Genomic DNA, 55,721 nt, shown 5'->3' on the forward strand with positions numbered 1-55,721 from the left:
GCCGCTGCCTGACCCGCGCTACTCGCCTTCGAACGTGCGCCTGGCCTCATCGAAATCCGGTGAGCTCAGGCGCACTGTCGTTGAGGGGGAGACTACGGTTCCGTCCGCGAGCCGCACGTCCGGCAACACACCCTCATACGTCGCCTTCGCCTCCCAGCCAGCATCACCGCGGGTGATGGTCACTTCGCTGGCAGCAGGGCACACCTGGTCTGGTTCCACACCCGCGTCGCTGGCGGTGAGAGCCACCGGGTCAAGCCGTACCGACGCAGGAGTCTTCCGGGTGGGAGCGAACCGCCCGTTTCCGCCGTGCAGGTTCCCGTGTGCGTCGAATCCAGTCATACCCGTGATGTGTGCTGCGCATGGTGTCCGGCCTGCCCACGCGCATAGATAGCGGCATGGAATCACTTGTTCTCCGCCCGGACCAGCATGACGCTCTCGATGCGATAACCACTCGACTGCTCAGCGACTCACGCGCCCAGCACATCTCTGCATGCGGCACTGGGAAGACGGTCGTCGCCATCGCCACAGCCGAGCACCTCAACGCCCGGACCGTGCTGGTTCTGGTCCCAAACCTCGCTCTCATGGGGCAGACGATCGCCTCCTGGAGAAGGTGGACGGCACGGTCGATGGCGGCCGTGTGCTCCGACGATGACGTGGTCCGTCGCGGCGAAGACGACCTGAGCGTGGACGACGCCGAATGGGAATGCCCTGTCCTGCACAGCAGCAGCGAGATCAGCGAATGGTGGACCGCGCAGCACCCGACGGTCCTGTTCAGCACCTACCAGTCGCTTCACCTCGTGGAAGCCGCCGGCGGACACGTCGACCTGCTCATCGCCGATGAGGCGCACTGGCTGGTGACTGCGGGGGAGCAGGGGCATCTGCGCAGCGTGCAGTCACTGAACGCCGACATGCGGCTGTTTCAGACGGCCACACCACGGATCGGGGCCGGTCAGACGATGGAGGAACCGAGCATCTTCGGACACATCGCCTACGAGATGACGTTCGCTCAGGCGATCCGGCTCGGCATCATCGCCGACTACCGTCTGATCATCCTCGAGCTCACCGGCGCCGCGCCCCTCGACGACACCTGGGAATCCAGGCTCGCGGTCTCCGTCGAAGCCCTCCGGCAGCTGCACCGCGACTGGCCGGCCAAACGCACCCTCGTGTACGCGAACCGGGTCGCGCACGCTGAAGAGTTCGCCGAGCACACGGGGTGCACCGTCATCACCGGGCAGATGCCCGCGTCCCGGCGGGAACCGATCCTGCAGCGCTTCCGTGACGACGGCGGGGTGATCGCGAACGTCAGATGCCTGAACGAAGGCGTCGACGTTCCCGACCTTGACGCCATCCTGTTCGCTGAGCCACGCAGCGGGGTCGTCGACGTCACCCAGTCGATCGGCCGGGTGCTGAGACGCAAACCTGACGGTCGCCGAGGCATCATCGTGCTCCCCGTGTTCGCCTCACCAGAAGACGACGACCCGTACGCGAAGATCGTCGACACCCTGCAGGTCATGACCAGCATGGACGGGCGGTTGCGCCAAACCCTCACCCAGCGGGCCAGCACCAACGGGCCGGCCGCCGACGGTGAACCGGACGTCCACATCGAAGGCAGCGACCCCGCACGCGTGCAGGAACTCCTCACCGCCGTCAGAGGGAAGATCGGACTGCGCGAGACGAACCTCTCCAACCTGATCGAACTTGACGAACTCGTCAGCTGGGTGACCGGAGCCGCAGCATGAACCTCGAACTCGAACGCCGTCTCCTCGCGCTCCGTGAGGCCCACAGCCGCGGTGAGCTTCCGGTGCAGGCGATCGCAGCCGCCGACCGTGCCTTCCCCAGATGGCGGGCAGAACATGCCACCGGCGACCTGTGGCTACACCGGATGTTCGACACCCTCGACTTCCAGCGCGAGCACGGACGGCTACCAAAGGCAAGAGAGCCTAGCGGGAGTTGGCTAGGAAGACAGCGCAAGAGCCACCGCAAGGTCGCCCTCGCTCCAGACCGGGTCGTGGCCTTGGACGAGGCGCTGCCGGGATGGAATTCGAGTCTCAACGACGTTTGGAACTCCCGTCTTCAGGAGGTCGTTGACTTCCAGCGTGAGCACGGTCGACTGCCAAAACATGCGGAGCCTGGCGGTCAATGGCTAGACGCCCAGCGCAAGAGTCACCGGAAAGGCACTCTCGCTCCAGACCGGGTCGTGGCCTTGGACGAGGCGCTGCCGGGATGGAATTCGAGTCTCAACGACGTTTGGAACTCCCGTCTTCAGGAGGTCGTCGACTTCCAGCGCGAGCACGGACGACTGCCGAGGTGGAAAGACCCCGGCTCCAAATGGCTGGACCGACAGCGCCAAAGTCACCGGAAAGGCACACTCTCCCTTGTCCGTGTCGCAGCCTTGGATAAGGCCCTGCCGGGTTGGAACGAGAGTTCCGACGACATCTGGGACACCCACCTTCATGAGGTCGTCGACTTCCAGCGCGAGCACGGACGGCTACCAAAGGCAAGAGAGCCTAGCGGTACATGGCTGGACAACCAGCGCAAGAGCCACCGCAAAGGTGTTCTCTCTCCTGACCGCGCTGCGGCATTGGACGAGGCGCTGCCCGAGTGGAACGAAACCGGTTCACCTGAGAAGCTACCCTGGGACGCCCGTCTTCAGGAGGTTGTCGACTTCCAGCGCAAGCACGGTCGACTGCCGAAGTGGAAAGATCCCGGCGGTGGTTGGCTGAACAAACAGCGCCAGAGCTACCGTAAGGGCGCACTCGCTCCAGGCCGTATCGCAGCCTTGAATGAGGCGCTGCCCGAGTGGAACGAAACCGGTTCACCTGAGAGGCTACCCTGGGACGCCCGTCTTCAGGAGGTTGTCGACTTCCAGCGCAAGCACGGTCGACTGCCAAAGAAGAGAGAGCCTGGCGGTCAATGGCTGAACAAACAGCGCCAGAGCTACCGTAAGGGCGCACTCGCTCCAGGCCGTATCGCAGCCTTGGATGAGGCGCTGCCCGGATGGCGCCGGGGTCGTACGCATACAGATGTGGCATGACGGAAACCACCACGGACTACAGTTTCTACCCGTTCCTGCTCGACGAGGGGCAGACTCTTCTGCTTCCCGGCGGGTCGGCGGCGATCGTGAAGATCTGGGACGACTTCGCCGAGCAGACTGGCATCCCGCTGGAGGACTGCTCGTGCACGCCGATGGTGGCGCTGCCGATTCCGCTGGTCGGCGCGGTGGTCACTGAGACCTTGAGCGTCGATGAGCTGTGGCTGCCGTGGCTGTGGATGCCTGAACGGCTGGGGAAACCCGCGGAGGGGGAGTCGAGCGCCCACTGGCAGCTGCGGGTTGCGTTGGAGACGGTGCTCAACGGCCTGTACGACAGTGACCGTGGTGAGTGGATCGACGCTCTCGGCGTGGTCGGTCTGGACAGTGACGACGCGGATGTGTTGAACCGGGCAGGGGCTCATCTGCTCGGGGAGCCGGACCCGCTGCTGGCCACGCTGCCGGACACCCTCTACCCGCAGGCGAACGTGAAGCCCGCCTGGGAGCTCGCCGATCAGCTGGTGGACCTGCATCCGAGCATCGCGTGGCACGCTGCGGCCAAAGATCTGGCCGGATTCCTGGACGCGCAGGCGGAGTCGTCGGCCACCTCACGGGAGCTTGCGGGTGCCGCCGAATGGGCGTGCACGATCGGTGAGCGTGTGCTCGCCGACACCCCGCCGGCCACCGCCGGTCAGCCCACCCCAGCGAAGCTGCTGCGAGCGGTTCGCCAGACGTCGGTGCCGACGTGGAAGAAGTACCAGAAGAACCAGGTGACTGCCGATGGCGGCCCGTTCCAGTACCTGCACAGGGTCTTCGATGACATTGTGCGCGAGACGGAGTCCGCGGTGGAGCATTACCGGTCCGTCCTGGACGACGGCGAACCCGAACAGCAGGCCATCGAAGCCGCTGCATCCGACGGGGGTCACTGATGGGGTTGAAGATCGAGCGGAAAGTCGCTCGGCTGCCGGCGTCATTCGACATTGAGAAGCACGGCGACCGTCTCGCCGCGTGGGTGAAGCAGTCGAGCGTGTTCGGGCCCGACTGGGAGCTCCAGAGCATCTCCGTCAACGAGCGGACGGTCACCGCCATCCGACGCAATGCGGTCACGGAGGTCACTGAGACCACCGTGCGCTCCCGCCCGCGGAAGCTTCTCGGTCTGCCGCGGGGCACGAAGCCCAGTGACGCCGACAAGTACGCGGCGGAGTACGCGGACACGTTCCCTGACTTCTTCATGACGAAGTTCGACCCGTACCTGCTGCAGGCGACGGTGACGAAGATGAGCCCGGAGGAAGTCCGCTGTCGTGACGCGGTCGCCGGGGCACTCGGAGTGAAGCCCTGGGATGTGCAGGTGTTCGCGCACCGGGGCGGTGGGTTCGATTTGGAGCTGCCGCCGACGTACACGCCGAGCAAACATGACGACAAGCTCTCGGAGGTGGCGACCACCATCGTCGGCCGTCCGGGCTGGTTCGTGCGCACACAGCCGGCGAAGCTGACCGCTCAGATCGTCCCCGCTGACCTCCCGAGCTTCGAGAAGGCATACCCGTACCCGACGCTGGGTCGCCTGCGCCCGAAGTCACTGTCGGAGTCACTGCAGCTGCCGCTCGGCATGCGTCTCGGCGGACCGGGGGAGCCGAACGACCAGCTGGAGTTCGACTTCGACGGCACACCTGGGGCGCTGGTCTCCGGTACTGCCGGTTCGGGTAAATCGGTGACAGTGAACGCCCTCATCTTCGGTGCGCTCCAGCGCGGGTGGCAGCTCGTCGTCGTCGACGTCCCACACAAAGCGATCGACTACGAATGGGTGAAGCCGTACGTGCGGCCGAACGGCTTCGGGTGCGCCTCGAAAGCCGCGAGCCTCACGGCGCTGAAGCTCGTCTACGAGGAGGGGCAGCGTCGCGCCGGACTGCTCGCCGAGCACGGTGTGCAGAAATGGCAGGAGCTGCCTGACAACGTTCGGGCGGCGAACCCGCTCATCCTCGTGATCATGGATGAGGTGACCGGCCTGTTCGCCTCAGACCCGATCCCGAAGGCGCTGCCGAAAGATCACCCGGAGCGCATCGAAGCGGAACAGCACGCCATGGAGACGGACCTGCTGAAGATGGTGACCGCGAAGATCCCGGCGGAGATGCGGTTCGTCGGCATCCGCATCATCCTCGCCACCCAGATGGCTCAGGCGAACACCGGCATCTCCGTGCCGTTGAAGACGAACCTCGCCAACCGTGTGCTGCAGGGCGCGAACCCGTCGAAGAGTGCGCGCGGCCATGCCTTGAACGACCCGGACGCGGCGCCACACATCCCGGAGTGGATTCGCGCGGACAAAGGCCAGTCCCGCGGTGTCGGGGTCGCGGAGCTCGAAGGCCAGGTGCCCTGCGTCTTCAAATCGTTCTACGCCTCCACGGACTCGTACCTGCAGGCTCTCGAGCGCCTCGGCGCGCCGAAGACGCTGACGCCGGAGCCGACCGCTGCTCAGATCGACAAGCACGTTCCACGGCTTGATGACGGCCTCGACGAGGACGGAGACCCCCGCCCGCAGCTGGCTGAGCCCACGAAACGGTTCGGTGCGAAGAAGCGAGAGCTGGAGGACTGGGAGATCGACCCGGTGACTGGGAAGCCGCTCACAGGTTTCGCGAAAGCGAATGCCGCACGGCATCAGCTTGGCGGCTCCTGACCTGCGCTCCGCATAGGTCTGGGGTGCCCAACGAGCACAGGAGGATCATGGCCACCAGACCATCACGCACACACCGGACGAGAGCGAAGGTGGCTGGCGCCATCGGTGTTCCCGTGGCCCTCGCGGTGATCGGCGGTCTCGCGATCGCCCCAGCGAATGCGCAACCCACACAGGGGTCGACAGCTCAGGGGCTCATCGCCCAGGTGCAGGCGGCCGGCGAACAGGCAGGTTCCACCGCTCTGCAGGGCGCAGCCACCGATTCATTCGGACGCACTGTCGCATTCGTCGACGACAGCGACAGTCAGGCTGCACAGACGCTCCGGTCCACCATCGACGCACGCAACGCACATGGCGCAGACATTCAGGTGCTCTCACTCTCCGGTGAGCTGCACAGTGCCGCAGCGGCTGACCTGGTCGGTGGTGCTGGCACTGGCGTCACTCTCCCTGACGGCAGCGGATACATGTGCTCGGTCGGGTTCCCCGCCTGGTCGAAGTCCGGCCAGCCAGCGTTCATCAGCGCCGGGCACTGCTACGCCTCAGACCACACTGCCGAAGTCTGGCGAACGAAGCCGAGCAGCGACACCGCCAGCGGCACCGGGAAAGGCCTCTACGACCCGATCGAGAAGATCGGGAAAGTCGGCTTCACCCAGTTCGGCGGCCCCGGTGACTCCAGAGGTGCCGACGGGGACAAGGCGTCCATCGACATCTCCGCCGTCGACGTCACCAACCCAGCGGTGAAACCACGACCTGCAGTGACTGACTGGACCACCGCAGCAAGCGGCGACCTCTCCGCATCAGCCACAGCGGTGAAGTCTGTCGGTGCGATCGACCCGTCGAAGCCGGTGAAACGCTCCGGCCGGACGACAGGCGTCACCACCGGTGATGTCACCAGAACTGGCGATGGTGCGTACATCACCGACGGCTGGATGCTCGTGGACAATCACTTCGTCCGTGGGTTCGGTATCTCCGCGAAAGCCGACCACGGTGACTCCGGTGGTCCGATCGTTCAGGGTGATCGTGCAGTCGGCGTCGTCTCAGCTATCGGCAACCTCAGTGACGGCACCCCGCTCACCTGGGGCGCATCTCTGGTGGACTCACTGCCCGCAACCGGCGGGTACACCGTCTCCGTGCAGGTCGACACTCCGAAGATCACCTCGGTGGCCGACGGCGGCACCATCGGCAGCGGGTCGAAGATCACGGGCACCGGCCAGCCTGGCACGACAGTGACGCTCACGGGAGCGGGAGACCCTCAGAATGTGACGGTCGCCGCTGACGGGACATGGGCCGCGAACGGTCCGGCTGAGCCCGGCACTCACACGCTGAGTGCTCAGGCGAAACAGGGGTTCGATTCATCGGGCACTGTACAGCTGACGGTCACGGTGAACACGGGCGCGCCGGTCGTGACCACACCTGCAGAGGTCGTCACCCAGACGGTCAAAGAGATCACCGGTACCGGCATCCCCGGTGCGACCGTCACGGTCACCGGCGACGTCACCGCCACCGCCACGGTCGCGGCTGACGGGACCTGGAGCGTGCCAGCCGACCTCGGCTACGGCAGCCACCAGGTGAAGGTGACCCAGAGCTTCAACGGTCAGACCTCCGCTGAGACGACCGCCTCATTCCGGGTCGCACCGGAGGCCCCGGCCATCACCTCACCTGCCGACGGCAGCGTCTTCGCTGACGGGAACGCCCCGACGAAGGTCACCGGCACCGGCCTGCCCGGGGCCACGATCACCGTCGAACTCGAGGGACGGTCTGTGGACACCACTGTCGCTGACGACGGCAGCTGGTCAGTGCCGATCACGGCTTCCCTCGCGGGCGGCCAGCATGTGTTCTCGGCCACCCAGTCGATGAACGGGTCTGCATCCGCAGCCGCCCAGACGACGATCACCGTGAACGCACCCGCAGCCCCGGTCGCCCCAGGTGAGGAACAGCCGCCCGCTGCCGGGTCCGACGACGCCCCAACAGGCGAACCGGTCCCCGTTGACTCCCAGAACGTCGGCGGCAAGCTCGCTCAGACAGGTGCCGGCCAGGGCATCATGTGGGCAGCTGGCGCCGGCCTCGCCGCTCTCATCGCTGGTGCTGCGATCTCCCTGCGAGGTGCGATCAGAGCACGCCGCCTGAACGGCTGACGGTTTCGCTCGAAGGCGAGAGGAAGACTCCGCGCACACACTGTGCAGGCAGACTGCCTCTCGTCTTCGGACGAGCAACCCGAAAAGGAATGAATGATGAGCACCTACACTCGCGACGGACAGTCGACCGCACCCTACCGAATCGAGTTCCCCGACGGGAACCGCCTGGAAGGCGAATCGGTGGCGGACCTGATCGGTGGTCTGATCCCCGGGTATGAGACGCTCAACGACGAACAGGCGCTCGAAGCGCGCGTCGACCACATGGAGGAGCACGCCGACACGCTCCAGTCGATGCTGCTGCTCGGCCTCGCCGCTGACCAGCCTGACGAGAGCGGGTCGCTGGATCCACTGGATGAGAACGACCGCCTATTCCTCACCACGCCCAAGGATCAGGCAGTTTCCGGTGAGTACCACGGACCCATCGACCTGATCCTGACGACCACTCAGTACAAGCCGTACACGGATGACGAACGCCCGACCGGACGGATCGTCTGGCTTGACCCGGAGACGGAGACGTCGTTCCTGCGGACCCTCGCCGATTCCTCTGATCTAACGTACGTGACCGCGGAATAGCACGTGGATTCCGATCTGAACCTGCTCGCGTACGCGATGGTCGCCCTCAGCATCTTTGCGGTGGTCCTCTGGCACATCCTCATGGTGTTCCTCGGCGGCCTGATCGTTCTTGTGCCGTTTGGCTGGTTCGTGCATGCCCATCCTCGAATCCGTCGACCGAGACTGATGCGTGCGAAGTCTCAGCGGCGCCCGAAGGATTCCCGCCCGCCGAAGCCACGAAAGCCCCGTCGCCCGTCGATTACACGTCGGCGCAGAAACGGGACACCTTCAGCGGTGCTCCGCATAGGTGAAAGGCATCCGAACGATTGAGGAGAAGCATGACAAACGCACGGGACACGCTGACAGGCATGATCGCCGAAGTAGCTGGTGGCCACGCACGACCCGGGGAGGTACGTCACATCCGGGACCGCGACCTACTCTGGATCGCTGAGGACTCAGTCATTGAGCTCTCAGAGGTCGTTGGGCTCTCGATCGGCACCGACGAGCGCTCATCCTCGGTCCTGCAGGTGCGTCTGAGCGGTGACCGCACGATCACCCTCGACTACCAGCTCGACGTACAGACGCGCCTGCCTCTGTTCGACGCGATCGCTGCGAACATCTTCGCAGGAGAGCCTCTCGTCACACCCGCCACCCAGCCTGCACCGATCGTCGGCGTCGGACTCCCACTGGTGCAGCCGCCCGCCCCTGAGCCTGCTGCGCCTGAGCACGTTGTCCCCGAAGAGGAGCAGGCTGCAGACGGTTCTGACTGGGGGAACGAGGAAGCCATCTCGCTGATCAACGACGCGCTCTTGCAGCTGAACGAGGAAGACGACGTTCCCACACCGAGCCCAGCGCTCGATCTGGAGCCGGAAGTGGAGCCGGAACCGGACGTTCCTCCGTCACCGCAAGCGATCGTCTTCGACGAAGCCCCAACCGTTCAGCTCCCCACACAGCAGGAAGAGAACGACACCCAAGCCCTCCTCCAGGACCTGATCGGAGACACACCCACTCCCAGCGTTCCCGAGCCTGTCTCAGATGACACCGACTACGCGATCCCATCGCCAGTCGACTCCACGGCCACGGCCCCCGAGCCTGCGCCTGTGTCAGAACCGGAGCCCGAACCAGTGCAGGACAAGCGCAAGGAATTCGACCCAGACAACGAGTCGCTGGAGGACTGGCTCTCCGGACTCCCAACCCCGAATCAGGAGAAGCTCTCCGTCTCACGCAATCTACGTCTCGAGAAGAAACCCCTCCTCCCATTCGAGGACTGAAAGGACCCCTCCTCACCATGAAAGCTTTCGCACGCCCAACCCCCGTCCGACATGTGGCCGTACTGACTGCTGCGCTTGCAGTATCAGCCGGAGTCCTGCTCTCAGCACAGGCCTCACCGGTTGGTGCCACACACGCGCACGCTGAGACATCACTCACAGCGACCGCCGAAGCAACCCGCACCGTGGAGTCGTTCTCGTGGACTGACTCCGGCCTAATCAGCGATGCCGCCGGCGACCTCGTCGCACAGAAGCACCGCTACAGCATCTACCTGGAGGACGGCACCACCCCGGTGTTCTCAGGGCTCAAGGTCGACCTGTCGAAAGTGAACTCCCTCGACCCCGACCATCCGACGCTCGCGCAGTTCGCTGACGTCTTCGGCACCGACGAGGCCTCGATCCTCTCGAAACTGAACGTCGGCGCGAACACGTTGAAGGTCCGCCTCGACGGCGACCCTCAGTCGAAGGTGCTTGCCACCGTGTCCGTCACCGTCAAGGAGGATGCTCCGGTGACACCCGACCCTGATCCAGGCACTCCCACCGACCCGGGGGAGAACCCCACCGATCCAGAGACGCCCACAGACCCCGGTGACACACCGACCGATCCGGGTGATACCCCGACCGATCCCGGCCAGACGCCCACTGACCCGAACACCCCGACCGATCCCGGCCAGAATCCGCCCACGCCGGACGATCACCCTGCCAACGGCGGCGAGCAGCCGACCGACCCGAACGGCGGGTCCCAGACTCCGGGTGCACAGCAGACAGACGACGGCACCTACCAGCCGCCGGTGACCCAGCCTGGAGTCGATGAGCAGGATACCGCCGGTCAGGCAAAGCTCGCGCAGACCGGCGGAGACGACTCAGGCCTCTGGACCGGCGTGGGTGCCGCGTCACTGCTGATCGCGGGCGGAAGCCTCACCCAGGTTGCACGACGCAAACGCGGCTGATCACAGAAGGTGAACGCAGTTGGGCCCGACCAGGTTGACCGGTCGGGCCCAACTGCTTCTGGCACGGGGCATGATGCGATTCCGCGTATTGCTAGTCATCTTGCAACAGCCGGGGCTGCCAGCTGTTCAGGTCCTGTATCATATCTGATACACCAAAGGGAGAGATCACGTATGTCAAACGCAATAGAAACAGAGGACCAGGTACGAAGCCTGGCCGACTCGGTACTTGGCCTTTCTGACGTGTCTCCCTCCGTTGCAAAGAGCGGAGTCGGACAGATCACCACAATGAAGCAGCTCGGTTTCACTGGTGAGGGGACCTCGAACAAACCTGATGGCTGGTATCTGCCGGCCGATCGTGGTGCCGTGGCGCTCGTGCTCGAGACGAAGGCTCCGGGCGCGATGCCGATCAACTCTCCGGCGCTTCGGGCCCAGGTGGAGAAGTATTGCGCTACGGTGCGGTCACGCTATGACCGCGTTGTCGGTCTCGTCTTCGACGGCGAGCAGACTCGCGCCTATGAGAATGGCAAGCCGCTTGACGTGCCGGACGAGCTGCAGCCCAAGGAGTTCTATTTCGTGAAATTGACCGATCGACCGATCGACAAGGATCGCATCTACGAGCTCACGATGCGGATCAACAACTCGCTGCATTCCGACTTTGGGATCAAGGATCTCTACCACCGGATGATCTTCACGGCGTGTGCACTCGTCGCTCGTCGTTATGACGCCATCCTCGTTCGAGGTATGGATTACAGCGAGTTCCATAATGGGATCCTCAACGCCCTGAACAAGGCCATCAAGAAGGACCTCCAGCAGAATGCGAAGCTCGCGCTTCTAGCTGAGGTCTACTCCGAGATCAAGATGAATGTCGCGACGGATGATGACAATCCGGCAGCAGTGGCTCGGCTGACGAATCTCATCGGTGACTTCATCGACTGGGTGACGGAGATCTCCGGTCTGATCAACTCCAGTGCCTGGAATGGCGAGGATGTGATGGCGATCTTCTTCAACGAGTTCAATCGGTACAAGAAGAAGACCGAGAAGGGTCAGGTCTTCACGCCGGAGCACATCACCGGCTTCATGTATCGACTTGTCGGAGCGGACAAGGATGATCGTGTACTCGATGCTTGTGCAGGCTCGGGATCGTTTCTCGTGAAGGCCATGAGCAAGATGATCGCGGAGGCCGGTGGGGTGAACACCATCAAGGCGAAGCAGATCAAGGCGAAGCAGCTCTATGGCATCGAGTTCGATCGTGAGATCTATGCGCTTGCCTGTGCGAACATGCTCATCCATAAAGACGGCAAGACGAATCTCGCTCATATGAACGCGCGGACTGAGACCGCCAGCGAATGGATGAAGTCCACTCATGCGACGAAGGTTCTGATGAATCCGCCGTATGAGGAGAAATTCGGCTGCATGGAGATCGTCGAGAACGTGCTCAACAGTGTTGGGCGAGGAACACTGTGCGGTTTCATCCTGCCGGACAAGAAGCTCGAGAAGACATCGAAGGCGAGAATGTCACGGATTCAGCGGCATCATCGTCTTCTGAAAGTCGTGAAGCTGCCGGAGAATCTGTTCTTCGGCATTGGAGTCACGACTAGCATCTTCATCTTCGAGGCCGGCAAACCACAGGATGGGAGGAAGTTCTTCGCGGTGAATATCGCCGAGGACGGTCTCATCACGGTCAAGAACAAGGGTCGGCACGATGTGCACAATCGCTGGCCGGCACTGGAGGGCTACTGGGTCGATGCGATTGAGCGCAATGACGACAGCAGGTACGGTACGGGGCAGTGGCTCGACCCGGCCGAGCATCTGAGCTGGCAGGCCCCCGTGAAGCCGTTCGTGCTGACAGAAGAAGATCTTGCTCGCACCGCGATGGACTATGCGATGTTCCTGCGTGGTGTCGATGCAAAGGTGATGCGCGAGAAACTGGGCAGGCTTGCGACGTATTCGGCGAGCGTTACCGAGGCGGATGACTCTGTGCTGCTGAAGGTGTCAAAGTGAAGGAGATAGACACAAGCACCTGGGGTGAGTTCCGGATCGGGGAATTGTTTGAGGTCGTCAATGGGCGTAAATATCCGATGACCTGGAGGGTTCCTGGTTCCATTCCGCTTGTAAGCACATCCGGGATCAACAATGGCGTGACAGCAGCGGTGGGGTTCCCCGACGGTTCTGACTACGTCACGCACAGCAATCTGATTACGGTGGCCTACTCGGGAAGTGTGGGGGCCACTTTCTATCACGAAGACGCGGTCTTTGTTGGTGAAACCGCAATGGGGCTCCTTCCTCGAGAAGGCGTGGTGTTAAATCGGAATACAGGTCTTTTCTTGTCTGCGGTCATCTACGCCGCTGTGAAGGACTTCACGTATGATCGCAAGCTAAAAGTTTCGGAGATGCGCAAGGAAATTGCCGTTCTGTTGCCCATCACCTCTGCCGGTGAGCCCGACTGGGACTACATGGAGCAGACAATGCGTGAGGTCCTTGCGCAGCATGAGCAGGAACTTGATGAGCTGATTGCTTTGGCTGATTCGTCGAACACGGAGATAGATACGAGTGATTGGCGTGAATTTCGAATCGGCTCGCTGTTTCCGACCATTGAACGAGCCACTCGCAGAACCATCAATAGCTATGCCGATGGGAATGTTCCCTACGTTACCAACAGCATCTTCAATAACGGGATCAGCGGTTATCTCGAGCCTAAGTCATCGACAGATATCGAGCATGGTCACTGCATCTCCATTAACACGGTGGATGGATATGCATTCTGGCAGGAGCAGGACTTTCTTGCCAACAGCAGCGGAAATGGTCTTCTCATGCTGCGCAATGATTCCTTGGACCGTAATCGAGCTCTCTTTGTCTGTGCTGCTATTACGACTGCGCTGGACGCAAGCTACACAGTGATGCTCACGATGGACACTATTCGAGACGTAATGATCCGCCTCCCCGTCACCTCCTCTGGCGACCCCGACTGGGACTACATGGAGCAGACGATGCGCGATGCCATGGCCGAGCGTGAAGCTGCTCTCGATAGTCTCCAGGTTTTTGCTGGAGTGTGACCATGAGCATTGGGCAGCAGATTCGTGAGGCGCGGGATGAGCGGGGCCTCACGCAGACCGAACTCGCTGCCCAAGCTGGGGTCTCTCGTCCTACGGTCGCCAGGGTCGAGCTGGGGGTTGCGATCTCGGTCGCCACCCTTTCGAGGTTGGCGGATGTCCTCGGCATGGAGGTTAGCTTGGTAAGGGCGAAGGGCCGCCCTGCCAGAAGGAACAATCCAATCGGCAGCTCTGGACCTCTCACTTTTGACTGATTTTACAAGTCGCCCCCAGTGCTTTCACAATTATGAGCTGATTGGCCGTGCGAGATCCCCGCGGGGCTAGCGTGGAACCGGCGGGAATTGAACCCGCGTCCGGGCACATCGTCTCATCGACGTCTACGAGCGTGTCTCAGGTGTTGGTCTTCGGAGCTCCGTCACCTGAGCGGGCGGGGTGCTCCTGTTCGTTCCCGGTGCTGTCTCGTCCCGGCCGCCGGTGACATCCGGTCGAGATCGCAGTCTCCGTTCATGACGGGTCAGCAGCGGCGGAGACTTCCGCTGCGTCCCCGAGCTCACGCCACGAGGGCGAAGCCAGAGCGCTTCTGATTGGCGTCTGTCGGGTGACGGCATGTGTTACGAGGTGTCCGTCGTTCCTCGGCTCGCAGTCGATGTTCAGTTGTGCCCGTCGAAACCTGTCGGCCCCTGGACGGGCGTGCGCTCCGGATCAAGGGGGTAACCCGGAACGCACGTCCTGTCGATCACCTATGCGGAGAACGACTCCATGCCTGTGCGCGGGGTCGTCGTCCGCATACATCACTGTCATGGACAGCAGCGATATGGAGCTCAGATGATGAACGACGAACGCCAGGAAGCCCTAGCCGCACTGGTTGCACTGGAGACGATGCGTCGCCCGTATCAAATCGCCGACCTGCTCTCATCCGAGGTGTTGGGGCAGATCGACATGGACGAACGCGATCTGATCGTCGAACGCTCTGCAGAGATCATCCAGGAAGCGGTCGATGTCGTCGTCGGCGAGCACTTCACCCAGGACATCCCGGACACCATCTTCGATCCGCTGTCCGAACGCGCAGACTGAGCCGTCCACATCAGTGGGTATGGCACCCACAGCTCTCAGAGGCAAAGATCGCGGACGCGCACCCGGGCGAGGCACACCAGGCAGCTTCGACATCAAACGGCAGACGGACGCCGAGGTGAGCCTCGCGCCAACCGCCGGGGAGGCGAAACCGTCGAAGACTCAGCAGTTCCAGACGCAGGTTGCCGCCGAGATCATCGCCCGCATGGAGGCCGGCACCGCTCCGTGGCAGAAGAGCTGGCATCCCGGTGCCCTGCAGGGGCGACGGGCCGTGAACGGGTCGACCGGGCGGCCCTACTCCGGGCAGAACAGTCTCTGGCTGATGATCCGCGGGTTCGATCGAGGGTTCACTGACCCACGATGGATGACGTTCAACCAGGCGAAGAAGGCCGGGGCCAGCGTCCGCAAGGGCGCAAAGGGGGAGCGCATCCTCATCTACAAGACCTTCGAGCGCAAGAACGACGACGGCACACCGAAGCTCGACGCGAAAGGCCGTCCCATCACCGGTGCGTTCGCTTCCACCGCGACAGTGTTCAATGGCGAAGAGATCGACGACATGCCTGCCATGCCGGGCTCGCACGAACGTGAACGCACCTGGGAAGACGCAGGAGCGGGCGAGGCACTGATCGCTGCCAGCGGTGCGCACATCGTTCACCAGGATCAGTCCGAAGCGTTCTACGTCCCCGGGTCAGACACCGTCACCCTGCCGAACAAGGAACAGTTCGACTCGGAGACCGGCTACTACTCGACGGCATTCCACGAGCTCTCCCACTGGACAGGGCACCCTTCCAGACTCGACCGGGGAACGCATGACGGCTTCGGCGGCCACGAGTACGCACGTGAGGAACTGGTCGCCGAGCTCGGCTCATTCCTCATCGCCAGTGAGACCGGATGCGGGTATGAGCCGCAGAACAGCGCCAGCTACCTGCAGGGGTGGGCGCAACGACGTGACCAGACCGACCCGCAGAAGGAAGTGCAGGAGGCTCTGCACGACGCCGGCAAAGCCGCGCAGTACCTGCTCAAACGTCTGGAGCAGGCCCCCGCATAGGGTGCCCTATGACCAGTCCCACGTACTCGCCGCAACAGTACTCACCGAACGTCACCGACTCAGGTGCGCTGAAGCTCGCTGACTCCGCCGTCGCACCACTGGTTGCCTCGGCCCGTGGCTACAGCTGGCTGCAGCAGGACGCGGTGAAGACGTTCGTCGCCGACAAGGGCATGGGGCCGGGGAACACGAAGACTGCGCGGCAGCTGCGGGAATGTGTCTCCGACACCGGCGCGATGGTGATGCCGTGGTTCCGTGTAGACCGAGTGCTCGAAGACGTGTCCGCCGGCCGGCAGCCGCACTTTGACGCGCTCCAGTACCGTCCGACTCGCCCCCGCGCCTTCGAAGATGGCCGCATCGCGAAATACGAGCTGAGACTCGGGGACCCCTCCGTCATCGACGTGCATCCAGCGACACCGAAGTCGTGGTTCGAGCCGGGCGGCGTCAGCCGGATCATGGTCACCGAGGGGCTCCTGAAAGCCGACTCTGCGATCACCGCCATGCTCGCCTCCGCTGGGGTCGCCCCGGATCTGCTGGCTACGTCCGAGCTCCCGGAGGCCGCACGGGCCAAGCTCACCGAAGCCATGGCTGCAGTGCCCGTCAAGAAGCGCACCCTTGTGCTCGCGCTCGTCGGGGTCGGCAACTGGCACCGAAACGCTCTCGAGTTCTCCGCGATCCCGCTCAAAGACGCGCAGACCATCCTCGCTTTCGACGCTGACGCCGCCACGAACATCAACGTCTGGACCCAGCTGGACAGACTGACCACGTTCCTCTCAGATCGTGGAGCCCGAGTGGCCTACGTGGACCTCACCGAAGCGAACCTCGCCGACGTGCAGGCCGGCGGCCACGGCAAACTGGGCATCGACGACGCCCTCGCCAAGTACTGCGACTGGGGTGACCTGGTCAACTACGACCGACTCGAGCAGAACCTTCCGGCACGCCCGAAGGACGATGTGGTCGCTCGCGAGGGCGCATGGCGTGTGGCCGGCTCCTCTGACAGCCAGCCAGCCGGAACCAAGGTGCAGGTCTGCCATGAGACACAGTCAGAGTTCGGCGGGGGCACGGGTGCCTTCCACTGGAGTGATCGCTTCCCGTTCGCTGGCCGCGTTGACCGGCTCATCTCCAAGCGGAGCCCGACGAGCACGGAGATCGAGTCGGGTGTGTACGAGCGCGGCTGGACGCCGAAGGACAGCCCCGAGCTGGAGAAGACCGCCGTACTGGAGCTCGGCTGGATCGACCAGGTGTCCGGTGACCCGAGATCCGTGAAAGTGGAGGGCCCGGCACAGGTGCTCGCATATCAGGAGCCGCGGGACTGGGCACGCCCGAAAAGCGGTGTCGACCTGCCCATGGATGTGTTCTCGATCCCGGAGTTCCCACCTGCGAAAGAGGGCCGTGAGTGGCTGAACGCGGTGAAAGCGCACCGGGCGGCGGAGACGCAGGTAGTCACAGCCTGGGACACCCTCGGCTGGGTGCCGGTCCCGGGTGCCGACTACTGTGCGTTCATCGCGGGCAACCAAGTGGTCACACCGATCAGTGACGATCGACGGAAAGTCGTCTCGGCCGTCTCCGAAGTCGACCTTCCCGGCGCGAGCAGGTTCGGTCTGCGGCTTCCCGACGGCGAGGTGGGCAGCGACACGTGGAGGGACAACGTCCGCGCCGCCGTGCGCGAAGTGTTCGCCCAGTATGTCTTCAGCGGCGTCTGGGCGGAGAAAGGAACCGCGGCCGTCGTGCTCGCCGCCGGCCTGCGCCCGTACGTGCCGGTGAAGACCCATTCGGTCGTCTACCTGCAGGGCCCTCCTGGCAAGGGAAAGTCGTGGACGGCAGCTGCGATCGCAAGCTTCCATCAGGCGGCCCCCGGCCTGTTCGACAACAACAGTCTGCCGTCAGGAGCGAACTCGACGTCGTTTGCCACGGAGATCGCCGTCTCGAAAGCGAACCTCTGGATCGTCGACGACATCGCTCCCACGCTCGACCGGCGGAAAGCCGACGAGCAGGCTTCCAAGATCGCAGACCTCATTCGCTCCATTCACAACTCGGCATCTCGGCAGCGTGGCAACGGGAACGGTGGGCTCGCGAAGACACGGACCCCGAAAGCCCTGCTTGTGCTGACCGCTGAGAACAACGCTCAGCTGAGGAGTGTGCGCGACCGCACCCTTGAGGTCACATTCGGTGACGGTTCGCTGAACGACGGCGACAACGGACACCTTGTTGAAGAGGTCAGCGGGTTCCGTGACACGAGCCCTGCACCTGCTCTGGTCGCGGGCGCCCTCGTTCAGTATCTGCAGCACGTGGCCCTACAGACCCCGCACGGGTGGGAGCAGACCGTTCACACGTTCAAGGAGATCCGTTCGATGGTCGAGGAGCAGTACCGTCAGCGCATGCAGGCGAAAGGGGTGAACCCCGCGAACGTCGCCCGAAAAGCGAAGATCGGAGCGGACCTCGGCATCGGACTGCAGGCTCTCGCGCACATGATGGCGTGGGTCGGCGGACTGGACCGGGAGCTGGCTGCAGTGAGCGCACAAGGTGAAGACACCCTGTTTCAGGCCCTTGGCGACCTGACCGCAAGCAACGCCCTCGGCCAGCAGCTGCATTCACCTGGCGCCACTCTTGTGGAGAGCATCCGTGGCATGCTCCTGTCCGGCGAAGCGTACCTCGACGGCGCGGCCGGCGACGGAACCCCGCCCCTTGGTGGCGACGCGAGCGCAGGCAACGCACAGCTCGGCTGGATGCGAACCCCGGAGGGGGAGTGGCGGCCACGTGGTCGACACATGATCGGCGTGGTCACAGAGTCACCCGATGACTCCGGTGAGCGCGTAGCCCTCATTGTGCAGAAACCGACTGCGAGCCTGGCGCTGCGATTCGATCCGACCATCGGTCACGGGTCTGACGGTTCGACCATCTTCCGGAACCTCTACACAGAGCGTCTCGTGCACCCGCACTATCAGGATCATCTGGCCAACAGTGACCGGGTCTCCGTACAGATCAGACGGTCAAAGAACGTCCGTTTCAGAGGGGTGCCGTTGAAACTGTCGATGATCCTGGAGGGTGGTGCCGAATGAGTAGTGACGCAAGCACAGTCGTCGGCCTTGATTTGAGTCTCACTGGGACAGGGCTCGCCCGTGTCAGTGAGGACGGCCTGCAGGTGAAGCGGATCAGTTCCACAGGCTCCGCAGACGCAACACTGGTCGAGCGGTCGGTGAGGCTGAAGTCGATGATCGACCGTATCCTCACTTGGACTGGGGAGCCGGGTCTCGTCGCGATCGAGTCGCCGGCGTACCACAGCGCCAGCGGGCACACCCATGATCGGTCGGGCCTGTGGTGGGGCGTGGTTTCAGCGCTGCTCGATCAGGGAGTGATCGTCGCCGAGGTTCCGCCGGCAACTCTGAAGAAGTACGCCACCGGGAAAGGCAACGTCAACAAGGATGCGATGATCGCGGCCATGGTTCGCCGGTTCCCGGACGTCGACATCAACGACAACAACATCGCTGACGCTGTGGCACTCGGCTGTGTGGCCGCCCGGCTCATCGACCACCCGATCGACGGTGAACTCTCACAGGCGCGCGGGCAGGCATGGAAGACCATCACCACTCGGATGGGCGACATTCAGATTCGCTGAGACGTTCTACGCATATGTCTTCGTTGACCGGTCAGAGCCGGAGAAGAGAAAGGCGACATCAGCTGATGATGACGGAGACGAAGAAGCACAAGGGCCTGGAGCAGCGACTCCGTGACTGGCAGGTGCGCAAGGCGAACAATGAACAGGGCTTCACCCTCGTGGAGCTGCTGATCGTGGTGGTGATTCTGCTGATTCTGGCAGCGATCGCCATTCCGATCTACCTCGGCCAGCAGGACAACGCTCGAAAGTCAGCAGTCCAGTCGGCCCTGCAGTCGGTGCAGAACCAGCTGGCGGCGGACTCAATCGAGAAGAACATGACCGTTTCTGCGATCACCTCGGCGATCACCAGCGCAGGCTACTCGACCAGTATGGCAAAGGGTGAGGTCGTGTTCACCGCACCGGCGGCCACTGACGTGACGAGCACCGGCTACAAGATCAAGGCCGGCTTCTCAAAGGACGGCAGCAGCATCGACGACGGCTACAAGTTCCAAGTCGATCAGACCGGCAACATCAAGGCCGGCTGGGCATAAACCGCGCCTCCTCAAGACGAACGGGGCCGACGGATGTGGCACATGCATCTGTCGGCCCCGTTCTTCGCATACATGAGGTATGTGACGAGAACGACATCGAAGAAGAAAACAGCCGTCTGGTGCTCCGTGCTACTGCTGGTCGCACTGGTGGCCGCCGCTGCCGTGACTTTGCGGGTCGGGCAACACCAGCAGGCCCAGGCTGAACGCAGCACCACGAGCCTGAACGCCGCCCGTGACGCCGTGCTCACAGCTCAGCAGGACAACGACGACCGACTGCTCACCATCCCCGAGGTGCTGAGCTCCTACGACCTTCCGCAGGACGTCGGTTTCGAGGCGGCTCCTGGGGACGTACCGCTGTCGTCACTCACCGCCTGGACGGTCACCGCATGTGACAACGGCGACTGCCACACCATCAACCAGGACGGCGTGATCGACCCCGTCAATGACGAGAGCGGTCAGGTGAACGCCGATGATCTTCCGCAACCCTCTGCCCCCGAAACGGAGAACACGGATGTCGACCATTTCCAGAACTGACCCGAGCGACGACCACGGCTTCACCCTGGTGGAGGTCATCACGGTCGTGGCGATCGGGGTGATTCTCCTCGCAGTCGCCGTTCCATCATTCATCGGCTTCCGTACTTACAAGCACAATTCGCAGGTGAAGGCAGCCCTCACCTACGCTTCCGAGCAGCTTGACATGGCGAAAGCCACCCGCAGCAGTGACCAGAAGGTGCTTGGTGAGGTCCTCAACGGGCAGACCGGGGTCTACGACAAGAGCACGTTCCCTGCGGGGGTGCATGTCTGCACCGATGTCGGCTCAGCCCTCGACGCACGCGGTGGCAGCCTCAGCTGGCCCGGGAACTTCTCCAAGGTCGAGAACTGGCGCCTCATCGGGTACTCAGACGACGTGCCCCGCACCACCTGGTACATCGACCGCGCCGGCACACTCACCTCAAACGAATCGAATACGCGCCCGAGCCTCTGCAGATAGCTTGTCTCGAGCATGCTCAGTCGATCGCGACAGTGACGGAGCCTGGCCTGACTTCCGTCTGACCGGCATCCACGATCATCACGCTGTGATTGCCGTTCGGGATGCCGCGGACCAGGCTGATGTGTCCGCCGGCTTCCAGCCAGAGGGCTGTGCGCCGCGGATGGATGCTCACGAACGTCTGCACCGCGTGACAGACCTGCGCGATCAGCTTGCCAGTGGTCATGTTCAACGAGTCGTTCACGTAGACAGGCAGGCCAGTTTCGATGCTCGCCCGGCTGGCGCTTTCCAGCTGGAGCCCTGAGACGTGCGCCGCCCGAAGGGCTGGGGGCTGATCTGCGCGCGCAATGGGGGCGAAGACAAGCATGTCTGCTGTGCCGACGACGGCCCGGACCTTTAGCGGCTCGTCAAGCTCGACAACCCGTTCCCAGAGCCGACCGTGTGCCCGTTTGACGATCTTGGTGAACCGCCCAGCCACCCAGTGCTCGACCGCAGCGACAACCGCCGGCCGACGGTCAGACAGGATCATGAGCATGCCCCGTACAGCAGCGTCGACCGCGTCCTCCTGCGCGACGTGTCCGTCCGGGGTGTGTTCGTTCCTGAGCACGAACACCATCGCCAGTTCGCTGTCGGAACTCATGAGGCCTCCTGAATCGTCATACAGCCCCTATGCGGACTCTTCATGCAGCCGGGAGCAGGCTCTGTTGAAGCTCTCTCGCCTCGACAGCGGTGACCTCGTCGGGCTTCACCGTCCATCCATCGGCCACCTGATTTCGAGCGACGCGGGCTGCCGTCTCTGGCGAATCCGCTTCGACTTCCACGACGATCTTCTGTGTGACGGTGACTGTGACTTCGAACGACTTCAACATGAGCTCCTCCTGGTGTCTCCGAGACGTGTGCGCGGGAGGCCAGCCGCCCACAACCTCAGGTATGAGCGAATTCGATCCCACCTTGCACCCTCGAGGGAACCCCGGTCACGCTGGCCAGTTCGCGGCCAAGGTCCAGACACCACCGGAGTCGCAGCTCGACGGTGCCAGCGACAGCGTCAGGTATGCCGCGAGCGCCCTTGCAGAGATCTCGTCGATGATCGAGGACCCACGCGCCCGACAAGTGGAGTTCTCCTTCCAGTCGGATGACGGTGAAGGCTCATACACACCGAGCGCCGTGTACGACGCGGGTGGCCGGCCACTCCCGGACGCGATTGCTCAGCTGAGATGCTCGCCGACGGCTTTGCCTGCTGCGCGGACGAACCTTGACTCGTATGAGGTGATGGCCGACCTCGCAGAGATCGGACAACTCACCGAGAGCGACGATGGCGAGTACTTCTACTTCGACATTCCCCGCCGGGCACCGCGCACATGACCAGCATGGCCACCACGATCACACATCGCAGCCCACGAGTCGGGGAGATCATCACCATCGACGGCGAGCGCTTCGCGGTCATCGGACGTTCCGTCGAGTCTTTCGAAACAGTGAAGCGACGGGCCGAGAACCGTACCCATAGGCGCACGAAGCAAGCCTCTTGGCAGCGTCGTCTTGGGCTAGATGTCCCGAAACTGTCCGACGAACGTGAGGTGCTGGCTGAGGCTGGTCTGATCCCTGGCCGCCGGCGCCAGGACCCGCGGATTCCACTTGCAGTCCCTGGAGGACGGACATCTGGTCACCGTCGCCTCCGGCCAGTATGACGTCGTAACACTGCCGGATTCACTGGAGCTGCAGATACAATGTTGACAGGGACTTGCTTGTTCTGTATGAAAGCAAAAAGGAAGGAGGGAGCTGACATGGTCTGGAACGAAGCCGCTGTTCAGCGGGCGACGGTAGGTAAGCCAATCGCACGAGAAGCCACCTCCTTCGAGATTCATCGTGAGGTGGCAATTGCTCTTCTCACAGATAGCCGTTCCATGCGAGATCGGTCACTTACCAGGCTAGAGAAAATCAGGGGGAATGTCAGCGGCCTAATGGGCCGACGTTGGATGCAGGACTGGACAGATCTTCTGGAGGAAGGAACCGACGAAGAAATCCTCGGTGTGATCCTCGGCCAGGGGGAGTACTCAGATGACATGCGGCAGGTCAGCCCGATGGCCGTGAACATCAGCGCCGACGCCCGCTTGCGTGCGCTTGAGCGAGCAAGAGGGATACGTGCGGCGAGATCAGCTTGAGCACATCATCCGGGCCTCAACAGAGATCATCCATCGTGACGAAGTCCTGATATTCGGATCACAGGCGATACTGGGGGCTTGGAGCGAAGACCAGCTGCCTCCTTCGGCAACATTTTCCATGGAGGCTGATCTGTCTCCAGCGGATCCTGATGAGATCAACGATGATGAACTCGTCAATTCCATCGAGACAGCACTAGGTCAGTCGTCACTGTTCGATGAGACGCATGGCTACTATGGCGAAGGCAACAGTGCAATCGTCGCAATTCTGCCGCCGGACTGGCGCACTCGGCTGATAGTCATCTGTAATGACAACACAGGAGGCAGAAGAGGCCTGTGTCTGGATCCTTATGACCTCTGCGTCGCAAAACTCTCCGCAGGGCGTGAGAAGGACAATTCCTTTGTCTGGACCTTAATCCAAGACGGGAAGATAGTCCCCTCAAAGCTGAACCGAAGAATCAAAGGTGTCAGTACTGAACTGCTTTCATCAAAGCGGAAGGGTGCACTCCAATCCCTCGTGAACAGTTTCGCTTCACACACTCTGCCGGATGAAGAATCGCCAAGTAGACGTCACCAGAGGCAAGGTCGTCGCCCAGCAGGGACAATCGATGGTGGGCAGTACATGTCGAAATCACATTCCGATCCGGAAGTCCACCTGTAAGGTGTGGCTGCTGTCTGCTTCAGCCGTGCACAAAGAAGGTCATGAGCACATTCGACCCCGCCCAGCACCCACGCGGTAACGCATCCACCGGCCACACCGGACAGTTTGCGACCAAACCTCAGAGTGACGCAGACGTGGCCCTCGACCGGCAGCAACCGGGCCTAGAGTACGGAACTGACCATGACTTCGGGAAACCAATCGACCCAGACCTAGAGCTGGAGCTGGCATCACGCTTCCTGAACGACCCGCCTGAGCTCTTTTCCACCTCCTACCACGCGCTGTACATGAACCGTGAGGACTGGGGGCCCGGGCTGGCATTCCTGCCCGCGGACGTCGACTCTGCAGACGCGACCTTCGATGACTTCATCATCTCCACCGGAGGCGGACGAGGGTCATTCGTCGACGCCACCCGCCAGCCGATCTCCCTGAACGAACGCTCCAACCAGCGGTACCGGTACGTCGGCCCGATCGACGATGATCCAGTCGTGCAACAGCGTGCAGCCATCTGGGGCGCAAAATGTCAGGAGATCGAGTCCTACGAGGCATTCGAGGCTGACAACCGAGCCGTCTTCAAAGATCTCCCTGACAACCAGGGCCTATCCGAGTACGACTGGCGCCGGTTCGGCATCGCAGCATCAGGGGCTGGGCCGGTGCTTTCCGTGTATGGTTCGAACGCCGACGGCTCGAAAGCGTTCCGCATCACGGTGAGCACTCAAACAGAAGACGGTGATGACCAGCACCCCATGGTGCAGGTCAGGGGAGAGGGCTCGCAGAAGCAGAAACGCGTGGAGAAGGTGATCGCGGATCACCCGGCAGAGCTGGAACGCATGTCTCGCAGTGCACCCGAATGGCTACGCCGTCAAGCTCGCACCCGTCAGCTGCAGGAGCAACTGCGTCAGGACACCGGCGAATACTACGGCTGAGCCGACAGCACACATCCTGACGTATGAACACCTTCGACCCCGCCCAGCACCCGCGCGGTAACCAGACCACCGCCCACGCCGGTCAATTCGCGGCGAAAGCCCAGACCGACGCTGAGGTCGGCCTCACACCGGCAAAGGCTGCCTACCAGACGTACGAAGCCCACGCTGACGAGTACCTGGGACATCCTCACCAGGATGTCGTCGACCGGGTCGTTCGGGAACGGATCAGCGACGACTTCCGCCGATGCTTCGGGGAGGATCAGCTGCAACAGCGGCTGCAGGCCCCACCGGAGCGGCTGCCCGAGGTCCTGGCCTCGATGGCCGCAGACGTGCAGTCAACCCCAGAGATGACTGCGGAACGTCAAGCTGACGCACACACGATCCGAGCCGCAGTGAGCGGTTTGTACCGTCAGCCAGTCGGGACACGCATGACGTTCTCGAATCAGCGGTCGAACGGGAAGTGGATGCCTCATTGGATCGCCTCCCCGGGCGGCCACTGGGAGGTGCCTGATGACGCTCTATCGCCTCAGGCGTTCGCAGGAGCCGTGGACGACACCTGCATTGAAGCGGAAGGCGCAAGCTTCGACGAGCGAACGGGGGAGTGGACGCTCGTGTCAACCGGTGTAGCCGATCAGACGTCGACGCGCCCACAGCCAGCGCATCAGGCTGAGGTCGCCGCCGATCAGATCGAACAGATGATCCGTCAGGATCAGGTCCGTGGCTACGTCGATGACGAACCATTCGGCGACCTTCTCGCTCACGTCGACCAGTCCATCTACACTGACGAGGCGCTGGACCGACTGCACATCGGCTCCACCGCAAACGCGGACCTCCCCGAACAGGTTTGGACGATCCTCCGGCAACGTCACGCCGACCGTGATCACCTGTGAACCCCGCATAGGCGGAGCCATGACTCAATCGAGATTCCGACGTATCGGTGCATCAGTGCTCGCCCCGAAACGCATGAGTGAAACCGAGCGGAACACGATCCGCGAGATCCGTTCCCTTGCCGTCGACCTGCTCGACGCAGACGTACACCCGAAGTCCGATAACGTTCAGCGTCTCGAAGAGCTGGCAGCGAGCCTCCGTGACGACGACTTCGACGGCCAGCACACATACAGGGCATGATGACCTTCGCACCAGAGCTCCACCCTCGCGGCAACGTCATGACCGGCCATGCCGGTCAGTTCGCGACCAAAGCACAGACCGGGGGAGAGGTGACTCTCAGCGCCCCGTTCGTCATGTTCCCGGCACCGACCGTCACCCGGTTCGACGCCGAGCGGGAAATGCGCGAAGCGAACCGCAAACTATCGACCCTCACCATGGCTGACGGGGCCCGTCAGATCGTCGCCGACCATCCAGACGCGGCAACCCTCCGCGTCAGCATCAGCCACGATCCCGACGCACCAGGCGTGAGCCAATACGTCGATGTGCTCGACATCACCGGACAAACGATCGCGCAGCAGCAGCCTTTCACCTGGGCTGAACGCGACCCGAACGTCCTCGAAGACATGGGTCTCGTCACATCCTGGGACAACGACGCAGAAGGCCGGATGACCGGACTCGTACGACTCCCAGTACTGTCCGAGCAGGTGCAGCTCATCCAGGATGGCCCCACAGTCACCGACGACGACGATGACCTGCTCCGCAGCACCCGTGATGGACGCATCCAAGTCGACCGGCTGAAGGATCGAGCGTGGAAGGCGGACAGCTCAGTTGCGACAGCGTACGCAGCCGAGGCTTTCGCCCAGTTGCAGGAGGTCTACCCGGAGGCTGACACAATCGAGATGAACGTCTACGCCGACGAGGATGGTCAGGGCGACTATGTCGCGACCTCTGACAACATCATCTACGACGCCAACGGCACCATCATCGCTGAGGATTACGGGGGATTCGACCTGTATGACACCAGGCTCTCGGAAGTGCTGCGTAACAACGTCGGGGAACAGGACGGGCCCGGCGGGAACCTCAGCATCTCGAAAACGCAGATCGCCGACAGCCTTCGCAACGCCCTGCAGGATGATCGAGATGCCCGAGGAGGCCACTCCATCAGGTGACCTCGACGCACCCTGGTCACGCCGGGCTCAGCGTGACACCAAGAGCCGGGATGACCCGCAACACGTCTGCCATATCCGCTGAGAACACGAACGTCTCGCGTCCAAGCTTCAATGCTCCCGCGCTGTGCTGCATGTCGAAGGGAACCGGTCGAACGACTAGTAGAAGCTGTGCACGAGGGGAACGTCGTCACAGGTCAACGCCCACGGACCATCGAGCGCAGCCACCGGGTCACCGGAACAGTGTCAGTTTCCAGATGGTCGCCCCGACCAGTGCCCAGACCGGCAGGCTGAAGGCCAGACCGTAGCCGACCCCTCGGAAGAATCGAACGCCGCTGTCATCGTGGGTCATGTGTTGTGTGTCCATGGTGACGCCTATGCGCCGGGCTGATAGATTCGTGGGTCAGCGCCGAGGAACGCGAACCATCCGTGCAGGTAGCCGAATACGAGTACGGCCAGCAGCAGCACGAACACTGCGACCTTCGCGATCTTCTTCGCCCACGCAATCCCCGTGGTCGCGGCGAGCATGAAGATGGTGCCGGCGCCGAGACCGGTGACGGCCGACAGCCAGGAGACGACGGACTGAACCTGGGTGGAGATGTGTTCCATGACCAATCTGTATGCGTTCGGCGTCTCACCCCCTGGGGCCGAATGTGCTCTGCAGGACACCGGTGATGCTGGTGTCGATGACGCTGTCATGGTGCGGCACGTAGTAGGTGCTGGTGATCTTCGACGATGAGTGACCCAGCAGCCGCTGCGCTGACTCGATTCCTTGAGCCTCTGCGACGGCTGTTGCTGCAGTCTTTCTGAAGGTCACGAACGTCAGCGCAGACAGGTCGAATCCATCCAGCTGCGGCCGCAGCAGCGGATGTTGGGTGCGGAACTCTCTGAGGGTGCGAAGCAAGCCACACTGAAGGTATGGCCGTTTCACTCCACTCTGACTGTGGAAGAGGTAAGCCGAGTCTCCATACTCCGAGACACGCTTGTAGCGCGTTTTGATGACAGCCCAGGCGAAGGCTGGAACGTTGATGTACCGATGCTGCTTGGCGCTCTTCGCGTGGTCCTGGTGGATGAGGCCATCGGACGAGGCGACCATCGTCGAATTCACATGGATACGCTGGCGCTCAACGTCAATGTGACGGACTTGGAGAGCAGTGACCTCGCTCGGGCGCAGACTTGTCCCGAGAATCACTTCGATCACATCCTGCACGATGTCCACTCTCGCGCGATGGCCGCTTTCCCGATGCAGCCACCAGTCGAGCTCACGCCGTACCCACAGGACTTGGTCGGCAGTGAGCGGGCGCGCGTCGCGTGGCCTCACAAATATCGGTGTGGTCTCCTTGGCGTTGTTCACAGGGATGTCTGTGGTGAGCCGAACCGCGTACTGCAAGGCACGGATGAGAACAGTCCGTATGAGCTTCACGTAGTTCGACGAGTATTCCTCCGCCAGCATCTGCAGGTAGTCCTCCAGCACGGGGACGGTCAGTGCGCTGATGGGGAGCCCGCCGAACTCCAGCAGAATCTTGGTCCGCATCACTCCCTCGTACCGGTCTTTTGTCCCGACCGACAGCTTTGCATCACGGCGAATATGGGCGATCCAACGCTTCGCCAGCTCCTCGATAGGGGTTTCGCCAGACAGTTGAACCGGCTTCGACGTCTTCGACGCCTCCGCAGCCTTACGCCGCAGATCTGCGCTCGCCTCCTCTTTCGTGTCTCCGTAACCACGAAGTTTGCGTCGCCTCCCGCTGGCGATGATCACGTTCGAGGAGGCTTCGAAGCCACCTGCCGGGCGCGGACGGTAATGGACTGTTCTGAGCTCTCCAACTTGCATGACGCGTGTGCTGCACCGATCAGCGTTCGAACAGGCCGTTGACGTACTCTGCGACGTCCGTATCACGCATCTTCCAGCTTTGGCCGATCTTCACCGCCTTGATCTGGCGCTCGTTGATGAGTGTGTATACGTGCTTCGTCGACACTTTGAGATATTCTGCTACGCCCTCGACGTCAAGCAGTGTCGGCATCTGAGTTCCAGTGGTGTTCGTCATGCATGCACCTATGCGTGACACCGCTCGTATGCTGCACAACGGCACCAACCGGAAGACTCTGACAGAAATCAGTCAAAACGAACGGAAGTGGTTGGAAACCACTCTCTGAGAGCGCGTCTTGAAAAGGCCGCCGCAGAGCGGTTTTTAGTCAAATCCGAGGGTTTTGAACGTGGATTCCGGGCAGTTTTAGTCAATCGTTAGTCAAAAACCTGCTCTGAGAGTGATGGCCAGCGCTCCTCTCTGACTATGACTGCATGGACTGCCAGGGGGAGTCATAGTGCTGGATCGCCGGAAATATGCGGGGGAGGGCATGAAAAAAGCCCCCGCCAGGATGATTCGACCGGCTGGGGCTTTAGCTCCCCCGGTTGGACTCGAACCAACAACCCTTCGGTTAACAGCCGAATGCTCTGCCAATTGAGCTACAGGGGAATACCGCGTTGCAACTTCTCCATAATAGCAACTGGCCGACGTGGTGCAAAACCAAGGCGGTTCTGCCCGCGCCTGCGCGCAAGCTCGGGCGTGTCGTGAGACGCAGAACGCCCCCACCGGACGGGGCAGGGGCGTTCTTGGTCGGGCTGTCGAGAGAATCAGTCGTTCGAGAACCAGGTCGACACCTGCAGGGCGGTGAAGAACCCGGCGGTCATCATGAGCAGACCCAGCAGGTGTTCCCAGAGCCCGGCGTCGCCCTTCATCGGTGCGTTGCCGAGAACGAAGCCTCCGCCGATGAACAGGCCCAGCGATACGATGACGAGAATCAGCGAAGTGAATGTCAGGCCGTGGCTCGCGGCCTGAACCTTGTGGCCCTGTTCGGTCTTGGCGCTTGGCGCGTTCATAGTCTTGCTCCTCGGTGCGTTGCGTGGTCGGCGCGTGGCGCGGAATGCGACACGTCGTCGTCAGCAGCCATCATCTCACGCAATACGCGCAGCGCCCAGTCACACACCGTCATCTTGGCCACCGTGAAATTGATCCGCCGTAGCATGGGCAAGTCAACGCGGTGTATCCAAGTGGACGAAGGAGGCGGTCTCATAGCCCGCCGCACGCCAGCCGTCGCAGGTTCGAATCCTGCCATCGCGTCTCTACCGAGTGTCGTGCTCTATGCGACTGGGTCGCGATTTGAGCAGATATCTTACCAACGGTTTGCATCTGAGCCGATGATCTACGTACTATTTCGTGTCTGCTGATCTCGCCTTCCCCCCTGTGAGGTCAGCAGACTTTTTTATGCCTCGACGTCGTCGACGCCCGGCGTCCACGACAGCCCCGGTCGGCCCCACTTCTGTTTGCGAATGATCTTGCGCGCGGCGTATGCGTGAGGATCCTCTAAACGGTCGACGTAGAGAATGCCGTCGAGATGGTCGTACTCATGCTGGAAGATGCGAGCCAGCCACCCTTCAGCGTGTACCTCATAGGGCTCTCCGTTCTCATCTTGGGCCTTCAGAATCGCCCGAGTCGCGCGTCGCGTCGGAAATCTCAACCCAGGCACCGAGAGGCACCCTTCTGCGTCATCGTCGTCATCCAGCTCATTCAGTGGGAGTGGAGCGATCCAGAGCTCTGGATTGGCCGCGACGCCTTTGTGCTCGATACCCTCATCATCGGTCCACCCGTAGACGAAGAGCCGCGCGTCCAGGCCGATCTGCGGTGCGGCGAGCCCCACGCCCGGCGCTTCGTACATGGTCTCGAACATGTCGTCGACCAACGTGTGCAGGTGGGCGTCGAAGGCGGTCACGGGCTGGGCGACGTGGTGCAGCACGGGTTCGCCCGTCACCACGATGGGAAGAATGGTCATGCCTCCATTATCCGTCGCCGTTGCAGGATCGGCCGACGCACCGTGCCTCAGAGCTGTCGCCTCGGCATCGACCGATACGATAGAGACACCGATCGAACAGGACGTGAATCCGTGGGCAACGCCATCGCCATCCTGATCGCAGCGCTCGGCGCCGTGATCATGTCCATCGGCACCCAACTGCAGAGCTCCGGCGTCGCCAAGACCGACAAAAGCATTGACGAGCAGGCAGGCACGGGCGGGTTTAGTCTCCGCGAGCTGCTGAATCTCTTTCGTTCGAAGCGCTGGGTGATCGGCACACTGCTGCTCGGTCTCTCTGTGGTCGTCCAGGTCACGGCGCTGAGCATGGCGCCGATCATGGTCGTTCAGCCGATCGGCATCATCGCGCTCGTGCTGACCACGTATCTCAACGCGCATCTGGCCAATCTGCACATCGGTCGCTCCGTGCTGACCGGCGTCGCCATGTGCATGGTCGGCATCGGTCTCTTCGTGATCATGGCCGCGACCATCGCGGTCGATCACCCCGTCACCGATCGTCGGCTCATCGAGGTGCTCCTGCTGCTCGCCTGCGTACTGGTCGTCTTCGCCATCGGCTTCGCGCTGTTCGGACGCAGAATGCGTGCCGTCGTCTACATCATCGGCGCGGGCGTGCTCTTCGCCTTTGTCTCGACGCTGGCCAAGCTGTTGGTCGCGCGCGTGCGAGACGGCAACTTCGAATGGCTCACGCTCGTCACGGCCCTCGCCCTGGCCGTCACCGCGGCACTCGGGTCGTGGTTCGTGCAGAACGCCCATGCCTCGGGGCCGCCTGATCTGGTCATGGCCGGGCTCACCGTGATCGACCCGTTGGTGGCCGTGCTGATCGGCATGATCGTGCTCGAAGAGGCGACGAAGGCTCCCCTGTGGATGCTGGCCGCTTTCGTGATCACCGGTGCGATCGGGGTCGGCGGCGTGTTCGTCATCGCGCGCCATCATCCACAGGTGCGTGGCCTCAAACGGGCTGAGGATCGCCTCAAGATCAGTCCTCCGCCGCACTCCTGAGACGGGAGTATCATCGTCGCTGTGCAAGGCAAATGGGTTCGCAGAACGATCGGGGTGGCCGCCACCGCAGCGACCGTCGCCGGAGCTCTCTTCCTGTCGACGTCACCTGACGCCGCCGCCCGGCTCGCACCGGATGCGGTGCCGACCGCTGGCTCGAACGGCACAACGGCATCCACATCAGGGGCGCAGTCTGCGCCACCCCAGCTCGGCACCGTCGGCGACCACGACGACCCGACCCAGCGTGCTGGCGCCGACATGCTGGTGATCGGTGACTCGTACACCTCTGGTGAGATGCTCGACGACCCGACCGAGCGGTTCACCTCTCTCGTCGCCGAGCGCATGGACTGGACAGAGAACAACGTGGCCTTGGGCGGCACCGGATACGTGACTGCTTGGGGAACTCCAGACGACCCGCGACCGGACTACCAAGACGTGCTCGACAGCCTGCCCGACCCCGCTGCCGATGTCGTCATGGTCACCGGTGGCGGCAACGACATCGGGGCGTGGGACGACTTCGGTGACCAGTACGACGCCGTGCTCAGCTTCTTCACCGATCTGCGCGACCGTTACCCGCAGGCCACGATCTATGTGGTCTCGCCGTTCTGGAACGCGGCCGACGAGCCAGACTCACTACCGCAGATTCGTGACGACGTGCGACGGGCCTCCGGTGAGATCCACGCGACCTATCTCGATGTCGGGCAGATCATGCAGGGGCATCCCGAGTGGATTCTCGCCGACGGCGACCACCCGAACGAGATCGGCAACGAGGTGATCGCCGACCGCCTGATCGAGCTGATCGACGCTGCGAGAGTCGGGCGTCACGACGCCGGCGATTCGACGTCTCAGGCGCTCAGAGACTGATCGCTGCGGTCAGCGAGCCGGGCGGCACCTCGGTGAAGCCGGCATCTTCGACGCGCACCGCCAGCGGACCGGTCGGAATGCCGGGCACCACGTTCACCGCGCAGCCGGCAGCGATCCAGGCCGCCGCCTCGACCGGGCACTCGTCGCCGAAGATCTGCACCGCGTGCCCGAGCTGGGCGATGGTCTTACCTGTTGACATGTGCAGCGCGTCGTTGACGTGCACCGTGATCGCGTCGGGGTGAGGCGGACGGCCCGTGGCATCCGCCTGCAGACCGGCGACCTGCGCACTGCGCAGCACCGACGGATACTCAGACGGGCGCAGGGGAGCGAACACTGCCACAGTCGCACTGCCCACTGTCACGGTGACGTGCGGCAGAGCGAGGGCGTCGATCTGCTGCCAGGCCCGGTTGCGGGCGCGTTTGACGATTTTGCGGATGCGATCGTCGGTCCAGGCGCGCACGCGTGCGACGCACTCGGGGCGGGCGTCGTGCAGCATCGCGGTGATCGCGCGAGCGACCGAATCGTAGAGATCTTCGGCTGAGGCCTGCAGGTGGCCTTCGGGGGTCTTGGCACCATTGACGACGATGACGAGGGCGAGTGGGTCGACCTCGTCGTGAGGATGCGGTGCGCCCGGCGCATGGGACATGGTCGCAGTGCTCGGTGCTGGCACGGGCGCTGCGCACGCATTCGGGGTTTTGGTCAGGGGGTTCTCAGCAATGCTCATCAACCACATGGTAGGCACGACCTGTGTGCTCATGTCGCAGGCACCGGCTACAATCGAACATACATTCGAATGATCGGAGGTGTGGTGATGGCAGGCTTTCCCTCTCCCGCGCAAGACTATTTCGACGGCACTCTCGATCTGAACGAGCACCTGATCGACGATCCGCTGACGACGTTCGTCGTCAAAGTCGTCGGCGACTCGATGGCCAGAGCAGGCGTCTTCGACGGCGACGAGATCATCGTCGATCGTTCGCGCACCCCGTCAGACGGCAGCGTGGTCATCGCCGTGGTCGACGGGGAGCTCACGATCAGACGCTTTCGACTGACGGCGTCCGGCCCCGAGCTGCATGCAGAGCACCCTGGGCATCCAGTGATCCGCATGCGCGAAGGCCAGGAGCTTTCCATCTGGGGAGTCGCAACACGATGCCTGCATCGACTGTGAACGGGCCGGCGGGCAGCCGATCGACGACAGGCGGCGAACGCTTTGCCCTCGTCGACGTGAACTCGTGCTTCGCGGCATGTGAGCGTATCTTTCATCCCGAGCTCGAGAGAAGACCCGTGGTCGTGCTTTCGAACAACGACGGGTGCGTGGTTGCGCGCAGCGCCGAGGCGAAGGCGATGGGCATTCCGATGGGTGAGCCCTGGTTCCGCATGCAAGTCTGGGCAGACAAGAACGGCGTGGTGGCACGATCGTCGAACTACGAGCTCTATGGCGAGATATCCGGGCGCATCATGTCGATGCTGAGGAGGTTCAGCGACTGTGTCGAGGTCTATTCCATCGACGAGGCGTTCGTGCGCCTGCACGGCACCACAGAGCAGATGACAGCCACCGCTCGCGAGATGCGCCATCGCATCCGCCATGACATCGGGGTGCCGGTGTCGGTGGGCATCGCACCCACCCGCACCCTCGCGAAGCTGGCGAGTCACGGCGCCAAGCAGAATGCGGCGCTGAACGGAGTCGCCAGCATCGACTGGTATTCGGCTGATCAGCTCGATCGCATTCTGCGGGCGACGCCGGTCAGCGACATCTGGGGCGTGGGCCGACGCACGAACAAACAACTCGCCGTCTTGGGAATCGAGACCGCAGCTGCGCTGCGCGATGCCGACGTCGAGCAGATGCGCCGTCGTTTCAGCGTGCGCATGGCCCACACCATGCTCGAGCTGCGCGGCAAGCCGTGCATCGACTACGACGTGCAGCCCGGCGCGCGGCAGCAGGTGATGTACTCGCGGTCGTTCTCGACACCGGTCACGACGGTCGACGAGATGCACGAAGTGCTGACGGTCTATGCGCAGTATGTGACCCGGCGGCTGCGAGCACAGGGCTCAGTCGCCGGGGCCGTGCACGCGTTCGCTTCGACTGCGTGGGCGAGCCCTCCGATGCACACGGCGAGTGGGGCGATCGAGGTAGTTCCTCGAACAGACGACCCGGTCACCGTTGCCAATCGAGCGTGCGCGCTGATTCTGCCGCGCATGCTCGAAGACCGCCGCTATGTGCGCGCCGGCATCACGCTGAGCGATCTGCGCCAACCGGGGGAGCAGCAGGAGTTCGACCTCTTTGACGAGCAGCCTGGGAAGGTGCATCATCTGGGGTCGATGCTCGACCGGGTGAACGACCGACTGGGCAGCCACGCCGTCGGGCTCGGCGCGGCAGGGCTCAAGTCCGGGCCGACGTGGCAGATGAAGCGTGAGATGCTCTCACCGCGAGCGACGACCAGATGGGACGAGCTCGCGACCGTCGTCGCCAAGTGATCGCTCGAACACCCATTCTGCAAAACGCTGGCCGGCGGACTGCAGCCCAGAGCACCGCACCCGGTAACATTGACTGCTGGCTGCGGCGCATCAGCGCGCGATCGTGGTCGGGGGCGTTAGCTCAGCTGGTTAGAGCACGGGACTCATAATCCCTTGGTCGTGGGTTCAAGTCCCACACGCCCCACGTTTTGCCCCGGTATCGTGCGGATCGCCCTTGAATACGAAGGGCCGCGGATGCTTCAATCCAGCAAAAACTCAGCAAAAACCCCTCTCAGATGGGGTGTGCGATCCCAATATCCCGTTATGTCCCGTTTCCGCACCTCCGCACCAACGACGCGCATAGAGGGTCACATGACACAGAGCGAAACGGCACCGCGCCCACTGCTGACCATCAAAGACCTCGCCGCACTCCTGAACGTTTCAGAGAAGACGATCCGCAACCTGAGATCAAAGGGCATCGGCCCGCGTGCGGTGAAGATCGGCGGCTCGATCCGGTGGCGACAGGAGACAATCGACCAATATCTGCGAGACATGGAAGCATCGGACCTGCAAGAAGCGGCCTGAGCCAATGAGCAGACCATCAAAATCACCGGGAACCCACTCGCCGATCTCGGTGAGCCAGGTAGCAGAGCGGTGGGTCGCCCGGTCCCGGGTCTACTCGATGAATGGTGCCGCACGTCAGATCGAACGCAGCGGACCAGACGAGGCGTCCGCCTTGGACTCGATGCATGAGGCTCTCTCGAAGATGTCCGACTCCACACAGGCACTCGGTACGGGGTCGACGCTCGAAGCAGCCGGCCGTCAGTGGTTGGAGGCGTACAAACGGGCTCATCCGAATGCGGCAGCTGGGACGCTCGAACAGTATCAGCGGTGTTTGAACCGGACACTGCAGAACCGTCTGACGCGGGTACTGGTCAGCGATCTGAGCGTGCCTCTGCTCGAGGGGATGATCGCCAGCATCCTGGATGAGCGTGGGGCGTGGAATGCGAAGATGGCCAGAATCGTCTTAGGGATGGTTTGTCAGCACTTGGTGCGGATGGGCCTCATCGACCGTGACTTTGCGGCTGCGACGACCCCGATCAGGCCGGCGAAGACGGAGCGGGAGGCGCTGAGTGCTCATGACGTTGGTGCGGTGCGTCGGGTGCTGGTTCGGTGGGAGTCGACGAAGCGTCGCGGAGTGCGTGCGAAACGGTCATCGGAAGCCTACGCCGAAGCGCGCTCGTCAGATGCGCATCATCTGTCTGCCGCGGTTCGCCGCCGACATCATTTTGGCGAAGATGCAGGTCTGTGCCGACGCCGAGGACTATCTGTTCCGCACTCGCAGGTGCACGCCGTACCAGCTGAACAATCTGGACCGTGCATTCCGGAAGTTCCGGGACTGGGCAGTGGAGCAGCGGTTGTTCGAGGATCTGGAGGCGCCGGTTGAGAACGTGCTCTTCTCTACGATGCGCAAGACCCTGGCCACGGAGATCGCCTCCCTTGGGGATCTCGAGCTTGCTGCGCGGTTGCTCGGGCATGCTTCCAGTGAGACGACCCGCCGGTTCTACATCAAGGAGCTGCCGTGGGTGGACAAGCGCACGGCCGACCTGCTGCAGAGCGCGTTCGGCTACGCCGACTGACCGGAGGCAGGGCGGTGGCGGGCGAACGCATACACAGTGGTCGTGGAACACATCTCCGCGCAGGTTCAGTCCGTCGTCTCCTGCCTCTCGGCCGTCACCGGTCTCGGCGCTGGAACCATCTATATGCTCGCCGCGACCACGGGGATCGCGTGGGCAAAGAAGATCGCGAGGGTGGCGGTGCTCGTGCTGCTGCTGGCCGTGCTCGTGTTCGGCTACCTGCACGGCTGGTTCGCGTTCCTCGGCGTTGACCCGCGAATGTACCGGCCCGGCGCATAGGCGTCAAAGTTCAAAAGTTTGTCGAAATATTGAAGGTTTTCGCCGGAACTTGAGTGCTCGATACGTCCTCAGACTATCTCGACTTCAATGTTCGTGGAACTTGGTCGTCTGCGGCCGAGGTCGCCCTGACGCGTCTCACCGCTTGGTACGCTTTCACCTGGTATCACTACCGTAACCGGCCGACAGTGGATGCGTCGCGTGGTGTGCGGCTGGCGACCCCGTGCTAATGTAAGCAGTGCTTACTTAGGGAGGGTGTCGATGGAATCGGAGTCGGCCAAGCCGGGCTACCACCACGGTGACCTGCGGGCAACACTCGTGCTCTCCGCCCTGGAGATACTTGAAAGTGGTGAGGCGTTCTCGTTGCGCGCAGTCGCCCGCCGCGCAGGGGTATCGACAGCCGCCCCGTATCGCCACTTCCCGGATCGGAAAGCGCTAGAGTCCGCGATGGCCGTGCACGGGCTGCACGAGCTGATGCGCGACCTCGCCGAGGATACACCGCTTCCACAATCGACCGCCGAGGTGGCTGAACTCGCGGTCGGTTATGTCCGCTTCGCGATGCGTAGACCGGCCTTGTTCCGGCTCATGTTCGGGCAACCTTGCGATGACCAGGACGATGAGCGGGTACAAGCTGCCGGTGCGCTGCACGACTATCTCGAAGCAGTGATGGCTACGGTCTCCCCGCAATCAGACCCGGCTACTCTCTCTGCTGCCGGGTGGTCGCTGGCCCACGGGCTCGCGTTCCTGCACCTCGACGGCAAACTCAATGCCGCCGACCAAGGCGTGGTCGATGAGCGTGTGCGCTCGGTTTTCACCACTGTGTTCGCACCCATCACCTCACCCAGAATTGAGAACCTTTCATGAGTACACGCATCCTGCTCGTGGTCACCAACGTCGACCACTACGACGCCGGCCCCTCGCACCCGACCGGGCTGTGGCTGTCGGAGTTGACCCACGCCTACGACATCTTCGCTGAGCGTGGCTTTGAACAGACGATTGTGAGTCCCGCAGGCGGGAAGTCACCGTTGGAACCGCGGTCGCTGAAGTTCCCCTATGACGATAAGTCCGCCAAGGCCTGGCATGACGACCCGGCACGGATGGCGCTGCTGGAGAACACGGCCAACCCCGAGCAGATCGACTCGGCCGACTACGACGCGATCTACTTCACCGGCGGACACGCAGTGATGTTCGATTTTCCCGGCAGCGAGGGGCTGCAACGGATCACCCGCGAGATCTTCGAACGTGGTGGAGTCGTCGGGGCGGTCTGCCACGGCTACTGCGGACTGCTCGACACCACACTCTCCGATGGCAGTTACCTCGTTGCCGGCCGCAACATCACCGGGTTCTCCTGGCGCGAAGAGGTCCTTGCCCGCGTCGACAAGCTCGTGCCCTACAACGTCGAAGAGCGCATGAAGGAGCGCGGGGCGAACTATTCGAAGGCGCTACTGCCGTTCGTCTCCAACGCCGTCGTTGACGGCAGGCTCGTCACCGGGCAGAACCCCGGCTCGGCCAAGGAGACCGCCACCAAGGTCGCCGCACTCCTCTGAGCTACCCGCGGGACCGCGCACCAGAATCGAACCGGAAGGACATCATGCAGACCGTACTGGGCGCAGGCGGCCAGATCGCCGAAGAACTCACCCGCGAACTCCATCGCAACCACACCCACGACATCCGTCTGGTCAGCAGAAACCCGCGCAAGGTGAACGACAGCGATCAGCTCGTCTCCGCCGATCTCATGGACACCGAGGCCACCAAAGCGGCGGTGGCTGGAAGCGAGATCGTCTATCTCACGGTGGGCCTGCCGATGAACTCTGGGCTGTGGGAGCAGAAGTTTCCGGCCATGATGACGAACACGATTGCCGCCTGCCAGAAGCACGACAGCAAGCTGGTCTTCTTCGACAACACCTACATGTACCCTCGCACCGCTGCACCGCAGACCGAGGACACCGCGTTCGAACCAGTCGGGCGTAAAGCGACGGTGCGGGCACAAATCGCCATGACGCTGCTGACCGAGATGCACGCCGGCAGGATCGAGGCGGTGATCTGCAGGGCCCCGGAGTTCTACGGTCCCGGGAAGACCCAGAGCCTGAGCAACTCGGTGATCTTCAACCGCATCGCAGCGGGCAAGCGACCGCTGGTGCCGTTGAACGCTCGCGCCGAGCGCAGCCTGATCTGGACCCCGGATGCCAGCCAGGCGATGGCACTGATCGGCAACACCCCGGACGCCTTCGGACAGACTTGGCATCTTCCGATCGATCAGCACCGCCTCGACTATCGGCAGATGATCGATATTGCTTCCGAGGTGACCGGCCGACGGATCGGCTACACGATGGTGCCCCGGTGGGTGTTCTGTGTCGGCGGGCTGCTCAATCCTGCCGTCAAGGAAAGCGAAGAGCTGCTGCCGCGCTACCGGCAGGACAACATCTTCGACTCCTCAAAGTTCGCATCGCGATTCCCTGATTTCGCGATCACGACCTATCGGGAGGGCATCAGCCGCATCCTCGCAGGCGAATAGCAGGACATGATTCAGGTTCACCGCTGGTCTCCCGGTCATGCAGGGAACCTCTGCCCTCCGCTCACAGTGGCTTGGTGAGGTCGGGGTGTTCGAGGGTGTCGACGTAGCGATTGGTACCTTCGATGCTCAGCCCGAACAGGTCGGTGAGGCGACGCGCTCGCCGAGGAGGCGGCGTCCAAGATGCTTGACACCAACCCCGGCATTCGCAGCATCCAGGTCAAAACCGACGAAGATGACGAGCTTCGAGTGTCGGGCTTCGAGACAGCTGTGGCCGAGCGTCGCTTCGATGACGATGATGCTGCTCAGCGGCTCCTGGATGAGCTCGGCTTCGACCCCACAGACGATCAGCAGGATCTGCGCTGTGCCGTGGACGCCAAGCTGAACCATGGAGGCTGGGAGATCAGCACCCCGAAAGGCTCGATCATTCTCGAGCAGTGGGGGTAACGGGAGTGCTCAGCCCTCGCAGACGCAGTAGTCGACCACGTCTACATCGTCCGGAAGCCTGGCCTCTGCACTGCTCTGCGCCGCGCTCACACTGGGGCCCTCGCCCGCGACCCGCTGCACTTGCTGCTCGTCGAACCCGCAGACATAGAGCGGAACAGTGAAGGCAATCTCGACCCGAGCCATGACCTGATTCTCCGACACGGCCAGGCCAGAGCGCGCAGACACTCCGAATCCAGCAGAAGAGCACCCCGACCAGATTCGCCCCGCGCGTCGACCCGCATAGGGGCTGTCATGGACACACTCCGCTACACCGGCCCCCACCTGAGCCGAGGTCACTGGCATCGGCAGGAATCGACCTGTACGCCGCACAACCTGCGATCGTCACGCCCGGGATGCGCCCGACAGTCGTCTCCACCGGTGTGCGTGTCGCTCTTCCTCTCGGCGTGATGGGGATGATCGCGATCAGGTCTGGGTGCGCTGCAGAAGGCCTCCAGCTGGCGAACGCACCGGGAATCATCGACCCGGGCTACCACGGCGACATCCGTCTGCTGCTGATCGCGCAAGGCGATCGCCCAATCTCTGTCACGGCCAGCCAGCGGGTCGCGCAGCTCATTCCTCTCCGTTTCGAGGCCCTGCGTCTGGAACAGGTGGTCGCGCTGCCGGAAAGCGAAGACGGTCGCGGCAACGGCGGTTTCGGCTCAACAGGGAACTGACCTTCCGTGCACAGAGGCAGTGCCACACAGATTCGATGAAAGGCGAACGTCATGACCACGCAGAGAATCACCGCACGCATCCGCCAGGCCCTCGATCATGTCGAGCAGATGCACGTCGTCCCCGTGGTGATCGGCGAGCGAGATGCAGACATCGACTACGACAGCCTCTACCGCTCAGAGACGGTCGCACTCGTGAAGATCACAGACGAAAGCCTCACCAGCGCAGACAACGACGATGTGCTGCTCATCACGACGACCGACTTCGACGACCAGTACGACCGCATCCGAACCGCCCGTTTCCGCCGTGCAAGTTCCCGTGTGCGTCGAATCCAGTCATATCCGTCATGTGTGCTGCGCATGGTGCTCGGACTACCCGCATGGGCATGCCGGGCACCGTGCGCACAGGTCGCAGGCGTACGGCAGCTCCAGTCAAGGTCACCCAGCATTCGTACGGACTCTTGTTCGATATCGAGCTGGTGAGGGGACCACCACCTGCTGTGACATGTGTATCGACCGTTCCAATCGCTTGGGTTCTACAGCCTGCTTCCGCGGAGGAGCCTGGCGGCGTGCTCGGCGAGGTAGGACCGGAAGGCCTTCGGCGATTCGACGGTGAACTCGATGTCGGTGAGAAGAAGAACCATGGCGAGCCACTCGTATGAGTCGACGTGCGCGGTGTATCGGCACTGATTCGAATCGACTGGTTCGAGGGCGCCATCCAGACGGTACAGGCGATCGGCCGCTGCTTGTACGTTCGCATGGAGTACGAGGGTGACGGTTCGTTCTGGAATACCCCGGAACTGCTCGCGAAGATATGTTGGGAGATCGGCGGCAGGCAAGTTTCTCGAAGGGAAGCTCCCGGCTTCGGCAGACAGGTCGCTGATGCGATCTAGACGGAAAGTGCGCCAGTCGCCACGCTTTCGGTCCCATCCGAAGAGGTACCAACGCTGTTGCAGGCGCAGTAGTCGCGCCGGCTCCACGTGGCGCGGCGAGACACCCGCAGGCTTAGTGTAGTCGAAGGTGAGCACTCTGCGAGCAGCGATAGCCTCAGCGAACACCGACACAAGCCCAGCCTGTGGCAGCGAGTCCACGCTACTGGCAACATCCGTTGTCGCGCTGAGTGCTTCGGCGGTGCGTCGGAGTCTGGGCGGCAGGATGCGGTGGATCTTCGACTCGGCCCTCTGTGCGGCATCGGTCGCATCCTGGCCGCTGGTCGCGCCGTTTGCGGCGACCTTGAGACTAAGTACGGTCGCGATCGCTTCGTCGTCTTCAAGCATGAGCGGCGGCAGCGCCCGACCTGCCACGAGTTGGTAGTAGCCGCCGGGCCCTCTGCTGCTGTGAACCGGATAGCCGAGGTCTCTCAGGAACTCGATGTCGCGACGCAGCGTGCGAGGTGCGCTTTCGGTCGCTTCGGCCAGTTGCGGCGCAGTCCACCGGCTTCCGTTCTGCAGCAGCGAGAGCAGGCGCAGCATCCGCTCACGGGGAGACCCCATCGACTCGGCTCCTCACCCCATTAGTTGTGGCCAGAATATGTCCGGATTGGATTGTAGCGTTAGAGCATGACGAGCCAAGAACGGGCAAACTGGATTCGCGTGGTGAACGCACGAACGAACAACCTCGCAGGAGTCTCTGTTCGCGTGCCGAAACACCAGATCACTGCATTCACGGGAGTGTCAGGATCAGGCAAGTCTTCGCTGGCATTCGGTACGATCGCCGCGGAAGCCGGGCGTCTGGTGGCGGAGTCGTACCCACTGTTCGTGCGCAATCGCCTCCCGTCTACCGGTCGAGCTGACGTGGACGGTATCGACGGATTGACCTTCACGACCGTCGTGGATCAGCGCCCGTTCACCGGCAACGCCCGGTCGACCGTGGGGACGGCAAGCGACATCGCCCCATTGCTGCGCATGGTGTTCTCTCGTATCGGTAGCCCCTCTGCCGGATACTCGCCGGCCTATTCGTTCAACGACCCGTCGGGCATGTGCCTCAGATGCGAAGGTCTGGGCGCGGTCGACGACATCAACCTTGACTGTCTCATCGACATGTCGATGAGCCTGAACCAAGGCGCGATCAGATTTCCCACCTTCGCACCGGGAAGCTACCGTTGGTCGCGAATGGTGCATTCAGGCCTTGTCGATCCCGCCACGCCTCTGTCAGACCTCCCTGAGAGTGCGCTCAACACGCTGCTCTACGGGGAGGATGTAGTGCTCGCGAAACCTGACCCGGAGTATCCCAAGACGAGCAAGTTCGACGGCGTCATCCCTCGACTCCGAAACAGCTACCTTCGTAAATCTCCCTCGCATCTGACCAAAGACGAGAAGGAGGCGCTATTGCGGGTCGTCACTCACAAGACCTGTTCGTGCTGTCGTGGGTCTCGCCTCAGCGAGGCCGCACGTTCCAGCCTTATCGACGGCCTGTCGATAGCGGACTGGTCTGCGCTGCCGATCAGCGAGCTCCGCAGCGTAGTCGAAATGACGCATGAGCACCGGGTGAGCCCTCTACTCGCCGCGATCAGTGACCGGCTAGAGGCAATGGATGGCGCTGGACTGGGGTATTTGAGCTTGGATCGGCACTCGACAACGCTCTCAGGCGGCGAGGCGCAAAGAGTGAAGATCGTGCGTCACCTCGGCAGTGCCCTGAGCGATGTCTGCTACATCTTCGACGAGCCGAGTGTCGGCCTGCACCCACACGACGTCCACCGACTCCTCCGTCTGCTGGTCGGCCTGCGAGATGCGCACAACACCGTTCTCGTCGTAGAACACCACCCCGCTGTGATCGCTGCCGCCGACCACGTCATCGACCTCGGCCCCGGCGCCGGAACCAACGGTGGAAGCGTCCAATTCGAGGGAACCCCCGCTCAACTGGCCGCTACCAATACCGCCACCGGGTTAATGCTTCGCGAGCGGGTGCACATCAATAGCAATCCGCGGGCCCACTCTCAGAGTGTGACCATCGAGCATGCCACCGCCCACAACCTGCGCGACATCACCATAGACATCCCACTCCGCGCCCTGAGCGTGGTGAGCGGGGTGGCCGGTTCAGGCAAGAGCACACTCGCCGCTCATGAACTGCCCGCTCAGCATCCGCAATTCACTGTCATTGGTCAGGAACCACTGCACGGCGGTAGTCGGTCAACTTCCACCACCGTCTTGGGAATCAGCGATCACATCCGCCGTGCCTTCGCTCGTGCCAACCACATGTCGCCCTCATGGTTCAGTGCAAACGCGAAAGGCGCATGTCCTGTCTGCAAGGGCAAGGGCGTGATCGTCACGGATCTGGCCTTCCTCGACGATGTCAACACACCATGCGAAGCATGCAAGGGGACCAGGTTCAATCCCACCGCACTGGCTGCTCAGTATCGTGGGCGATCCATCGCAGATGTCCTGGCGATGAACGCGTCACAGGCATGCGACGTGTTCGGCAGAATCCGTGACATCACGGCATCGCTCGAATGGCTCCAAGACGTAGGGCTGGGCTACCTCAGCATCGGGCAGGCCACCGACACCCTCTCAGGCGGTGAACGCCAGCGCCTTCTGCTCGCCAAATGTCTCACCGTCACACCCAGTCCGTCAACCCTGCACATCGTGATGGACGAGCCGACCGCAGGACTCCACGGCTCCGACACAGACAAGCTCCTCGAGCTCTTCGACCGGCTGGTGAATCTGGGAGCCACAATCGTCGTTATCGAACACAACCAGCGCGTCATCGGCCACGCCGATCATGTCATCGACATCGGTCCCGGCGCAGGCCACGAAGGAGGCACCATTGTCTACCAAGGACCGCCAAGCGGACTGCTCACCGCACCTGGCTCGATGACCGGCAGGTACCTACAACAGACACGTTCCGTCGCATACCCAGACGGGGCCTCATGGGGTGTTAGTACCGAACGGGTGACTCCACGCTAGTCGGACGGGTCTGCTGCAGGTGAAGCCAAACACGGACGTCTGGTCTGCACCGACTGTGTTCTCTTTCTGCTCCTCTTGCACGACACGGCCTTCGTCGACCAAGCTGCCAAGAAGCACTTGTGACAGTTCTGCCATTCGAAGACCTCTCAAAGTGCGCACGCGCATGGGCGTGCCAGTTGTTTGGGAGGAGCCGTCTAACTAAGAGCGAGGAGGAGTGTGCAGGCTTGTTGGGATGTCAAAGGCACTGTTCCACACCCACACCACCGGGTACCTCTATGGCCCGTGGAATCGGTGAGCAAGCTGATGAACGTCAAGGAAGTCACGATGACTAGACCGCCGACGCTGCCGTGTTCGCCAGGCGGGCCCGGAGTCAGCGATCGGGCTGGGCGCTGATGATTCTTGCAATGGCATCAGCTGCGAGGTTTTCCGGGGGTGTGGCCTCGTCGAGTGCACGGTGCAGGATAAGCCCCTCAATTAGTGCATCAAGGATACGTGCCGTCGTGGAGTCAAAGTGCTTCTGCAACGCATCACGGCTGCGAACCATCCAAGCGGTAGTCAACGGCTGATAAGCGGTGTTGCGTGCGGCAAGAGCGTACAACTCATGGGTGAGTCTGACCACGCGTGTGCTTCTGAGCACATCGCACTCGATCAACGCGACCACAGCTTGGGCAGCTTGATCACGGCTGCCGGATTGTCTGAGGTATGTCTCGAAGATTTCACTTATGCAGATACTGAAGCGTGTGAACGCTTCATGCATCAGTTCGTCCATGCTGGTGAAGTGGTATGTCACCGATCCCAGTGGGACGTCGGCGGCGGCAGCTACGCGGCGAGCGGAGGTGCCGGCCACGCCGACACTCGTGATGACCTCGAGGCACGCATCGATGAGCCTATCCCGTCGGTCGGGGTCCGATCGACGAGACCTACCTTTCGGTAACGGGAAGGTCATAGTGCACGAACGACGCGAGCGGGGTTGCCAACGGCAACGACGTCGCCCGGGATGTCACGGGTCACAACAGCGCCCGCACCGATGACACTATTGTCACCAATGGTGACCCCCGGGCACACGATCACGCCTCCGCCCAGCCACACATTGTTTCCGATAGTGATCGGTTTCGCCGCCTCTAGCTTGTCTCTGCGTGGCTGAGGGTCAAGAGGGTGAGTGGGGGTGAGGAGCTGAACGTTCGGTCCAATCTGACAGTCTTCACCGATGGTGATTGTGGCGACGTCGAGCGCGGTGAGGTGGTAATTCACAAATGTGCGGGCTCCGATACTGATGTTCTCGCCATAGTCGACATACAACGGAGGCTTGACGTGCGCGTGCTCCCCAAGGGCTCCAAGTAAGTCACGGAGGATCGGCAACGCGTTCTCAGAGCCAGTGACAGTGGCTCGATGGTAGGCATCAGTTAGCTCGGCCGCGCGGCGAGCGAGCCGTGCGTTATCGGGGTCGTCGGCGATATACAGGTCACCGGAAAGCATCCTCTCGCGGTTGCTTCTGGGATCTCCATCGAAGTAATTCATCATAGGCTTTCTCCATTGCGTACAATCGTACATATAAGTTGCATATTACATGTACCATCGGCCCCTCGCTCGCCAAGCTCGACCTGCTCTGTCCGCTCCGCTTCTGACGAACCGGGAGCTAGCGCCGAACTGCACCGAGAGGACCGCGGTTCTCGAATTAGACAAAGCGGATTACTGCTTGACTGCCGTTGCATCGCCGGTGAACACGATTCTGACGAGACTCGCAGGCGCAGCATTACTGCGGCGATGGTCTGGACGGATGGTAGGGATTCAACCCCGAGGCCAGTGTTGTCCTACTCACAATGAGCCTTGCGCCCCTGAGCCTTCCCATCTCACGCCCAATTGTTCGCAGTAGGTCCGTGTCCGCCAACCTCCCAGTTCTAGCTTGCCCAGCGCTTCGTGGTGACTTCTGTACCGGCACCATCGAGTGCGGCAACCTGCAGTCGGGGCAGGTGCGCTTGCGTACTGGGTTTGCCTCAGCTCGATCCCTATACGCGCGGGCGAATGAACGACGTGCACAGCTATACCTTGCACTAATTCTCTGGGCAGAAAGATCACGAGTGGCGAGGTCGAACATGTCATCGCTTCGGAGCCACGGACGAAGTGCCGCCGGGAGCCTTTGTGCTGTATCAGCACGGTAGGAGAGACACGGTGCAGGCCACTCCGGCTGCATCTCAAGTGATGGGACCGACCAGAACAAATCACCGCAGTCTTGATCTACAACCCACCCAGTACCAACGGTGACCACAGCGGCCAGGTTCCATACTGTACGCCACCGACATCACCGAAGACGGAGACGACCCGATAGTCAACGGAGCATTCGTGTTCCCGCCCGAGTCAGGTCTCACCAACGAGCACGGCTCCATCCGCCTGTCCGAGCTCTCCCGCAACGGCGGCCGCGTCAATGCGTCCCAACCGACGACATTCGCCGAGGCACTCAAGTACGGCGATGAGGTGAACGACGGCAGCCGGAACATGGCAGAGCTATACGCAGAGCTCTGACCCAGGCAGGTGCCAAATTGGGTGCCAAAAACGGTTCCGTTCATTGCACCTACTGGGATAAACCGAGATAATCGACCTACGCTGAAACGAGCGCTGCCCAGTAAACACAAGGCTTCCAGGCGTCCAGTGTGCTAAGGGAATCTACAATGCGAGATAACCCTTGGTCGTGGGTTCAAGTCCCACACGCCCCACTTCTGGCCCGGGATACCGCGGATCGTCCCGGAGGTTTCGACCATGGAACCCCTCACGTCTTCGCACGCGCAAATTCTGAACACGTAGTGTCCAGACTCCCACCCCCAGTGCTTCGGCCATGCGCCGCTGGGGCGATAACTCCGAACTCTTGTTATCCGTAGCCGGAGTTCGTCGAAACGAGGCTGCGGCACCGGTTCCGCACAGAGCGGATGAGTTACCCCATATAGGCTTGGCCCATGCAGAATGAGCGTCAACAGCAAGCTGTAACAGCTGATGGTCGAGTACTTTCGGGAACGAGTTATGGACCGGCCGGAGGACGGCCGGTCCTGTTTGTCGCCGGAGCTGCTACGAGCAAGCTGATGACTTTTGGAAGCGATCTGCTCTCCACTTTGAACCTGCAGCTACTCACGATGGACAGGCCTGGAATCGGTGGGTCAACCCCTGATCCGACCAGAACGCTCGCGTCAACGGCAGCGGACTATCTGGTTTTCGTTTCGGCAGTTCTCGGCGAGCAAACAGGAAAGGTGGCAGTTGTAGCGAACTCTCAGGGGGCTGTTTTCGGACTCGCCCTCGCCTGCGCAGGTGGTGCAGACGGCCTCACCCTCGTCTCGCCCGCGGATGAGATCGCCCATCCTCGCATCCACGCGATGCTACCCCGAGAAGCAACGATGCTCAGCGACCTCGCGCAGACGAAGCCCGAGGAGGCAGCAGCGATCCTCGCAGGCTTCTCTGCACACGCGATGGAGGAAATGGTGATGAGCGGTTCCGGGCCGGAAGATGCTGGCTTCTACCGGAGAGAGCCGTTCGTATCCCTTTACCGCCGCAGCCTCGAAGAAGGCTTCAACAATGGTGGAGCCGGGTATGTACGAGACACACTCATCGCCATGCGTACTTGGGATCTCGATCTCGACGCAATTGACTGCACCGTGCAGGTGCTCTTTGGCGCCGGTGACATCACCCATTCACCGGATCATGGCGAGACGCTCACAGGGCGGATTCCGGGAGCCACACGAAGGGTCTTCCCCGATGCGGGCGGAGCGTTGCTGTGGACCCATGCACGTGAGATCTTGGAATCAGTAGCCGCTTGAAGGTTTGACTTCATTTGAGGCTCGGCTCTAAACAGCGCAGAGCCGTTCTAAAGCATCACGAGTAGTGCCCCGTAGCGTGGTGTAACGGCACGGGTGGCTGAGCGTCGTCGTAGACTCCCGTGCGGTCACCGAGTGATCCTTCGAGAAGGCTCCTACCTCCGCTCGAAAGGCGTCATCACGATGAGCGCTCCGCAAATTGTCGGCCCTGCCCGCCTGTTGACCCAAGCTGTGTCTGACGCGTCGCGGGATCTGAGGCGGAGCCCGCTGCAAACCATGATCAACGCGCGTTGCAGTCTGCTGCCTCGGACGCCGTGGCTGGCGCCGATGGGGGAGGCCCACACCCGACCGCCTCACACGGCGCAACGGCTACTGGCATCGCGACCTCGACACCCGCGTCGGCACGATCGATGACGTGATCCCGAAGCTGCGGCAGGGAGCCTATTCCCCGAGTGGCTGTTGGAACGTCGCAACCGAGCCGAGACAACTATGATCACACTGGTCGCGGACTGTTCCCTCAACGGTGTATCGACTCGCCAGAGGGACAAACTCTTCAAACCCTTGGCATCCACTCCCTGTCGAAGTCGCAGGTCTCCCAGATGGTTGCAGACTTCGACGAGCATGTCGACCAGTTCCGCCACCGCACGCTCGGCGACGCCGGCCCATTCACCTTAGTCGCTGCTGATGCACTGACTATGAAGGTCCGTGAGGGCGGGCGGGCGATAGGCGCGGTCGTGCTGGTGACGACCGGCGTCAACGCCGACGGGCGACGCGAGATCCTCGGACTGCCGGTCGTGGCGTCTGAGATCACAGCTGCATGGAACTGCTTCTTTGCAGACCTCGTCGCCACGAACCTGATGAGCGTGACGCCGAAGAGCATGTGGCCAGCGGTCAAAGCGATGCTGCACTCCGGCTACGACCAACCCGACGCCGACGCTGTCCACGCGCAGTTCGATCGGCTCCTCGAATACGTCGACGAGAAGCTCCCCGACACCCACAAGTACCTCGACACAGCGAGAGCGGACATCCCCGCATTCACCGGGTTCCCGAAGGCCTCTGCCAATCGACCTGGTCGAACAACCCGAACGAACGGTTGAACCGTAAGACTTGCCGCCGTACTGACTCCGCCGGAATCTTCCCGAGCTGCGACACGATCACCCGTCTCGTCGGTGTCCTTCTCGCTGAACTGATCGACGAATGGGTCGAAGGCCGCCGCTACCTCGGCCTCGACATCCTCGCCAAGATCAGACACATACTCACACCCAGCACCAGGCACCCAGGGGTGAGACAACACCACCCACGAACTCAGCGCCTAACCAACAACAGCACAGAAGGGTCACAACCCAACTGGACATGAACCAGAGCGCCTTCGGCTACGCCGACTGATCAGGAGTAGGCAGGTGACGGGCGAACGCATACACAGTGGTCATGGAACACATCTCCACGCAGGTTCACTCCATCGTTTCCTGACCGTCTGCTGTCACAGGGCTCGGCTACGGTCTGACGGGTTTGCTGAGGTCACGCAGACCATCCGTCACTGCGATCGCTTGTCCAGAGCCAGGCTATCCGCATCGGTAGATGCGGGGCAGTTCAACACAACCCCGTCCCCGTTACAGCGCATCTTTGCCCATGTACCGGTGCACCCCGACCGGATACCACCGCTGCAGGCTCCCCCCCAACTTCTCTCTCCACTGGCCCGATGTCAGAACGCCGGCGAGACATCACCGGCTCCTGCACAGAATGACGACCGGTGATCTTTCAGAGCGTTCCCGCCACCGCTGCGGCGATGACGTTTGCAAAGGAGGCAAGCAGCAGCGGGTCGTCTGCCAGCTGAGGTGTAGCGATGCGTAGATATCCCGAGACACCCTCGGTGGGGGATACAAAGGTCTGCGCGCTCGGCGCGAGTACGATTCTCTGCACGGCAAGACCCAGCAGCGCGTGCGACTCATCTGCGACAGGCACCCATGCCAGCAGGTCGTCAGCGGGCAGGAGGACCTCAAGCCCCCGGGATCGCAGCGCGTCGGCCACCGCCCGCGTGCGCCGAGTCAACTCGGCGCGATGCTCAGCTACCAGTCGGGTGACCGCTGCCGATTGTAGCGCAAACGCCAGGGTGTCCTGCAGAATGCGGCTGTTGAGGCCAGCGCCGAAGCTCCTGACACGCTCAATCGCGTGCAGTGCCTGCGCTGGGCCGCCGACCACGGTGGTGCGCAGATCTACCCCGCACGCTCGATAGAAAGAGCGCAACCGCAGTACCCGACCGGGCAGCCGCTCACCGAGCGTCGGGTTGACAGAGAGTGACCATGGTCCGAGTGGGTCCTCCTCGATGACGAGGGACTCGGGATACTGCACAAGCACCTGCCCGAGCTCGGCGATGCGCTCATCAGTAGCTCTTGAGCACAGGGAGAAGGCCGCGGAGGGTTGGAAGAAAAAGGCCGTCGCCAACCACAAGCCCCACCATTTGCAGCACTTGCTCAACCACGCCGAGATCCCGCCGGCGATCAACCAGATTGAGCTGCACCCCAACCTGCCTCAATAGGTCTCGCGAGTCTTCAATCGCTCCAGCGGAGTGGTCACTGAGTCGTGGAGCCCGCTGGGCGGTAGCTCCATTCCTGGCCTCGACGGCAAGCCGCGTCGAAACCGCCTGCTTGGCGACCCCGTGATCACTGGGATCGCGGCAAAGCACGGGCGCAGCCCGGCCCAGGTGCTCATCCGCTGGCAGCTGCAGAGTGGCCACGTGGTAATTCCGAAGTCGTTCCACGAGGAGCACATCAGCCAGAACATCGACGCGCTCGACTTCTCCCTCGACGGCGATGACTTCGAGCGCATCGCCACGCTGCAGGACGACGTGCGTGTGGGGCGCGACCCCGACCGCTTTGACAGCTACGACCACGCCTGATCCAGTGCCGCAGACAGAGACAGGAGAAGCGCGTGGGCACGAGAGTGGTCATCATCGTCGGCACAGGGCGCGCGCGGCCTCTCACCTGCGGCGCAACGCAGGATGGCTGTGGTCGGACCGCCTGCGATTCCACTGACAATCTTGCTGGTCGATGACCGTCAACCCTGTGTATGAAGGGTGTGGGACGCCGACTAGTCACGAGCGCTCTGCATGAAGTACGCTGACCAGCGCAGTGTCGCTGCTCACTGAGTCTGGCACCTCCGTCGTGGGATTCCGCGCCGTGCCTGCCGCGGTCGTTCAACAGTGCAACCTGAGACCGCTCATACCCGTAACTCACATGCCACGCCGAGATGCGACCGATGCAAGCACCTATGTGAACTACGGCCGCGGCGATCCTCGGGAATGGACTCATTGAGCGCGCTGGGCTGAGCCGGAGCAGTGGCGTTCAACCAGAATCTTCCCTGGAGAGTTCGAGGCCGGGAGAGCGTCGCTCTCAGCCCATCGGCATTGGTGTTTCAGAGGGCTCGCAGCGAACCTTCAGTTCGAGTTCCTCGTCTATCTGGGCGACCGCGTTCAAAGTGCAAGACGGACTCACGAGACCGCACAGTTTTTGACGGGATGACGTCCATTCCACGGTGTGCCGTCACGGGGACCTGTGCGGCGCTGATCCGCCACGCTCGCTTTGTCTCCGACGGCGACATCTGCGACTCTCATCTTGCTGCCACCGCGCCCACGTGGGAAACCACCATCGAAAAATTGGTGCCAGCTTCGTGGCATCCGCGTCAGTGTGCTTCTTGGCTGTTGATCCCAACCATGCACTTGCTGGTGGATGCCCAGTAGAACGACTACCCGGAGCTGCGAATGCCGGACTGTGGCTCAGCCACCGGCAGGCCGTGCACAAGTCGAATCGTGCCGTGTGTGATGCAGGGTAGGGTCGCCACGGAAGGATGATCGACATGGCAGCCGTCGTAAGTACTCAGCAGAGCTCACTGCGCGAGCCACGCGCGTGGCGATTCACGCGCGGACGACCACGGGACTCATGGTGGCGTCTCCAAGCGCGTCAGAACTGCACCAAAGCGAATCGCTCAGGCCGTCCGAGAACACCAGCCCGCGCCGACCTCACTCAAGAGCGATCCGGAATTGCCTGAGGGGCTTCGCCAGACACAGAACTGTGCTGGCGAAGCCCCTCAGGCGTTCATCAGGCCGAAGCACGCAGTCGTCGAGGCTCACCCCCAGACGACGACGACTGCGTGCTGATCAAATCAGCTCTGCTTACGGCGACGCTTGACCAGAGTGAGTCCGGCTCCCGCGGTCACGGCCAGCAGACCTGCGATGAGAGCCAGCTCCACAGGCCCGTCGGCAAAGCCGGTGCGAGCGAGCTTGTTGTTGCTCGGGGGAGTGGCGGATGAGTTGTCCGGGCTGTCGGGCTGGACAGGAACGACGGGCTCATCCGGGGTCGGTGCCGGTGGTGCAGGCACCGACGGCACATGATTCGTCGTGCACTCCGCAGTCTCGCTGGCAGTAGCCGGCACGCAGTTGGGAACCACTGACGGAGTTCCCGGCGGAACGACGCCGTCACCTGTAACCACGTTGACAATGCGATCAGCGTCGTTGGCGTCGGCGTTCACCTTGACCTGATAGGTGAGCTTCGCAGACTCGCCCGGCTGCAGCGTGCCCTGCCAGCTGAGCACCCGATTCTCGGTGTCAACAGTCGGAGCGTCGGCGGCAGTCCCAGCGATCGTGGCCTGTGCTGAGCCCTCGACGTACGAGGTGTTATCCAGTACGTCTGACAGGTCATCGCTGATTGTGGCAGGGGTCAAAGGTGTGTTGCCGGTATTCGTCACATCCACTGCATAGCTGATGACTTGGCCTGGGTCGACCTTCGCCCCTGACGCCGGGTCAGACGACTTCTCGATGTGCAGACCGGGCAGGGCCTGCGTGTTCGCGATGCCCTTGAGGTCGATGTTGGTGTGCTCCGCATCGACTTTCACAGGGATGGGGTCAGACGCCAAGAGGTACCCGGCAGGTGCCTTGGTCTCCACGAGGGAGTAGTCTCCCCATGCCAGCCCGCCGATCTGCAGTTCTCCGTCGGCCGGGTTCCGGTCGTTCTGGCCATTGTCCACGATCGGTGCCGTAGTACCGTCAGGGCCTTTCAGGGTCCATTCCGATCCGCCGAGAGCGGCACTGGTGTCTCCGTCGACTTTCGACCACGAGAGAAGTCCGGCCTTTCGGCTGTTGGTGATCGACCCGAAGGTCTCATTCAGATGCTGCGCATCGATGGTGACCGTCTTCGACTCATCGGTCATGTCATAGCCGACCGGTGCCTGGGTCTCTTTGAGTGTGTACTGTCCCCACGGCAGATCTGAAACGGAGAGTGCTCCTGCTGCTGGATTCCCATCGTTCTGACCGTTGTCAGCGACGTTGATAACCGATCCGTCCGAAGCGGTCAGCGACCACTGAGAGCCGTTCAGAGCAGCCCCGTCTGCATCGGTCTTCTGCCACGAGACACCGCCCAACAGAGCCGTGTTCGTCACTGTGCAATCGACGAAGTCGCCGACTCCGACGTGTGCGGCGACTGACCGACCGTCGTCTGCATACGTCAGATCTGACGAGGGGATGACCTTCCCGTTGCGAGTGCACGACCAGCTGTTCTGGTAATGGCTCCAGTCGACTGAAGGTGATGCCGCCTTCTCTGTGAACGTCACACGATCACCGTCTGCATCGCTGACTAGGGTGCTGCGACCTGTCGTAGCGTTCGTTGCGCTGCCGGCGGTGGTTGCCTCTCCCAGCTCGGTGTCAGTGGTCGAGCTCGACACGGTGAAGTTGTCGTTGGCATCGTACCGTTTGGGCAGGTCCTTGGTCACCTGAACGGTGGAGAACTGCACAGCGAAGGCGATGGCCTCGCGAGAGTTGGCGTTCACCTTCATCGAAGCGCCGATTTTGCTCGGAGCCTTGGCCTTGAGAACCTGTGCGCCGGCACTTGTCGACTTGTCTCCGGGCAGGCCGAGACATGTCACCTCGTTCGTACCGACCCCCGAGAGGCCTCCGGCACACGTCTGCGAGTAGCCGGCGGGCTGCGCGGTGGCGAGCTGGTTCAGCGATGAGTCCGAGAAGAATCGAAGACCTTCGGCGTTCCCGCCGCCCCCTGACCCGTCCGTGGACTCAGCATCGGCTACGACCAAGGAATAGGTGCTGTTCGTAGCACCAGCCTGATTGGCCACCTTGACGTTGTCGAGGGTGATCGTGCTGACCCACCCGTTCCAGTCTTCGCCAGGCTGGGCCTGGGGAATCCAAAGCGCTGGCTTTCCCGCCGTGTTCTTGTAGAAGGCGTTGCCCAGAACAGCGCCCCCGTAGGTGGGCAGTGAGGTGGCGACCACGTCTCGCGGCCCCTGGTCGCTGCCGGCCGTGAGATGGGCCACGAACGACATCTCGTATCCGCCCGGCAGGGAGATCGACATGGGCTGGCCTGCGGCGCTCTTCGCCTCATCAGTGTTCAGACCTGACATGTCGATCCAGCACAGGGTGTCAGCGTTTGGTCCGTCTGTTCCGTAGCTGCAGCCGGTCTGAGCATTGGATGCGTCGTCAGCCGTCGCAATGCTGGCCTGGGTCGCCGTAAGCGTCCCAAACGAAAGGGCCGCCAATGCCGCAACAGCTGCGGTCTTCGCCGCGAACCCGGAGCGCAGTGGCCGCGCTCGGGCAGTATCTAATTGATGCGTTTTCATCCGTTCTCACTTTCCGATGTAGTCTAGTCGTTCGGCATGTCGGTCTGGTGCGGCGACAACCGAACGTGCTAGCTGTCCCATGCAAATGGAACCTCTCTGAAGAGAGAGTCACTGTGGTCGTGAATCTCCCTCACGCCTCAAGGATTTGGAAGGTTCTATGCAGTTTGATCGGGAAGACCCTCGGAATGAACCGACGGACACACCCCACACTATCCAGGACGAAGACGTCGACGCTGACCGGCTGGCAGCGCTTTGGAGCACATATCACCGTCGTCTCAGTGCTTACGTCCACCGTCATGCGCCCGACCTCGATGCCGACGACGTAGCCTCCGCCGTGCTGGAGTCTGCCCTCGCAGCACGTCGCAGGGGCCACGCCTCACTCCGCACCCCTCGCGCCTATCTGTTCACAGCAGTGCGGCGCAGAATCGCACGTGAGCGCAGTCTCAGCTCTCATCTCAGCTCTCTGGACGACGGTGCTCTGGAGCGCCTGCTGGCGGAGTCAGAGCAGCCGACCGCTTCGCCTGAGGGCCAGGCTCTCGTCGAGAGTCTCTTGGGTGAGTATTCCCCACGTGATCGATTCCTGCTGGTCGAACGTTTCGGTCACGAGGCTTCCATTTCGTCTATCGCAGCTGCCACCGGGCTGACTGAACCACAGACATCACGGCGACTGTACAAGGTGAAGCTGGATTTCCGCTCGCGTTGGATACAGTCACACGTGACGGTTCCCGATCGGCCCGAGATCTGCAGCAAGACACTCAGACAGACCGGCAGAGTGCTGTCAGGGCTCGCGGCGCCGTCTGTCGCTGAGAAGTTCTGGAGCCACGTCGACAGCTGCCCGAACTGCAGCGCCGCCGTACGCGAGAGCAGAGAGTCGACGAAGTTTCCCTATCTTCTCTTCGTCGGAATCCCGATCGCCGCCTTCTCAGCGCAGCAGATGTCTACCTCTCCAGCGGCT

59 protein-coding genes, 2 tRNA genes, 1 other RNA gene and 2 pseudogenes (2 of these 64 only partly in view) are annotated in these 55,721 nt (G+C 62.4%); 46 read left to right on the forward strand and 18 right to left on the reverse strand.

Annotated features, from left to right (window positions below):
- The 12 genes from nrdH to F8O06_RS05405 form a co-directional block, all read left to right on the forward strand.
- Positions 1-12, forward strand: the final stretch of a protein-coding gene (gene nrdH, locus F8O06_RS05350) for a glutaredoxin-like protein NrdH (protein WP_158037882.1). 255 nt of this gene lie to the left of the window's left edge; 12 of the gene's 267 nt are visible here — the last part of the coding sequence; its start codon lies beyond the left edge, outside the window; its stop codon occupies positions 10-12.
- A 383-nt stretch (positions 13-395) separates the two neighbouring features.
- The gene (locus F8O06_RS05355) at positions 396-1,739 is read left to right on the forward strand and encodes a DEAD/DEAH box helicase family protein (protein ID WP_192496854.1); all 1,344 of its coding nucleotides are present in this window, start codon (positions 396-398) and stop codon (positions 1,737-1,739) included.
- Positions 1,736-3,034, forward strand: coding sequence for a helicase associated domain-containing protein (locus F8O06_RS05360; RefSeq protein WP_158037884.1), 1,299 nt, complete (start codon positions 1,736-1,738; stop codon positions 3,032-3,034). Before F8O06_RS05355 ends, F8O06_RS05360 begins: the two co-directional genes overlap by 4 nt.
- On the forward strand, positions 3,031-3,957 hold the full coding sequence (locus F8O06_RS05365) for a hypothetical protein (RefSeq protein ID WP_158037885.1): 927 nt from the start codon (positions 3,031-3,033) through the stop codon (positions 3,955-3,957). Before F8O06_RS05360 ends, F8O06_RS05365 begins: the two co-directional genes overlap by 4 nt.
- Entirely contained in the window at positions 3,957-5,696 is a 1,740-nt protein-coding gene (locus F8O06_RS05370) for an FtsK/SpoIIIE domain-containing protein (protein ID WP_158037886.1), read from the forward strand. Before F8O06_RS05365 ends, F8O06_RS05370 begins: the two co-directional genes overlap by 1 nt.
- Before the next feature lie 47 nt (positions 5,697-5,743).
- Entirely contained in the window at positions 5,744-7,828 is a 2,085-nt protein-coding gene (locus tag F8O06_RS05375; protein ID WP_158037887.1) for a hypothetical protein, read from the forward strand.
- 96 nt (positions 7,829-7,924) lie between these two features.
- On the forward strand, positions 7,925-8,401 hold the full coding sequence (locus F8O06_RS05380; protein WP_158037888.1) for a hypothetical protein: 477 nt from the start codon (positions 7,925-7,927) through the stop codon (positions 8,399-8,401).
- Positions 8,402-8,718: 317 nt separating this feature from the next.
- Positions 8,719-9,651, forward strand: a complete 933-nt coding sequence (locus F8O06_RS05385) for a hypothetical protein (protein ID WP_158037889.1) — start codon at positions 8,719-8,721, stop codon at positions 9,649-9,651.
- Between the two features lie 182 nt (positions 9,652-9,833).
- Positions 9,834-10,598, forward strand: coding sequence for an LPXTG cell wall anchor domain-containing protein (locus tag F8O06_RS05390; RefSeq protein WP_158037890.1), 765 nt, complete (start codon positions 9,834-9,836; stop codon positions 10,596-10,598).
- 285 nt (positions 10,599-10,883) lie between these two features.
- The gene (locus tag F8O06_RS05395) at positions 10,884-12,599 is read left to right on the forward strand and encodes a class I SAM-dependent DNA methyltransferase (RefSeq protein WP_225733408.1); all 1,716 of its coding nucleotides are present in this window, start codon (positions 10,884-10,886) and stop codon (positions 12,597-12,599) included.
- Positions 12,596-13,651 (forward strand): restriction endonuclease subunit S, encoded by a 1,056-nt coding sequence (locus F8O06_RS05400; protein WP_158037892.1) that lies wholly within the window; start codon positions 12,596-12,598, stop codon positions 13,649-13,651. The genes F8O06_RS05395 and F8O06_RS05400 overlap by 4 nt, the downstream gene beginning before the upstream one ends.
- A gap of 2 nt (positions 13,652-13,653) precedes the next feature.
- Positions 13,654-13,902 (forward strand): helix-turn-helix domain-containing protein, encoded by a 249-nt coding sequence (locus F8O06_RS05405; protein WP_158037893.1) that lies wholly within the window; start codon positions 13,654-13,656, stop codon positions 13,900-13,902.
- Positions 13,903-13,971: 69 nt separating this feature from the next.
- Here F8O06_RS05405 and ssrA read toward each other — a convergent pair.
- Positions 13,972-14,329, reverse strand: a transfer-messenger RNA (tmRNA) gene (gene ssrA / locus F8O06_RS05410).
- A 144-nt stretch (positions 14,330-14,473) separates the two neighbouring features.
- On the opposite strand from ssrA, the gene F8O06_RS05415 reads away from it, so the two are divergent.
- The 7 genes from F8O06_RS05415 (at position 14,474) to F8O06_RS05445 (ending at position 20,901) form a co-directional block, all read left to right on the forward strand.
- The gene (locus F8O06_RS05415) at positions 14,474-14,722 is read left to right on the forward strand and encodes a hypothetical protein (RefSeq protein ID WP_158037894.1); all 249 of its coding nucleotides are present in this window, start codon (positions 14,474-14,476) and stop codon (positions 14,720-14,722) included.
- A gap of 19 nt (positions 14,723-14,741) precedes the next feature.
- Positions 14,742-15,767, forward strand: coding sequence for an ArdC family protein (locus F8O06_RS05420; protein WP_192496855.1), 1,026 nt, complete (start codon positions 14,742-14,744; stop codon positions 15,765-15,767).
- Positions 15,768-15,775: 8 nt separating this feature from the next.
- A complete protein-coding gene (locus F8O06_RS05425; RefSeq protein WP_158037896.1) occupies positions 15,776-18,823 on the forward strand; it encodes a hypothetical protein in 3,048 nt (1,015 codons plus the stop codon).
- Positions 18,820-19,380, forward strand: a complete 561-nt coding sequence (locus F8O06_RS05430; protein ID WP_158037897.1) for a crossover junction endodeoxyribonuclease RuvC — start codon at positions 18,820-18,822, stop codon at positions 19,378-19,380. Before F8O06_RS05425 ends, F8O06_RS05430 begins: the two co-directional genes overlap by 4 nt.
- Positions 19,381-19,445: 65 nt before the next feature.
- Positions 19,446-19,910 (forward strand): prepilin-type N-terminal cleavage/methylation domain-containing protein, encoded by a 465-nt coding sequence (locus F8O06_RS05435; protein WP_225733409.1) that lies wholly within the window; start codon positions 19,446-19,448, stop codon positions 19,908-19,910.
- An 81-nt stretch (positions 19,911-19,991) separates the two neighbouring features.
- Complete coding sequence (locus tag F8O06_RS05440) at positions 19,992-20,444, forward strand: hypothetical protein (RefSeq protein ID WP_158037898.1); 453 nt, start codon at positions 19,992-19,994, stop codon at positions 20,442-20,444.
- On the forward strand, positions 20,422-20,901 hold the full coding sequence (locus F8O06_RS05445) for a prepilin-type N-terminal cleavage/methylation domain-containing protein (RefSeq protein WP_192496856.1): 480 nt from the start codon (positions 20,422-20,424) through the stop codon (positions 20,899-20,901). Before F8O06_RS05440 ends, F8O06_RS05445 begins: the two co-directional genes overlap by 23 nt.
- Positions 20,902-20,917: 16 nt before the next feature.
- Here F8O06_RS05445 and F8O06_RS05450 read toward each other — a convergent pair whose 3' ends face one another.
- Both F8O06_RS05450 and F8O06_RS05455 read right to left on the reverse strand, forming a co-directional pair.
- On the reverse strand, positions 20,918-21,538 hold the full coding sequence (locus tag F8O06_RS05450) for an aminoacyl-tRNA hydrolase (RefSeq protein ID WP_158037900.1): 621 nt from the start codon (positions 21,536-21,538) through the stop codon (positions 20,918-20,920).
- A 40-nt stretch (positions 21,539-21,578) separates the two neighbouring features.
- Positions 21,579-21,767 (reverse strand): hypothetical protein, encoded by a 189-nt coding sequence (locus tag F8O06_RS05455; protein ID WP_158037901.1) that lies wholly within the window; start codon positions 21,765-21,767, stop codon positions 21,579-21,581.
- 61 nt (positions 21,768-21,828) lie between these two features.
- Between F8O06_RS05455 and F8O06_RS05460 the strand changes: the two genes are divergently transcribed.
- From F8O06_RS05460 to F8O06_RS05475, 4 genes are all read left to right on the forward strand, one after another.
- The gene (locus F8O06_RS05460) at positions 21,829-22,260 is read left to right on the forward strand and encodes a hypothetical protein (RefSeq protein ID WP_158037902.1); all 432 of its coding nucleotides are present in this window, start codon (positions 21,829-21,831) and stop codon (positions 22,258-22,260) included.
- Between the two features lie 419 nt (positions 22,261-22,679).
- Positions 22,680-23,057, forward strand: coding sequence for a hypothetical protein (locus F8O06_RS05465; protein WP_158037903.1), 378 nt, complete (start codon positions 22,680-22,682; stop codon positions 23,055-23,057).
- Entirely contained in the window at positions 23,017-23,715 is a 699-nt protein-coding gene (locus F8O06_RS05470) for a DUF6036 family nucleotidyltransferase (RefSeq protein ID WP_158037904.1), read from the forward strand. The genes F8O06_RS05465 and F8O06_RS05470 overlap by 41 nt, the downstream gene beginning before the upstream one ends.
- Before the next feature lie 134 nt (positions 23,716-23,849).
- Positions 23,850-24,638: a hypothetical protein gene (locus F8O06_RS05475; RefSeq protein WP_158037905.1), complete on the forward strand. Its 789-nt coding sequence runs from the start codon at positions 23,850-23,852 to the stop codon at positions 24,636-24,638.
- Here the strand turns inward: F8O06_RS05475 and F8O06_RS12195 are convergent.
- Entirely contained in the window at positions 24,629-24,907 is a 279-nt protein-coding gene (locus F8O06_RS12195; protein WP_192496857.1) for a hypothetical protein, read from the reverse strand. The genes F8O06_RS05475 and F8O06_RS12195 overlap by 10 nt on opposite strands.
- 345 nt (positions 24,908-25,252) lie before the next feature.
- Entirely contained in the window at positions 25,253-25,537 is a 285-nt protein-coding gene (locus F8O06_RS12200; RefSeq protein ID WP_192496858.1) for a hypothetical protein, read from the reverse strand.
- A gap of 10 nt (positions 25,538-25,547) precedes the next feature.
- Between F8O06_RS12200 and F8O06_RS05485 the strand changes: the two genes are divergently transcribed.
- Together F8O06_RS05485 and F8O06_RS05490 are read left to right on the forward strand one after the other, a co-directional pair.
- The gene (locus tag F8O06_RS05485; RefSeq protein ID WP_158037907.1) at positions 25,548-25,766 is read left to right on the forward strand and encodes a hypothetical protein; all 219 of its coding nucleotides are present in this window, start codon (positions 25,548-25,550) and stop codon (positions 25,764-25,766) included.
- Positions 25,763-26,695: a hypothetical protein gene (locus F8O06_RS05490; protein ID WP_158037908.1), complete on the forward strand. Its 933-nt coding sequence runs from the start codon at positions 25,763-25,765 to the stop codon at positions 26,693-26,695. Before F8O06_RS05485 ends, F8O06_RS05490 begins: the two co-directional genes overlap by 4 nt.
- A 372-nt stretch (positions 26,696-27,067) precedes the next feature.
- Here F8O06_RS05490 and F8O06_RS05495 read toward each other — a convergent pair whose 3' ends face one another.
- The 5 genes from F8O06_RS05495 to F8O06_RS05515 form a co-directional block, all read right to left on the reverse strand.
- The gene (locus F8O06_RS05495) at positions 27,068-27,301 is read right to left on the reverse strand and encodes a hypothetical protein (RefSeq protein WP_158037909.1); all 234 of its coding nucleotides are present in this window, start codon (positions 27,299-27,301) and stop codon (positions 27,068-27,070) included.
- Positions 27,302-27,326: 25 nt separating this feature from the next.
- Entirely contained in the window at positions 27,327-28,451 is a 1,125-nt protein-coding gene (locus tag F8O06_RS05500; RefSeq protein ID WP_192496859.1) for a tyrosine-type recombinase/integrase, read from the reverse strand.
- Positions 28,452-28,542: 91 nt separating this feature from the next.
- Positions 28,543-28,737 carry a helix-turn-helix domain-containing protein gene (locus tag F8O06_RS05505; RefSeq protein ID WP_158037911.1) on the reverse strand — a complete coding sequence of 65 codons (195 nt, stop codon included), beginning with the start codon at positions 28,735-28,737 and terminating at the stop codon, positions 28,543-28,545.
- Positions 28,738-29,093: 356 nt separating this feature from the next.
- A tRNA-Asn gene (locus F8O06_RS05510) sits at positions 29,094-29,166 on the reverse strand.
- A 158-nt stretch (positions 29,167-29,324) separates the two neighbouring features.
- Complete coding sequence (locus tag F8O06_RS05515) at positions 29,325-29,570, reverse strand: hypothetical protein (RefSeq protein ID WP_158037912.1); 246 nt, start codon at positions 29,568-29,570, stop codon at positions 29,325-29,327.
- Between the two features lie 157 nt (positions 29,571-29,727).
- Between F8O06_RS05515 and F8O06_RS05520 the strand changes: the two are divergent.
- A pseudogene (locus tag F8O06_RS05520) lies at positions 29,728-29,811 on the forward strand.
- A 142-nt stretch (positions 29,812-29,953) separates the two neighbouring features.
- Here the strand turns inward: F8O06_RS05520 and def are convergent.
- A complete protein-coding gene (gene def / locus F8O06_RS05525; RefSeq protein ID WP_158037913.1) occupies positions 29,954-30,520 on the reverse strand; it encodes a peptide deformylase in 567 nt (188 codons plus the stop codon).
- Positions 30,521-30,631: 111 nt separating this feature from the next.
- Between def and F8O06_RS05530 the strand changes: the two genes are divergently transcribed.
- Complete coding sequence (locus tag F8O06_RS05530; protein ID WP_158037914.1) at positions 30,632-31,555, forward strand: DMT family transporter; 924 nt, start codon at positions 30,632-30,634, stop codon at positions 31,553-31,555.
- A gap of 21 nt (positions 31,556-31,576) precedes the next feature.
- On the forward strand, positions 31,577-32,416 hold the full coding sequence (locus tag F8O06_RS05535) for an SGNH/GDSL hydrolase family protein (RefSeq protein WP_158037915.1): 840 nt from the start codon (positions 31,577-31,579) through the stop codon (positions 32,414-32,416).
- Here F8O06_RS05535 and F8O06_RS05540 read toward each other — a convergent pair.
- Complete coding sequence (locus tag F8O06_RS05540; RefSeq protein ID WP_158037916.1) at positions 32,406-33,140, reverse strand: hypothetical protein; 735 nt, start codon at positions 33,138-33,140, stop codon at positions 32,406-32,408. The two genes, F8O06_RS05535 and F8O06_RS05540, sit on opposite strands and share 11 nt — an antisense overlap.
- A gap of 69 nt (positions 33,141-33,209) precedes the next feature.
- Here F8O06_RS05540 and F8O06_RS05545 point away from each other — a divergent pair, with 69 nt between their 5' ends.
- The 10 genes from F8O06_RS05545 to F8O06_RS05590 all read left to right on the forward strand — a co-directional run bounded on the left by F8O06_RS05545 (position 33,210) and on the right by F8O06_RS05590 (position 39,739).
- Positions 33,210-33,581, forward strand: a complete 372-nt coding sequence (locus F8O06_RS05545; RefSeq protein ID WP_158037917.1) for a LexA family protein — start codon at positions 33,210-33,212, stop codon at positions 33,579-33,581.
- Positions 33,563-34,888, forward strand: a complete 1,326-nt coding sequence (locus F8O06_RS05550; RefSeq protein WP_158037918.1) for a Y-family DNA polymerase — start codon at positions 33,563-33,565, stop codon at positions 34,886-34,888. The genes F8O06_RS05545 and F8O06_RS05550 overlap by 19 nt, the downstream gene beginning before the upstream one ends.
- 110 nt (positions 34,889-34,998) lie before the next feature.
- Positions 34,999-35,072: transfer RNA gene (locus F8O06_RS05555), tRNA-Ile, on the forward strand.
- 119 nt (positions 35,073-35,191) lie between these two features.
- The gene (locus tag F8O06_RS05560) at positions 35,192-35,452 is read left to right on the forward strand and encodes a helix-turn-helix transcriptional regulator (RefSeq protein ID WP_192496861.1); all 261 of its coding nucleotides are present in this window, start codon (positions 35,192-35,194) and stop codon (positions 35,450-35,452) included.
- Positions 35,453-36,114: 662 nt separating this feature from the next.
- A complete protein-coding gene (locus F8O06_RS05565) occupies positions 36,115-36,507 on the forward strand; it encodes a tyrosine-type recombinase/integrase (RefSeq protein WP_192496862.1) in 393 nt (130 codons plus the stop codon).
- Between the two features lie 42 nt (positions 36,508-36,549).
- Positions 36,550-36,783, forward strand: coding sequence for a hypothetical protein (locus F8O06_RS05570; protein ID WP_158037921.1), 234 nt, complete (start codon positions 36,550-36,552; stop codon positions 36,781-36,783).
- A gap of 258 nt (positions 36,784-37,041) precedes the next feature.
- The gene (locus F8O06_RS05575; RefSeq protein WP_158037922.1) at positions 37,042-37,644 is read left to right on the forward strand and encodes a TetR/AcrR family transcriptional regulator; all 603 of its coding nucleotides are present in this window, start codon (positions 37,042-37,044) and stop codon (positions 37,642-37,644) included.
- A complete protein-coding gene (locus F8O06_RS05580) occupies positions 37,641-38,327 on the forward strand; it encodes a type 1 glutamine amidotransferase domain-containing protein (RefSeq protein WP_158037923.1) in 687 nt (228 codons plus the stop codon). Before F8O06_RS05575 ends, F8O06_RS05580 begins: the two co-directional genes overlap by 4 nt.
- Before the next feature lie 44 nt (positions 38,328-38,371).
- Positions 38,372-39,295 carry an NAD-dependent epimerase/dehydratase family protein gene (locus F8O06_RS05585; protein ID WP_158037924.1) on the forward strand — a complete coding sequence of 308 codons (924 nt, stop codon included), beginning with the start codon at positions 38,372-38,374 and terminating at the stop codon, positions 39,293-39,295.
- Positions 39,296-39,475: 180 nt separating this feature from the next.
- On the forward strand, positions 39,476-39,739 hold the full coding sequence (locus tag F8O06_RS05590; RefSeq protein ID WP_158037925.1) for a hypothetical protein: 264 nt from the start codon (positions 39,476-39,478) through the stop codon (positions 39,737-39,739).
- Between the two features lie 9 nt (positions 39,740-39,748).
- Here the strand turns inward: F8O06_RS05590 and F8O06_RS12205 are convergent, their stop codons facing one another.
- Positions 39,749-39,922 carry a hypothetical protein gene (locus F8O06_RS12205; protein ID WP_192496863.1) on the reverse strand — a complete coding sequence of 58 codons (174 nt, stop codon included), beginning with the start codon at positions 39,920-39,922 and terminating at the stop codon, positions 39,749-39,751.
- 47 nt (positions 39,923-39,969) lie between these two features.
- On the opposite strand from F8O06_RS12205, the gene F8O06_RS05595 reads away from it, so the two are divergent.
- Both F8O06_RS05595 and F8O06_RS05600 read left to right on the forward strand, forming a co-directional pair.
- A complete protein-coding gene (locus tag F8O06_RS05595) occupies positions 39,970-40,452 on the forward strand; it encodes a dUTP diphosphatase (protein ID WP_158037926.1) in 483 nt (160 codons plus the stop codon).
- Between the two features lie 51 nt (positions 40,453-40,503).
- The gene (locus F8O06_RS05600; protein WP_158037927.1) at positions 40,504-40,932 is read left to right on the forward strand and encodes a hypothetical protein; all 429 of its coding nucleotides are present in this window, start codon (positions 40,504-40,506) and stop codon (positions 40,930-40,932) included.
- Between the two features lie 53 nt (positions 40,933-40,985).
- Here F8O06_RS05600 and F8O06_RS05605 read toward each other — a convergent pair whose 3' ends face one another.
- Positions 40,986-41,942 (reverse strand): helix-turn-helix transcriptional regulator, encoded by a 957-nt coding sequence (locus tag F8O06_RS05605; RefSeq protein ID WP_225733410.1) that lies wholly within the window; start codon positions 41,940-41,942, stop codon positions 40,986-40,988.
- A gap of 546 nt (positions 41,943-42,488) precedes the next feature.
- On the opposite strand from F8O06_RS05605, the gene F8O06_RS05610 reads away from it, so the two are divergent.
- On the forward strand, positions 42,489-44,351 hold the full coding sequence (locus tag F8O06_RS05610; protein WP_263970008.1) for an ATP-binding cassette domain-containing protein: 1,863 nt from the start codon (positions 42,489-42,491) through the stop codon (positions 44,349-44,351).
- Between the two features lie 370 nt (positions 44,352-44,721).
- Here the strand turns inward: F8O06_RS05610 and F8O06_RS05615 are convergent, their stop codons facing one another.
- Together F8O06_RS05615 and F8O06_RS05620 are read right to left on the reverse strand one after the other, a co-directional pair.
- On the reverse strand, positions 44,722-45,297 hold the full coding sequence (locus tag F8O06_RS05615; RefSeq protein WP_158037928.1) for a TetR/AcrR family transcriptional regulator: 576 nt from the start codon (positions 45,295-45,297) through the stop codon (positions 44,722-44,724).
- Positions 45,294-45,872, reverse strand: coding sequence for a sugar O-acetyltransferase (locus F8O06_RS05620; RefSeq protein WP_158037929.1), 579 nt, complete (start codon positions 45,870-45,872; stop codon positions 45,294-45,296). Before F8O06_RS05620 ends, F8O06_RS05615 begins: the two co-directional genes overlap by 4 nt.
- Positions 45,873-46,691: 819 nt before the next feature.
- Between F8O06_RS05620 and F8O06_RS05625 the strand changes: the two genes are divergently transcribed.
- From F8O06_RS05625 to F8O06_RS05635, 3 genes and pseudogenes are all read left to right on the forward strand, one after another.
- Positions 46,692-46,871, forward strand: a complete 180-nt coding sequence (locus F8O06_RS05625) for a hypothetical protein (RefSeq protein ID WP_158037930.1) — start codon at positions 46,692-46,694, stop codon at positions 46,869-46,871.
- A gap of 428 nt (positions 46,872-47,299) precedes the next feature.
- Positions 47,300-48,151: an alpha/beta fold hydrolase gene (locus F8O06_RS05630; RefSeq protein ID WP_158037931.1), complete on the forward strand. Its 852-nt coding sequence runs from the start codon at positions 47,300-47,302 to the stop codon at positions 48,149-48,151.
- 180 nt (positions 48,152-48,331) lie between these two features.
- Positions 48,332-49,505, forward strand: a pseudogene (locus tag F8O06_RS05635) (transposase).
- A gap of 401 nt (positions 49,506-49,906) precedes the next feature.
- Here the strand turns inward: F8O06_RS05635 and F8O06_RS05640 are convergent.
- Positions 49,907-50,596 (reverse strand): hypothetical protein, encoded by a 690-nt coding sequence (locus F8O06_RS05640; RefSeq protein ID WP_158037932.1) that lies wholly within the window; start codon positions 50,594-50,596, stop codon positions 49,907-49,909.
- Positions 50,597-50,714: 118 nt separating this feature from the next.
- On the opposite strand from F8O06_RS05640, the gene F8O06_RS05645 reads away from it, so the two are divergent.
- A complete protein-coding gene (locus F8O06_RS05645) occupies positions 50,715-51,044 on the forward strand; it encodes an aldo/keto reductase (protein WP_158037933.1) in 330 nt (109 codons plus the stop codon).
- 1,262 nt (positions 51,045-52,306) lie between these two features.
- On the opposite strand, the gene F8O06_RS05650 is transcribed toward F8O06_RS05645, so the two are convergent.
- Positions 52,307-54,550, reverse strand: coding sequence for a collagen binding domain-containing protein (locus tag F8O06_RS05650; RefSeq protein WP_192496864.1), 2,244 nt, complete (start codon positions 54,548-54,550; stop codon positions 52,307-52,309).
- A 931-nt stretch (positions 54,551-55,481) separates the two neighbouring features.
- Here F8O06_RS05650 and F8O06_RS12210 point away from each other — a divergent pair.
- A protein-coding gene (locus F8O06_RS12210; protein WP_192496865.1) for a hypothetical protein crosses the window boundary here: on the forward strand, positions 55,482-55,721 show its 5' end (the start). The gene runs 495 nt beyond the window's last position; the window shows 240 of its 735 coding nt (coding positions 1-240); its start codon is at positions 55,482-55,484; its stop codon lies beyond the right edge, outside the window.

This window comes from Pseudoclavibacter sp. CFCC 14310, from assembly GCF_008831165.1.
Taxonomy (GTDB): Bacteria; Actinomycetota; Actinomycetes; order Actinomycetales; family Microbacteriaceae; genus Pseudoclavibacter_A.

Excerpts from the sequence above, each read along its gene's own strand:
- F8O06_RS05355 (WP_192496854.1), top strand. The coding sequence starts at position 396 with ATGGAATCACTTGTTCTCCGCCCGGACCAGCATGACGCTCTCGATGCG.
- F8O06_RS05360 (WP_158037884.1), top strand. The coding sequence starts at position 1,736 with ATGAACCTCGAACTCGAACGCCGTCTCCTCGCGCTCCGTGAGGCCCAC.
- F8O06_RS05365 (WP_158037885.1), top strand. The coding sequence starts at position 3,031 with ATGACGGAAACCACCACGGACTACAGTTTCTACCCGTTCCTGCTCGAC.
- F8O06_RS05370 (WP_158037886.1), top strand. The coding sequence starts at position 3,957 with ATGGGGTTGAAGATCGAGCGGAAAGTCGCTCGGCTGCCGGCGTCATTC.
- F8O06_RS05375 (WP_158037887.1), top strand. The coding sequence starts at position 5,744 with ATGGCCACCAGACCATCACGCACACACCGGACGAGAGCGAAGGTGGCT.
- F8O06_RS05380 (WP_158037888.1), top strand. The coding sequence starts at position 7,925 with ATGAGCACCTACACTCGCGACGGACAGTCGACCGCACCCTACCGAATC.
- F8O06_RS05385 (WP_158037889.1), top strand. The coding sequence starts at position 8,719 with ATGACAAACGCACGGGACACGCTGACAGGCATGATCGCCGAAGTAGCT.
- F8O06_RS05395 (WP_225733408.1), top strand. The coding sequence starts at position 10,884 with ATGAAGCAGCTCGGTTTCACTGGTGAGGGGACCTCGAACAAACCTGAT.
- F8O06_RS05405 (WP_158037893.1), top strand. The coding sequence starts at position 13,654 with ATGAGCATTGGGCAGCAGATTCGTGAGGCGCGGGATGAGCGGGGCCTC.
- F8O06_RS05415 (WP_158037894.1), top strand. The coding sequence starts at position 14,474 with ATGATGAACGACGAACGCCAGGAAGCCCTAGCCGCACTGGTTGCACTG.
- F8O06_RS05420 (WP_192496855.1), top strand. The coding sequence starts at position 14,742 with ATGGCACCCACAGCTCTCAGAGGCAAAGATCGCGGACGCGCACCCGGG.
- F8O06_RS05425 (WP_158037896.1), top strand. The coding sequence starts at position 15,776 with ATGACCAGTCCCACGTACTCGCCGCAACAGTACTCACCGAACGTCACC.
- F8O06_RS05430 (WP_158037897.1), top strand. The coding sequence starts at position 18,820 with ATGAGTAGTGACGCAAGCACAGTCGTCGGCCTTGATTTGAGTCTCACT.
- F8O06_RS05435 (WP_225733409.1), top strand. The coding sequence starts at position 19,446 with ATGATGACGGAGACGAAGAAGCACAAGGGCCTGGAGCAGCGACTCCGT.
- F8O06_RS05445 (WP_192496856.1), top strand. The coding sequence starts at position 20,422 with ATGTCGACCATTTCCAGAACTGACCCGAGCGACGACCACGGCTTCACC.
- F8O06_RS05450 (WP_158037900.1), bottom strand. The coding sequence starts at position 21,538 with ATGAGTTCCGACAGCGAACTGGCGATGGTGTTCGTGCTCAGGAACGAA.
- F8O06_RS05455 (WP_158037901.1), bottom strand. The coding sequence starts at position 21,767 with ATGTTGAAGTCGTTCGAAGTCACAGTCACCGTCACACAGAAGATCGTC.
- F8O06_RS05460 (WP_158037902.1), top strand. The coding sequence starts at position 21,829 with ATGAGCGAATTCGATCCCACCTTGCACCCTCGAGGGAACCCCGGTCAC.
- F8O06_RS05465 (WP_158037903.1), top strand. The coding sequence starts at position 22,680 with ATGGTCTGGAACGAAGCCGCTGTTCAGCGGGCGACGGTAGGTAAGCCA.
- F8O06_RS12200 (WP_192496858.1), bottom strand. The coding sequence starts at position 25,537 with ATGCGGGGTTCACAGGTGATCACGGTCGGCGTGACGTTGCCGGAGGAT.
- F8O06_RS05485 (WP_158037907.1), top strand. The coding sequence starts at position 25,548 with ATGACTCAATCGAGATTCCGACGTATCGGTGCATCAGTGCTCGCCCCG.
- F8O06_RS05490 (WP_158037908.1), top strand. The coding sequence starts at position 25,763 with ATGATGACCTTCGCACCAGAGCTCCACCCTCGCGGCAACGTCATGACC.
- F8O06_RS05495 (WP_158037909.1), bottom strand. The coding sequence starts at position 27,301 with ATGGAACACATCTCCACCCAGGTTCAGTCCGTCGTCTCCTGGCTGTCG.
- F8O06_RS05505 (WP_158037911.1), bottom strand. The coding sequence starts at position 28,737 with ATGACGAACACCACTGGAACTCAGATGCCGACACTGCTTGACGTCGAG.
- F8O06_RS05515 (WP_158037912.1), bottom strand. The coding sequence starts at position 29,570 with ATGAACGCGCCAAGCGCCAAGACCGAACAGGGCCACAAGGTTCAGGCC.
- def (WP_158037913.1), bottom strand. The coding sequence starts at position 30,520 with ATGACCATTCTTCCCATCGTGGTGACGGGCGAACCCGTGCTGCACCAC.
- F8O06_RS05540 (WP_158037916.1), bottom strand. The coding sequence starts at position 33,140 with ATGAGCATTGCTGAGAACCCCCTGACCAAAACCCCGAATGCGTGCGCA.
- F8O06_RS05545 (WP_158037917.1), top strand. The coding sequence starts at position 33,210 with ATGATCGGAGGTGTGGTGATGGCAGGCTTTCCCTCTCCCGCGCAAGAC.
- F8O06_RS05550 (WP_158037918.1), top strand. The coding sequence starts at position 33,563 with ATGCCTGCATCGACTGTGAACGGGCCGGCGGGCAGCCGATCGACGACA.
- F8O06_RS05560 (WP_192496861.1), top strand. The coding sequence starts at position 35,192 with ATGTCCCGTTTCCGCACCTCCGCACCAACGACGCGCATAGAGGGTCAC.
- F8O06_RS05565 (WP_192496862.1), top strand. The coding sequence starts at position 36,115 with ATGCGCATCATCTGTCTGCCGCGGTTCGCCGCCGACATCATTTTGGCG.
- F8O06_RS05575 (WP_158037922.1), top strand. The coding sequence starts at position 37,042 with ATGGAATCGGAGTCGGCCAAGCCGGGCTACCACCACGGTGACCTGCGG.
- F8O06_RS05580 (WP_158037923.1), top strand. The coding sequence starts at position 37,641 with ATGAGTACACGCATCCTGCTCGTGGTCACCAACGTCGACCACTACGAC.
- F8O06_RS05585 (WP_158037924.1), top strand. The coding sequence starts at position 38,372 with ATGCAGACCGTACTGGGCGCAGGCGGCCAGATCGCCGAAGAACTCACC.
- F8O06_RS05590 (WP_158037925.1), top strand. The coding sequence starts at position 39,476 with ATGCTTGACACCAACCCCGGCATTCGCAGCATCCAGGTCAAAACCGAC.
- F8O06_RS12205 (WP_192496863.1), bottom strand. The coding sequence starts at position 39,922 with ATGGCTCGGGTCGAGATTGCCTTCACTGTTCCGCTCTATGTCTGCGGG.
- F8O06_RS05600 (WP_158037927.1), top strand. The coding sequence starts at position 40,504 with ATGACCACGCAGAGAATCACCGCACGCATCCGCCAGGCCCTCGATCAT.
- F8O06_RS05605 (WP_225733410.1), bottom strand. The coding sequence starts at position 41,942 with ATGGGGTCTCCCCGTGAGCGGATGCTGCGCCTGCTCTCGCTGCTGCAG.
- F8O06_RS05610 (WP_263970008.1), top strand. The coding sequence starts at position 42,489 with ATGTCGATGAGCCTGAACCAAGGCGCGATCAGATTTCCCACCTTCGCA.
- F8O06_RS05615 (WP_158037928.1), bottom strand. The coding sequence starts at position 45,297 with ATGACCTTCCCGTTACCGAAAGGTAGGTCTCGTCGATCGGACCCCGAC.
- F8O06_RS05620 (WP_158037929.1), bottom strand. The coding sequence starts at position 45,872 with ATGATGAATTACTTCGATGGAGATCCCAGAAGCAACCGCGAGAGGATG.
- F8O06_RS05630 (WP_158037931.1), top strand. The coding sequence starts at position 47,300 with ATGCAGAATGAGCGTCAACAGCAAGCTGTAACAGCTGATGGTCGAGTA.
- F8O06_RS05650 (WP_192496864.1), bottom strand. The coding sequence starts at position 54,550 with ATGTCAGGTCTGAACACTGATGAGGCGAAGAGCGCCGCAGGCCAGCCC.